Raw genomic sequence first — 57,671 nt, 5'->3', positions numbered from 1 at the left:
GGTTTCCCGGAAGTTGAACCACTCGAACTCCTGGGCAAATTCGGCATGAAAACCCATCTCCTGGCTTTGTGCCGCTATTCGTTTGAGCAGTGTACGAGGGCAGGCAGCTACGGTTGTTTCCCCTTCGGGAGTACTGAAGTCGGCCAGAAAAAAAGGCATGTTATCTTCCCAGGGAAGCTGGCGAAACGTTGACACATCAATACGAACCGGTGCATCGGGATAACCCGAATGCCAGCCCGTCGTTTGTCCATTATCGTAAGGCGTATCCGACGAATCCCAGCCCCAGACGACATCGCAAAAACCAAAACCATCCGTCAGGCCATCCAGGAACTTCTTCCGGTGAATGATTTTACCGCGCAACACCCCATCAATGTCGGTAAACGCATATTTGATTTTAGGACTATCGCACTGGATGATGAAGTCGATAATGTCTTGCTGATTCATAACAGTTCTGGCTGACGCATAACAGCCGCAATATGTTACGTCTGTTGGCAGAAACCAAACTCCCCCTTGCCTCTATCAGCCAAATCATCAGTTTCAGGCGGATTATCAAACCAATTTCAGTTGATGGTACCCCTTTGGAAAAGCAGACAAATTCCCTTATTAACAAATCACTAAGACTTCACATTATCCAGATTGAAATGTAACCCCCGATTGTCGCGCCGGGCCATGGCCGCTTTGATTACCAGGTACGCCACTTCAATCATATTTCGTAATTCGCAGATGCGTACCGACACTTTCGATTGTTTGTAAAGCTCTTCGTGTTCAATATACAGCAGTTCGAGCCGGTCCATAGCGCGCTTCAGGCGTCGGTTCGAGCGGACGATACCCACGTAGTTTGACATGATCGCTTCGAGTTCGCGCTGAATCTCAGTAACTAAAATCAACTCTTCGGGATGGGTTGTACCGGCATCATTCCAGGCCGGAATGTCGGTGGGCAAGATGGCGTTTCCGTAGTTCTCGGCGGTTTTAAGGTAAGCACGATGACCAAATACTACCGCTTCGAGCAGGGAATTACTGGCCAGACGATTAGCTCCGTGCAAACCTGTACAGGCGCATTCGCCGACGGCATACAGGAAATTGATGTTCGTTTGCCCAAACTCATTTACCCGGACACCCCCACACATGTAGTGCTGAGCCGGTACAACAGGAATGAAATCTTTACGCAAATCCAGCCCATAGTGGTCGGCACAGTAGGCGGTGATATTCGGAAAATGCTCAACAAAACGTTCGTAGTCTACATGCGTTACGTCGATGAACACGTGGGGGTCGCCGGACTTTTTCATTTCGGAGTCAATGGCGCGGGCCACAATGTCACGCGGTGCCAAAGACAGCCGGTCGTCATAGTTCTCCATAAACGTTTCTCCCTTCATGTTGCGCAAAACACCCCCAAAGCCGCGTACCGCTTCAGATATCAGGAAGTTTGGCTTTTTATCAGGTTCGTACAGGGCAGTAGGGTGAAACTGGATGAACTCCATGTCCTTACAAATACCTTTGGCGCGGTAGGCCATCGCAATCCCATCGCCCGTAGCAATGCTGGGGTTCGTCGTATTCTGGTATACGTTGCCAATCCCCCCCGTGGCCAGTAATGTTGTTTTGGCAAGGAATTTCTCAACCTGCCCCGTTTGGGTGTTCAACACGTAAGCCCCAAAACAAACGTTATTATTGTCGTAGCGATGCACCGTTTCGCCAAGTTGGTGACGGGTTATGAGTTCAACAGCGTAGAAATGGGTGAAAATCTCGATACTGGCCATTGACCGCGCTTTGTTGAGCAGGGCGCGCTCTATCTCCGCTCCTGTAATATCCTTAAAATGCAGTATTCTGAAATCGGAATGCCCGCCTTCTTTAGCCAGGTCATAATCGGTACTGTCGTGCTCCTTATCAAACCGGGTGCCATAATCAATTAACTCCTGAATGCGTTCCGGTGCTTCCCGTACCACAATTTCGACAATGTGGGGGTCACTCAGGAAATCGCCCGCTACCATTGTGTCGTCGATATGTTTCTCGAACGAATCATCTTCCGACCACACGGCGGCAATGCCCCCCTGCGCGTATTTGGTGTTTGTTTCGTCGGCCTGCACTTTGGTAATGACGCCAATCCGAACCGATTGCTGTATCTCTTCAAAATGGATAGCAAGTTTGGTGGCGTAACTCAGGCCCGCAATACCGGAGCCGATAACCAGAAAATCAAATTGATTGGGCATTGTTATTATTTATGTTCTAAAGAAAAATAGCAATCAATCGTCGCCGTTATCAGTACTTATCAGTTGTATTTTCACTTACTTAACTCCAGCATCCGCGCTACGGATTCGTAGGCTTTCACCCGCACATCCTCCGGCACCAGAATTTCGGGCTGTTCGTACAGCATACAATTGTACAACTTTTCGAGCGTGTTCATTTTCATGTACGGGCATTCCGAGCAGGCACAGGTATTGTTTGCCGTAGCCGGGGCCGGTATAAGTTTTTTGTGCGGAGCAGCCAGTTTCATTTTGTGCAGAATACCCGCTTCGGTCCCAATAATAAGCGTTTGCTCGGGGCTGTCCACCACGTATTTGAGCAGTGCTGTAGTTGACCCTACAAAATCGGCCTGACTTAGAATATGTTCCTGACATTCCGGGTGGGCAATGAATTTAGCGTCGGGATACTCAGCCCGAAGTTTAGCTAATTTTTCTGAAGAGATGTCAATATGCACAATGCAAGCTCCTTCCCACAATACCATATCGCGACCCGTTTTCTTTGCGACAAAACGCCCCAGGTTAGCATCCGGCGCGAAGATAATTTTCTGGTCTTTTGGCAGACTCTCAACAATTTTCAACGCGTTGGACGACGTGACAATAATATCGGACAACGCCTTTATATCCGCCGAGCAATTGATGTATGATAGTACAATATGGTCGGGATAATGCGCTTTGAATTCGGCGAATTTATCGGCCGGGGCCGAATCAGCCAGAGAACAGCCGGCGTTCAGGTCAGGAATAACGACTTTCTTATCCGGCGACAATACTTTAGCGGTTTCGCCCATAAAGTGAACCCCACAGAACACAATCATATCAGCGGGTGTAGCCGCTGCCTGCTGACTCAGGCCAAGGCTATCGCCAACATAATCAGCTAAGTCCTGAATAGCCTCATCCACATAATAGTGCGCCAGAATAACGGCATTCTTCTCTTTTCTGAGTCGATTTATTTCTGCTATCAGGTCAATATCTTCTGCTACGGCTTTATTAACGTAGCCTACGCGTTGAACTTCTTCTAAGAGTGCTTCCATTTGTATATAGGTAGTGTATCTAGGTACATAACACGGGAAAACGGAAAACGTCACGTCTAACGATGATTCTGCCCGTCTGTGGAAAGCCAGAGAGTACGGCAGAAATAGCGTTTGGGGTAGCAACGGGCCGGGCGTATCCACCTTAACGACGGACCGTACCGGGCGTATCCACGCCGGGCTAATTTCAGGAAATGGTTTGTGCTTTCAAAAAATGGGCCGTAATTAGTTAGTCCCGGAACCAACCGTTTTTTACATGACCGATGAATTCCTTCAGCTACGCATCGTTCGTATTAGTCCCGAAACCGAATCGACAGACCGGTCTGCGGTAAAAAGCTATTTTCTTGAACCGATTAATGGTCAGACTGTTTCGTATCAAGCTGGGCAATTTCTGACCTTGATTCTCAGGCATAATGGGCACGAAGTACGTCGGTCCTACTCTCTCAGTTCGGCCCCCGGGGAAATGCTGCGCCTAACCATCAAGCGCATTCAAAACGGAGAAATTTCACGGTTTTTACTCGACACGCTGCAAGTTGGCGATGTGCTGACAAGTTTACATCCTGCCGGACGATTCACATTGGATGATACACAGTCAGGAGATGTTGTATTGCTGGGGGCAGGCAGCGGTATAACACCGCTGTTCGCTATAGTAAAGCAGGTATTACGGACGACTGAAGACCGGCATGTAACCCTGCTGTACAGCAACTCAATGCAGGAAAGCATTATTTTTCGACCGGAACTGGATGGCCTACAGCGCGAGTACCCCAACCGTTTCAAACTCCATTATTTACTGAGCAATCCCCCTGATGGCTGGACTGGGCTACATGGCCGCTTGAACAACGTAATGCTTGAGCAACTGCTACCCGAATTAGTTGGTAATTCCACTCCCGAAACGTTACGTTTCTATCTCTGCGGCCCATCCGATTATAGGCGAATGGTTCAGTTTTTACTGGTATTCAGTGGTTTTCGCCGGGAGCAGATTCGGCAGGAAAATTTTGTGGTAGACCTGGTTATGGCTACACCCCCACCCTTTTTAGCGCAAGACCGCACAGTGTTGATTCGCTACCGCAGCCAGGAAATTGAGATACAGGTTCCGGCCTACAAATCTATTTTACAGGCGGCCTGGGATGAAGGGGTGCGCTTACCGTATAGTTGCCGGAGTGAGCGTTGCTCTACCTGCATGGCTCGGTGCCTGTCGGGCCGTGTTTACATGACGATCAACGATGTCCTGACCGAGCATGACCTGGCTGATGGCTGGGTACTTACCTGCACGGGATACCCGGAAAGTGATGATGTTGTAATTGAGCGTTAGACCTTCGTTTTCAAAAAGGCAATCAATACGTCTAATCCTTTTTTGTAATTGTGGTTATTAGGAATGACGATGTCTGCTTCGTCCTTATGAGGCTTCACATATTCCCGATAAGCTGGCCGAACGTGGTGTTTCCACTGGTAGTTAATGATCTCCTCTGTGAGGCCTCGCTCAGCCTGATCGCGAAGCAGACGCCGGTCCAGCTTTATCTGGTTTTTGGCGGTTATGTACACTTTCAAATCCAATTGGCTAGCCACATCGGAAAAATGAAAAACGAATAGGCCTTCAACAACCACAATCGGCGTGGGCCGGTATGTTAACGTTCGGGGAACTGCGTTTGGATTATTGAAGCCATACTCAGGCGTTTCGACCGTTTCCCCTGCGTGTAACTTGTTCAAATGCTCCGCAAATCGCTCGTGATTAATAGTAACCGGCACATCGAAATTGTAGACTCCGTTTTGATCTTTTGGTATGTGGTCAATCGTTCGGTAATAATTATCCTGAGAAATCAGGCAAATCTGATCTTCATTAAAGGCACTTAGTACATCTTTCAAAAATGACGTTTTGCCCGAAGCACTGCCACCGGTAATGCCAACTATAAATGGTTTGGGAGTCATGCGTATTGTACCGGATGAAGCAAAAAGTAAGTAATGAAAATAATAAGCGCAATAAAAAAGCGGCTCACCTACTGCTAAGTGAATCGCTTTTTTTCGGGGACTAATTCGGCTCTTACGCTACAACCGATTCAGCCAGTACCAGTACCCGGTTTTGGAGTACTTCCACTACGCCACCATCAACGGTGAATGTCTGCTGACCGGCTGATGATTGGACAATCATCGATCCTTTTGCCAGGGTACTCACCAGCGGGGCATGGTCATTCAGCACCTGAAATTGTCCATCAATTCCCGGAAAGGTAACGGCACTGGCTTCACCAGAAAAAACCTTACGATCAGGCGTTATAATTTCTACTGTCATGTTATTTGATGACCGGGTTGCCGGTGCGGTTATGAATGATAAACGGGCTGATGTATTTATATCAACCTATCAACAGCATTCATCCATACATTATAATTTCTACAAAATTCCTTTGCCCTTGCAGCCCGTACCAGCCGTTCAATGATTCATTTATATGCTGTCGCGAGTCAACGAAGGACTAGTCAAACTGATTCGATGGTTACGGTTCCCAAATGGCTTTATAAACCACAACCATCGAATCGTGAGCCCGGATTTACTGACCAGCTTCTTTCAGCAGTCTTTCTCCTTTGGCAATGGCATCTTCAATGGTGCCAACCAGGTTAAATGCTGCCTCGGGCAGGTGGTCGTATTTTCCGTCAATGATTTGGTTGAATCCTTTGATAGTATCTTCAATGGGAACCAGAACGCCTTTCAGACCGGTAAACTGTTCAGCCACAAAGAAGGGCTGCGACAGGAAACGCTGCACCCGACGGGCGCGGCTTACCACCAGTTTATCTTCTTCCGACAGTTCTTCCAGACCCAGAATAGCAATGATATCCTGTAGTTCTTTGTAGCGTTGCAGAATTTCCTTTACGCGCTGAGCCGTGTTGTAGTGTTCGTCACCCAATACTTCGGCACTCAGAATCCGAGAGGTCGAGTCGAGTGGGTCAACGGCAGGGTAGATACCCAACTCGGCAATTTTACGGCTCAATACGGTCGTAGCATCCAGGTGAGCAAAGGTCGTTGCCGGAGCCGGGTCAGTCAAGTCATCGGCAGGTACGTAAACGGCCTGTACCGACGTGATAGAGCCCCGCTTGGTAGAGGTAATCCGCTCCTGCATGATACCCATTTCGGTAGCCAGCGTAGGCTGGTATCCTACCGCTGATGGCATCCGGCCTAACAGAGCCGATACTTCAGAACCGGCCTGCGTGAAACGGAAAATATTATCGACGAAGAAAAGGATGTCGCGACCAGCTCCTTCATCATCCCCATCACGGAAGTGCTCAGCAATGGTTAATCCTGACAGGGCTACGCGGGCACGTGCACCCGGCGGCTCGTTCATCTGACCAAATACGAACGTAGCCTGGCTTTTTTTCATTTCCTCCAAATCTACTTTGGACAAATCCCAGCCGCCTTCTTCCATTGAGTGCTTGAACGCATCACCATATTTGATAATGCCCGCTTCGATCATTTCGCGCAGCAGGTCATTTCCCTCACGTGTACGCTCACCAACACCAGCGAACACCGACAGACCGGCGTATGCTTTGGCAATGTTGTTAATCAACTCCTGAATCAATACCGTTTTACCCACACCGGCACCACCGAAAAGACCAATTTTCCCCCCTTTGGCGTAAGGCTCCAGCAGGTCAATTACTTTGATACCCGTAAAAAGTACTTCGGTTGACGTAGCAAGGTCTTCAAAACGGGGAGCAGACCGGTGAATAGGCAGACCGACACCCGTTGACTTTGGTTGAGGAATACCGTCAATGGCTTCACCCACCACGTTGAATAAACGACCCCGGATTTCCTCCCCTGCGGGCATGGTTATTTGGTGACCCAAATCGATAACGTCCAGGCCACGATACAGCCCGTCGGTAGAATCCATCGCGATGGCGCGAACACGGTCTTCACCCAGATGCTGCTGGACTTCCAGAATAACATCCTGACCAGTCGATTTGGTCACTTTAAGAGCGTCCAGAATGGCTGGAATCCGCGTGCCTTCGCCCTCGAAACTAACGTCTACAACCGGCCCGATTATTTGCGTAATCTTACCCGTATTGACTGTTTTTGCCGTAATCATTTGTATGTGGTATTGCTTTATGGAAAATTTGCCCGTTGTTTGGGACTGCAAAAGTAGGAGAAAAACAGCGTAAGGACAAGGTACTTCCTACTCATTTTCTACCTGATTCAGAACCGAATGGGTTTAACAGTAAGGTTTTTAGGCAAAAAACTGAACAAAAGCAACCCTGACCGGATTTGTACAAAAACAAGTCGGCCGTTTCGTGAAGAAATTCACGCTATTCACTGGTGTATACCGACAAATGTCTTAATGCTTTTTCATGTTACAGCAACGTTCGAGTGGCTTATTGCTTCATATCACTTCATTACCATCCGCTCACGGTGTGGGCGACCTAGGCCCTGAAGCGTACCGATTTGCGGATTTTCTGGAAAAATCGGGCCAAACGTACTGGCAAATCTTACCACTAACCCCGGTCGACCCCGGTGCTGGTTTCTCCCCCTACAGTAGTCCGTCAGCCTTTGCCGGAAACATATTGATGATTAGCCTGGAGATGCTGGCGGATGAAAACTGGCTGAGTGTCGATGACCTGGCCGTCTTTAACGAGCAGTCTGTCAAAAACGTTACCGTTTCGGAAACGGCCTCCCTATCCGGCACTACAGCACCGGACGTAATGGCTGGGCCACTTTCTCAGGCACCCAACATAATGCACGTGGCCTGGATAAAGAAACGCCCCTTATTACAAAAAGCAGCCGAAACATTTTTGCAAAAAGCGGACCCTTCCCAACGCAGCGATTACGACCGGTTTTGTGGCTGGCAGGCTAACTGGCTTAATGATTATTCCCTTTTTACGGCTTTTCAGGAAGAAATTGGCGAACCGAACTGGGTTCATTGGCCGGAAGAAATGCGTCGGCGTAACCCGGATGCACTTACCCGGCATACAGAACGGCTTCGTGACCGGATTGAGACACTGAAAGTAGAACAGTATTTCTTTTTCCGGCAATGGAGTGCGTTGATGGCCTACTGTTTCGGCAAGAAAATTCATTTGATTGGTGATATTCCCATTTATGTTCAGTTCAACAGTGCTGATGTGTGGGCGAATCCAACGCTGTTTAAGCTGGACGAAGAATTTCAGCCCCTGTTTGTAGCCGGTGCCCCCCCGGATTATTTTAGTGAATATGGACAGCGTTGGGGAAACCCAATTTACGACTGGCCTGAGCACGAGCGTACGGGCTTTGCCTGGTGGATGAGTCGGCTTCGGCACCAGATGTCACTGTACAGCCTGACCCGACTGGACCATTTTTTGGGGTTTGTGGTATACTGGGAGATTCCCGTTAGCGAGCCAACGGCTAAAGTGGGTACATGGGTTAAAGCCCCTATTGAAGCATTTATGCATGCCATGCATCGTCAGTTTGTGCAGCTACCGGTCATTGCTGAAGACCTGGGGGAAAAAGCAGCCGACATCCAGCCTTATCTGCGCCATTATGGCCTTCCGGGTATGCGGGTAGCCCAGTTTGGTTTCGGTCAGGATATGCCAACCTCTACTCATGCGATCCATAATCATACCGAAAACGTTGCGGTCTATTCGGGCACGCACGACAACAATACCACTTTAGGCTGGTTCCACGAACTGGACGATCTGCACCGTCGGCACCTCAACGATTATCTGGGTATCGATATAACTGAGAATAACGTAGTCGATCAGATTTGCCGATTAACCATGCAATCTGTAGCGCGATTGGCCATTCTGCCTATACAGGATGTGCTTAACCTGGACGAAACGCATCGGATGAACACCCCCGGCGCGGGCGGCCGTAGCTGGCAATGGCGGCTGGACCCGAACCAACTGACGGATGAAGTCGTAACAAAACTTTTAAAGCTGACCAGAATGACGGGACGTGGATAGGCACTAACGAACCGTCAACTACGTTTCTCTTTCATGTTATCTTTCTGGAAAAGCTGGGACAGAACGTACCGATTCACGTATTTAATCAGCCTCGTTTTATTTTTTGTCAGCCTCATCTTGTTAGTCATCGCCTGGTCGAGAGGGCTGGGAAATGTAGTTTATTGGGACGTTTTGAGCGAACTCAATGAGCTACCGGTTGTTTTTCATTCCTTCTCCGACGGATTGCTCAACTACTCGGTAAATGGAAAAGCTTACGCCGTTTCTGAGCAATTTGTAGCGGGAACGATGCAGGTTCGGCCGGGGGTAGCTACGGGCTTCCTGGTGGGCATTGGTCTCGCGTTTGTCCTCATCCTGAGCGCCGTTACCCGCTTCGACCGACTACGTTATCTTATCAGTATGGCAATGCTAATTCTTGGCCTTGCCTTTTTTCGGTGGGACATGCTCGAAGTGCCGGGTCTGGGTGGCAATTACCTTTTCCTGCTGCTAACCTTTGCTTATGGGTCGCTCAGTTACTACTTCCACGCCTTCCGGTCCGACTACCCAATTACCGTTCGCCTGGGCGCTTTTGGCCTGCTAACGATTGGTGTAGCAGTTGCGCTGGCGGCTCTCTCGCCCGTAACTTTTCCAGCCCTGGCTTTGGTGAGTTACGGGATGCCCGTTTTGCTTGTATTCAGCGCCGGGTTTATATTTTTCATTGCGACCGAAATCATTGCTGGTCTGGTCTGGATCACCTCGATTGGCCGGTTAAATGAAAATACACCTTCGGATAATGACCGGAAGCCCCTAGGCATCAATAATTTCCTGTTCATCGGCTCACTGTACTTGCTTAATCTGGTCTTTATCTGGCTCAAAAATACCCGGTCCATTGAGTGGGATGTACTGGTAATCAGCCCTTTTGTTCTCTATTTACTCTCCGTGAGCATTGGCGTCTGGGGCTTCCGCCGGTTGATTCAGCAGCAGAACGTTTTCTCCTTCCATGATTCGGGCGCGTACCTGTACAGCGGTTTTTCGCTGCTTACCACGCTAACGATTGGCTACGCCTTCGCTACCGCCAATGACCCACTGGTTGAGCTATTTGAGGATATAATTGTTTACACGCACCTGGGGATGGGGCTGTTTTTTAGTGCATACACGCTCATTAATTTCTGGCCTGTTTACCAGCAAAATTTGCCCGTTCACCGGGTCTTGTACAAGCCCAAACGGCTGGAGTTAAGCCTGTTTCGGGTAGTGGGTATCGTTTTCGTCGTGGCTATGTTGTCGATAAACAGTTTCTTCCCGATTCGACAGGGGATGGCTGGCTATTACAACGGTTTGGGTGATTATTACACCGCCAGTGGCGAAGCGGTTTCGGCTACTGCCTATTATAATCTGGCCCTGGAACGGGAGTTTCAAAACCACAAATCAAATTATGCGCTGGCCTCTCTGGCCCGCTCTCAGAGTAACCTGTCCGCTGCTGCTTTTTATTTCCGGCAGGCACTGCTGAAACAGCCAAACCCACAGGATTATGCGGGTTTGAGCCAGGCTTACTTACAATCAAGCTCATTTTTCGAGGCTATTAAAACCCTGCAAATGGGTATCAGGGAATTCCCGAAAAGCGGTGAACTTCAGAACAACCTGGGTTATTTGTACGGCCGCACCAGTGTGGCCGATTCAGCGTACTATTACTACAAAGCCGCGACCCGCTTTGCCGACCAAACCGACGTACCGGAATCAAATCTGCTGGCCTTTTATGCCCGTAATCCATCCGTTCTTGAGGTCGACTCAACGGTAGCCCAAAACATATCCCAATCAGCTTACGAATCCTATCAGGCCAACGCCCTCGCCCTGCGGTTAGTGGCTCAATCCGATACGACTCAGCCGCGAAAGCTCGACTGGTTATCGGACAAAGCGACCCAGACGGGATTGAGCGTCGGGCAGTTTGCCAGCCTGTATAATTACGCACTGGTAAAGCAACAACCCGATAGTACCGAGTTGCTAGCCATTCGCAAAATATCGGCGAACCCGGTTAATCAGGACGTAACCGACGATTTATTACTGGCGCGGGCCGTTGTTGAATATAAACGCCATAATCCGGTAAATGCATTCGGATTGATGAGTCAATTAGCGGAAAACAATCAGGAAGCGGGGGCTGCTTATCGGTCAATTGCGGGTTTGTGGATGCTGGAACAGGGGTTGTATCGACCGGCGGCCAACGAGTTCAGCACCAATACGGACACAACATCCATGTATTACCGGGCTATTGCGCTAACCAAAGCAAACGACCCGATTTTTGCGCAGTCACTGTGGGAAACCGTGGCTAAAAATGATGCCGCAGTGGATGCCCTTCGGCAGGTTTACTACCAGGAACGCAAACCGGAAACGGACGCAGAGAAAGCCTTTTACGTAACCTACCGCACCGACGACCCAAACCGGGGTACCTATTGGGAAACTATCCTTGACCCTAGCCTGAAAACACTGGCGGGTGCTGCCCTCACGAATGATTTTCTTGATCAGTTACAATGGCGGAATGCGCAGTTAGTTTTGGCAGGCCTCCCCGATTCAACCCGAGTCAATGCAGTAGCCCTCTCCCAGCGTACCATAGCCGCTATCCGGCTGTCGGCGTTCCGGCGGAGTCTTGGTTCGGCAGAACTAATGGCAAAAACAGCGGTTTTGCCTGCCTACGAGGCTGAACGAAACTACTGGCTTGGGCAGGCGTATGAGCGTACGCGTCATTTTTCTCAGGCACGGCAGTACTACCAGCGAGCGGTACAACTTGCCCCGCTGAATGCCCGAATCGTTACCGATGCTGCGCAACTTAACCAGCAACAGGGGCAGACGAAAGAAGCGTATGATATGTTACTAACAGCCTTGCCTTTCAACGAAGACAAAGCTGGTTTGCTCAAAACATACATCACGCTATGTTTGGCACTGGGCCTTCCCGATTATGCCGAAAGTAGCCTGGTAGCCTTACGGACTGCCACTACCCCCGCCGACTATCAGGGGTTTCTGGCAACTTATCAGGAAAAACTAGCGTCAATCGAAAAGAGTAAAGAGAAATTTCTGCAATAAGTTAGCTTTGTCTGTTAACGCCGAACCGACAATGAATAGAAAGTTAAGCTGGACAAAGGAAGCCTTCAGTCGCGATTTCCGCATCATGCAGGATGGACAGGTTATTGGCAAAATGCACCATAACCTATTTAGTAACGATGTGGAGGCTTATTTAAACGAAGTATATATTTGTTTTGATGTGGAAGGATTTCTGTTCCACTCTGTTACCTTGTTTGATCCAAAAGTTAACGATAAAGTCATTGGTCATATTGAATTTCGGTTTGGCAAACAGGCCGAACTTAAGCTGTCATCGGGCGAAGCCTATTTGTGGAAACGCCATAATGTACTCATGCGGGAGTGGGACATGATTTTAGAAACAGCCAGCAGCCTGCCCGAAAGTGAGGTTGTTAACTACGAAAGGACTCAGAAATTTTTTAAAGATGCGGGCGACATAGTGATAGAAAAAGACGAACAGTCACCCATGGTTGAGATTGTCATTTTAACGGGTTTATTCATTCGAAATTATTTTCAACGTCGTCGCCGACTAGCGGTCGTCGCTGCCTCCTAAGTCATCTCCCTATGAACATTATAGATACCCGCGCTATTGCCAAACGCTACGTAATGGGGACCGAAGTAGTAGAGGCTCTCAAATCCATTACCATTTCTATTGAAAAGGGGGAATATGTTGCATTCATGGGCCCATCAGGCTCTGGAAAATCTACGCTGATGAACATCATTGGGTGCCTGGATTCGCCGACCTCAGGACAGTACATTCTAAATAATCAGGATGTTAGTCGTATGGGGGAGAATGAACTAGCCGAAACAAGAAACAAAGAGATTGGATTCGTGTTTCAAACGTTTAACCTGCTCCCTCGGCAGACCTCGCTTGAGAATGTAGCGTTACCCCTTATTTACGCAGGCTTCAATAAGGCAGACCGAACCGAGAAAGCCATGCTGGCTCTTAAAAATGTGGGATTGGAAAACCGGGCAGGCCACCGGCCCAATGAGCTTTCGGGCGGGCAACGGCAACGGGTGGCGGTAGCCCGCGCTTTAGTGAATGACCCGAGTATTTTGCTGGCTGATGAACCGACCGGTAACCTAGACTCAAAAACGTCTTATGAAATCATGGACCTTTTCGACCAGATTCACAGCAAGGGAAACACGGTCATTATGGTAACTCACGAGGAAGATATAGCCGAATATGCACACCGGATAGTCCGGCTTCGCGATGGTCTGGTTGAAACGGATTTGCTGAATAAGAACATTCGGAAGGCAAAAGCGCTCATTCAGGCACTCGACTGATTCAGGCAGTTACTTTTTACGACAAAATCAGATACATTCCAACTTTTCCTGCCTTCTTCATACTAACCGCCATGCTCCGTAAAGTTCTGCTGACATTACTCATCATTCTGGTTGTCATTCAGTTTATCCGGCCAGAAAAAAACCAGGCAGTCGGCATGTCTACCAATGATATTACAACGAAATACGCGGTTCCTGCCAATGTTCATGCTGTGCTAAAACGCTCCTGCTTCGACTGCCATTCCAACAACACAGAATACCCGTGGTACAACAACATTCAACCGGTTGCCTGGTTTCTCAATCACCACGTCCAGAAAGGCAAAGGAGAGCTTAATTTCAATGAATTTGCTTCTTATTCTCCCAAGAAAGCCCGGCATAAACTGGAAGAAGTGGATGATGCCGTAACGGAAGGCTGGATGCCGCTGGATTCGTACCTATGGATTCATCACGATGCAAAACTTAGTTCTGAAGAGGCAAAACTACTGGCTAATTGGGCCAATGGACTAAGAAACGGGATTCCGGCACCGGCTGGTGAGAAGCAGGAGCCAGTGCACTAATCAGAACACCTGTTTACGCAAAACATCCATTCCTGACCGGTTTTACAAGTAGCCAGGAATGGATGTTTTGCACATAGCCCAGGGGAAGTGGCCTAGCCCCTCAAATTTATTTTCTTCCCGGTTTCCGCAGCCCGGTAAATGGCCTGCAACAGCGTAACATCGCGCTTACCTTCCTCACCCGTTACATGGTCAGGCAGTTGCTTTCCCGCCAACAAATCACTACAAACGCCATCCATGTGCATGGCCTGATGATTAACGACTGGCTGCTCAATGGGGCCTTTGCTGGTTCGCCCTTTCAATGGACCGTAACCGAACGCGGGGGATAATTCAAACCAGCCTTTCTCACAGGACGCATACAGCCGCTCGACACCCGCCGTGTAACTGGTTGTTGAGTTGGAAACGGCTCCGCTCGGAAACTGAAACTGCCAGAACATCGTCTCTTCCACTTCTTTAAATTTTTCCGGCTCCGTTTTAGGCGAAAACTGCGCCGTCACCGAAACGGGCTCTTCACCCGTAACGTAGCGCGCGCCCTGTACGGCGTAGATACCAACGTCCATTAGTGGTCCCCCACCAGCCATTGCTTTTTTCATGCGCCATTGGGTAGGGTCGCCAATGCGAAAACCATCGCTGGATTCGACAAACTTAATTGGCCCGAATACTTTCTCCTGGCCCAGCCGCATCACTTCTTTGGTGAATGGTTCGTAATGGAGCCGGTAGCCAATGGCCAGTTGTTTGTTCGCTTTCTTACAGGCATCAATCATATTCTGACAAGCCTTCGGTGTGATAGCCATGGGCTTTTCGCAAATAACATGCTTGCCCGCCTGAGCCGCCCGCACAACAAATTCTTCGTGCATCGAATTAGGTAAAACGACATAGATAACATCAACATCCTTGTTGTCAGCAATCCGGTCGAAGGTTTTATAGTCATACACATTTTCCTTCGGGATGTTGTACTTCTTCATCCATTCGTCGGCCTTGGCGGGTGTGCCCGTCACGATACCGGCCAACCGACAGTTCTTTGTTTCTTGTAGAGCCGGAGCCAGCAGGTTTTTGCTATAATATCCCAACCCTACCAACGCAATGCCCAGTTTTCGACCGGGCTGGCCCAAAGGCTCTCCATTCGGGTCGGTCAATAAAGAGTATAGCCCACTGGTTTCGTTCTGAACAAACTGATTGTCGGCATAGCCGAGCAGGGGTAACGATAATGCCGAAGCACTTGCACCCAGATTACGCAAAAAAGTTCGTCGGGAATTGGACTGCTGATTTTTCATGAATAGGCCGTTATATAACTCAGTAAAGCCACGTAAAACGTAATACGCGCTGGAGTTTATGAAAAAGTACCAAAAGCGTTTTTTCTACCACCTTAATCACTGGTATGTCAGCAATAGTTGTAAAACCTCTACCCTATCTCGCCGGTTACCTTACAAAACGAACAAGCAATGAAGAAAAACCAGATTATCTACCTAGCCGGCCAGCTGGGTGGCACCCTGTTTCGGCAGGAAGCCCGACAGGAGGCCGAGCGATTAGGTCTGACGGGTATCGCCCGGATACAGTCGGATGGTGAACTGCGTATCGAAACGGAAGGCGACGAAGATGCCCTCGAAGCGTTTATAAAATGGTGCAAAGCAGGTCCCGATGGCACTACTGTACAAAGTGTTCGCGTACAGGACGGACCGCTGCAGGGCTACGAGAAGTTCCTGGAAATGCACTAAAATCAAAAGCCAGCCTTCATTGAGGGCTGGCTTTTGATTGCTAATGCGACACAATATCATTACGTTAAAAAATGTATTTATTCTCGGTAATCATGGCATCGGCAATTTGACGACGGGCGTCTTTGAGATTCATCGGCTCAATTTTAGTGAACCGCTTCAGCCCCATCAACATACCCCGCAGTTCATCCCCTTCGGCAAACGACGTGATGGCCGAACGGCCCGCGCTATTCACCTTCTCAACAGCTTCGTGCAGGTAAATCAACGCCATATGCTTCTGTAAGGCAACAGCTTCTTCACCTTTTATGCCAATCAACTTTTCGACGCGCAGCAGGACAGATTCGGCCACGTAAATCTCAATGGCCATATCGGCCACATTCATCAGAATTTCCTGTTCATCCGACAGGTTCATCATGAACTTTTGTACGGCGGCACCGGCCACCATTAAGGCGGCCTTCTTCAGGTTCCGAATCACCTTCTTTTCAGTAACAAACACCCCTTCTTCTTCATCCGAACTAAAATCAGGGATAGACATGATTTCTTTCGAAACGGCCATGGCTGGCCCCATCAAATCAAGCTCACCCTTCATCGCCCGCTTCAACAACATATCGACTACAAGCATCCGGTTTATCTCGTTTGTACCTTCAAAAATCCTATTGATACGAGCATCACGATAGGACCGGTCCATGGGAGCATCGGCCGAATAGCCCATCCCACCATACACCTGAACCCCTTCATCTACCACATAATCCAGCACTTCAGAACCGTGTACTTTCATGATGGCGCACTCGATGGCAAACTGTTCCAGCGCTTTCAGTTTTGCCTCACTGTCTTCCATACCCTGCCCTTTCAGATCTTCAATCAGGTCGTCGATGTTCTGACCAGCGCGGTACGATGCAGTTTCTGACGCGTACACTCTCAGGGCCATTTCGGCTAATTTGTGCTTGATGGCACCAAATTGAGCAATGGGAGTCTTGAACTGTTTCCGCTCGTTAGCATAATTAACGGCGTGGTTGATAACTTCTTTGGAACCGCCAATGGCAGCAATACCTAACTTGATACGGCCAATGTTCAGGATATTCACGGCGATTTTGAAGCCGTTTCCCCGGTCAGACAGCAGGTTTTCAACCGGCACTTTGCAGTCATTAAAGAAAATCTGACGCGTGTCGGACCCTTTAATACCCATCTTGTGTTCCGGCTCATTCATAGTTATGCCTTCGTAGCCGCGCTCAATAATAAAAGCTGACAGGTTTTTGTCTGTCTTACCGGCCTCTTCTATTTTGGCGAAAACGATATATACATCGGCAAAACCACCATTGGTAATCCACATCTTCTGCCCGTTCAGAATATAATGTTTACCGTCTTCGGTTAGTACCGCCTTGGTTTTACCTGAATTCGCATCCGATCCCGAATCAGGCTCGGTCAGGCAGTAAGCGGCCTTCCATTCGCCACTGGCTAACTGGGGCAGGTATTTCGATTTCTGCTCGTCATTTCCATAATACACTATGGGCAATGTACCGATGCCGGTATGGGCTGATAGAGCGACCGAAAACGAGTGCCCCGCACCCGTTACTTCGGCTACGAGCATTGACGTGTTGAAATTGGTCCCAAACCCACCGTATTGCTCCGGTACCGATGTGCCAAGTAGGCCTAACTCACCCGCTTTATCCATCAGTGACGAAATTAACTCCNGTGATTTTGCTTTATCAATTTCATCCAGACGTGGCCATATCTCACGCTCCAGAAATTCGCGGCAGGTGGCCGCAATCATTAGTTGCTCTTCAGAGAACTCTTCGGGAATAAATACCTGCGCGGCTGGTGTTTCTTTTATCAGAAATTCTCCCCCTGTAATTGAGGCTTTTGGTTCTGTTGCTGTCATTGTTCATGAATGTTTATTATGCTTGCATACTAATTATATAGCAAAGAAAATCACTTAATAATTAGTATGCAAGCATACTAATTATTTTTTAGGGAGCAAGTAATAGCGTATAAGATGTAGCTGGTTGCCAGCCTGGAACAGGATAATAAAAAAAGACTGATGAATAACTTCATCAGTCTTTTTTAAGGTGTTACCTTGGATTAGTTCAATCGTTCAAAAATTCCGGCGACCCCTTGTCCACCCCCAACGCAGGCCGACACCATACCATATTTCTGATTACGACGGCGCATCTCGTTTAATAGTTGCACCGATAGTCGGGCACCGGTAGAACCCAGCGCGTGTCCAAGCGCAATAGCCCCGCCGTTTGGGTTTATTCGGCTACGGTCCAGTCCCAGCTCCTGAATAACGGCCAGTGACTGGGCTGCAAACGCTTCGTTCAGCTCAATAAGCTCAATATCATCCTGCTTCATCCCAGCCTTTTTGAGCGCAATAGGAATAGCGGCTACTGGGCCTATTCCCATAATTTTAGGCTCTACCCCCGCCGTGGCATACGATACCATGCGCGCAATGGGCTGTAGACTCAATTCGTTGACCAGCTTCTCCGACATCACCACGACAAAAGCAGCACCGTCCGATGTTTGTGAGGAGTTACCGGCGGTTACGGAACCACCAGCCGCAAACACAGGCCGTAGTTTAGCCAGTCCTGTGGCACTAGTGTCTTTACGCGGACCTTCGTCCTGAGCAACAGTCCACTCACGGGTTTTCTTTTTGTTGCTTTCAGGGTCAAAGTACGTTTCACTCACGTTGATGGGTACAATCTCGTCGGTAAACTTCCCTTCCTTCTGGGCAGCCAACGCTTTCTGGTGCGATTCCAGCGCGAACTCGTCCTGCGCATCCCGGCTGATTTTGAACTGCTGGGCTACCTGCTCGGCCGTTAGACCCATACCGATGTAGTAGTCGGGGTGGGTTTTGGCAATTTCGTAATTCAGCGCTGTTTTCCAGCCCATAACCGGCACCATAGACATTGACTCAGTACCGCCAGCAATAATGCAATCGGCCAGGCCAGCGTGAATTTTAGCGGAGGCAATGGCAATGGCTTCCAGACCAGACCCGCAATATCGGTTGATGGTCATACCCGGCACGCTGTTTGGCAAGGACAATAGCGCAATATACCGGGCGATTTGCATCCCCTGCTCGGCTTCGGGTACAGCATTGCCCACAATCAAATCTTCGACACGAGCCGGGTCCAGATTGGGAACCTGGCTCAGCAAATGTTTGATAACGTCAGCCGCCATATCATCAGGGCGGGTGAAACGGAGACCCCCGCGCGGGGCTTTACCTACGGCGGTTCGATATCCAGCTACAATGTATGCGTCCATATTTTTTATTGATTACTGATTTAGCAGGAAATTCTATCCTATAAACCTACCACGAACGGGAATAATTACAAACTTATACAAAATTGTTATGCAAGCATACTATTAATGTAACCATTTGTTTGACTATCCCATACAGGGACCATACATAGTACCACAAAAAAAGCCGCTCTATAGAGCGGCTATGAATCAGTATCGACAAAATGTTTTATACTATCAGAAGTGCCGGTCGCCAGTTTCGCGCTTACCAAGCATTACGGCCCCTACCATAGCGACTAAGAAAAGTACCGATGCCAGTTCGAATGGCAGGATATAATCATTGTACAATAGTAGCCCCAGGTTCTCAACCAGCCCTGTTTTTGCGTTGAACGCGGTAGTACTGTAGGTAGGTACCTGAGCACTTTTTGCCCGGAATATAGTAATCAGCATAACCATCAGTACGCCCCCCATTACGACCGAAATCATCTTGGTAACATTCGTTTTTGACTCTTCATCTTCTCTCCGAAGATTCAGGAACATAATGGTAAACAGGAACAATACCATGATAGCCCCGGCATAGACAATGATATTGACGGCCGCCAGAAACTGAGCATTTAGTAAAATGTAATGACCTGACAGACAAAAGAACGTAGCGATGAGAGCCAAAACGCTGTATATGGGATTGCGCGCTGTAACCACACCGATAGCACTAAAAAGTGTGATAGCAGTCAGAACCAGAAACAGATATCCGGTAGAGGTAAGGGATTTGAAAAAGTCGATTGTTTCAGTCATGAATTCTTAGTCATTATAAAGGTCACCTATCATTATGGAATGACAGTAGACTAGGTAGCAGCGCGCGTCAGGCTGGGTTCGGTTGGTGTAGTATCCACTTCAGAATTATTGGCCCGGATATAGCGGTCATCCATTTTCTCAACCAGTCGATCTTTTCCGTAAATTACTTCGTCTCGCTCCTGGAAAACCGGAACCATACGATCATGGCGGAGGTAAACAGCCTGCTTTGGGCAAGCCTCTTCACACAACCCACAGAAGATGCAACGCAGCATATTGATCTCATAAACCGCAGCATATTTCTCCTCCCTGTATAGCGTCTCCTCCCCTTTTTCGCGCTCGGCAGCTACCATCGAAATCGCTTCTGCCGGGCAGGCAACAGCGCATAAGCCGCAGGCGGTACACCGCTCCCGACCTTGCTCATCCCGCTTCAGAATATGATGCCCCCGGTAAATAGGCCCAAGATATTTCTTAACTTCCGGGTATTGAATAGTCGGTTTTTTTCGAAAGAAGTGGCTGATCGTGATGCCAAGTCCGCTAATAATAGCAGGCAGGTACATCTTCTCGGCCAGTGTCATTTCTTTATTACTGACCTGTTTAGAACGATTAGTTAGCTGCATTTTTTTAGTTTTTACCGAATAACCCGCATGAACGGCAAACGTGTTAATTTTATTAAGCGACTCCCGGCCGAACTACTTCCCGCTTTGGTGCACGGGCGTTTGATACGATTACCATACCAATCATGGTAATGGCAATAACCCAGGTTGCATACTTGAAATCATACAGCAGACCGGCGCCGGTTATTACTACATTCAGAATAGCCAGTGGTATAAATGTTTTCCATCCCAGGTTCATCAACTGGTCGTACCGGAAACGGGGTAATGTCCACCGAACCCACATGAAGAAGAAAATGAAAAAGAAAATTTTGGCGAAGAACATAATGATACCAATCGCCGTAGCTACGTTATGGCCCGCAATAACACCCAGCGAGTTTTCCAACGCTCCGCTAATTTCACTCATGAACGGATAATGAAATCCGCCGAAATACAGGGCTGCTATAAAAGCCGATGATACAAACATGTTGATATACTCCGCAAACAGGTAAAAGCCCAGCTTCATCGAACTATATTCCGTATGATACCCACCAACGAGTTCCGTTTCGCACTCCGGCAAATCAAAGGGCGTACGGTTACATTCCGCAAAAGCGCAGGTTAGGAAGATTACAAAGCCTAATGGCTGGGTGAAAATGTTCCACTCGAAAAAGGTGGCCTGCTCATCGATAATAGCCCGTAGTGATAGCGACCCTGTCATCATCAGAATCGCAATGAGCGAGAGGCCAAGCGCAATTTCGTAGCTAATATTTTGTGAAGCAGCCCGAATGGCGCCAAGCAACGAGAACTTGTTGTTCGATGCCCATCCACCTACCATAACCCCATACACACCCAGCGACACCACACCAAAAATGTACAGCACACCAATATTAATTTCGATAGCCTGAACCGGAATAGCATAGTCACCAAATCGTATGGTATCCCCAAAAGGAATAACGGCGCTCGACATAAGTGCTGTCAGCATGGCCAGACAGGGACCAAGAATAAACAGCCATTTACTAGCCTGTGCGGGGATAAAATCTTCCTTAAAAAACATTTTTCCGCCATCGGCCAGGGGTTGTAACAAGCCCCAGGGCCCCGCCCGGTTGGGTCCAATACGATCCTGTAAAAAAGCAGCCACTTTTCGCTCACCATAGGTGGAGTAGGCAGCAATAGTGAGCGTTATCACAAAAATAATCAGGATAATCAGCCCCTTTACGAGCAATACGGTTAAATCCATTTTTAAACGTTTTCAGTTTTTCTGGTGGCCTGTCAAGACTAATCGCGGTTTGTGGTCAATAACCTTTAAGGCCTTATCTACTACTACTCTTTGTAACTACTCACGGTTCGGGTGCCATAGCCGATGGCAATGTTTTTGCGAAACGTTCGGGTGGCAAAGGCTTAATTCCCAGTTGTGATGTATCCCGTTCGTCAGGAACTTCTTTGTACTCAGCAGCCGCCAAACGTTGACCAAAACTTGGCTTGATAGTATCAGCGCGGTACTTGTTTGCTGAAATAACTGAACTACGCGAAATCTTCGTTGGGCCTTCAATGCTCCAGTCGCTGGTTTTCTTGGTATCAAACCGGCAGGTGTTACAGATAAATTCGGTTACCTCATTCCATTCATTTTTGCGGGCTGTTACCCGAATAACTTCCTCGCCACGGTACCAGAGTGTTACCTTACCCGAACACGTTGGGCAGTTACGATGTGCATCAACAGGCTTGGTAAACCACACCCGGTTTTTAAAACGATAGGTTTTATCCGTCAATGCACCAACGGGGCACACGTCAATCACATTGCCCGAGAAATCATTATCAATTGCCTTCTCGATGTACGTTCCTATTTCGGAGGCATCACCCCGGCCCAGCACACCATGTACCCGCTTGTTGGTAATCTGATCGGCGGTGTACACACAACGGTAGCACAGAATACAGCGAGTCATGTGCAGTTGAATATACGGACCGATGTCCTGCTTTTCGAACGTACGGCGGTCTTCTTCGTATCGGGTCGTTGCTTTTCCGTGGTCGAAAGCGAAGTTCTGCAAGTCGCACTCACCCGCCTGGTCACAAACGGGACAGTCGAGCGGGTGATTCAGCAGCAGAAACTCAACAATCCCATTACGGGCTTCAATTACCTGTGGATTTGTTTCATTCTCGACAATCATTCCATCCTGCACCGCTGTCAGGCAGGATGCCACCAGTTTGGGCATTGGGCGCGGATCTTTAGCTGATCCGGCCGCTACCCGAACCAGGCAGGCCCGGCATTTTCCACCGCTACCCTTCAACGGCTCGTAGTAACACATAGCCGGAGGAGCTACGGCGGGGCCAATCTTACGGGCTGCCTGTAAAATTGTCGTTCCTGGCTCTACCTCAACGTCAATTCCGTCAATAGTGACTTTTAATAATTGCGGCTTTGTATCTTCCATTTAATTTTTGGTAGCTATAAGTTTTTCGAGAGCAGCAGCCTTAAGCTCGTTAGGGTCAAATTTAGCTTCGAGTTCATGCTCAGTAAAACTTCCTTCAAAGGCTTCATCCGATGCCCTACGTAGGGCAATAGAATAACTTTGGTCTATCATTTCACTAAACTCTTCCGGACCGGCATAATAACCACCGGACTTTTTTCGCTTATTCGTTTTTTCAATTTCAAACAATGAAGCACGAATAGAGGTATCCCACGACCGCGTAGTATGCTTTTCGGCGGCTTGCTTGATCAGGTGAATTAGAAGAATGACAATGAAACTACCGATCTTATTGAGTTTATCCTCTTTTGCCATTTCCTCCATTTCACTGATGAGCAACAAGGCATCATCGTAGCGTTCGGTTTCGATGTACTGCTTGAGTTCAAGTAGTTCGTCCATGATTCAGCATCCTTAAAATTCAGCTTATACCAACGCCATTTCGCCCCGGTAAACGGCACCCGGTTGCGTTGCTTCCGTTGGGTTGTCGATATGCCATTGAAATTCCTCACGGAAATGCCGGATAGCACTAGCTACCGGCCAGGCAGCCGCATCACCCAGGGGGCAAATAGTATTCCCCTCTATCTTAGAAGCTACATCGACCAGTAAATCAATGTCCTGCTGATGGCCGTGTCCGTATTCAATCCGATGCAGTACTTTCTCCATCCAACCCGTTCCTTCACGACACGGACTACACTGACCGCAAGATTCATGATGGTAGAACCGGGAAAAATTCCAGGTATTACGAACGATGCAGGATGTCTCGTCAAATACAATGAACCCACCTGACCCCAGCATGGTACCGGTTTTAAAGCCCCCTTCCGACAGTGACTCGTAAGTCATCAGACGTTTATCACCATTTTCCAGGGTGAGAGCCAGATTAGCCGGTAGAATCGGGACCGACGAGCCACCAGCTACCAACGCTTTAAACTTATGACCGGGTCGGATTCCTCCGCACCATTCATCAGCATAAATGAAATCTTCCACCGGAACTCCGAGATCAATCTCATACACACCTGGTTTGTTGATGTGGCCCGACGCCGAAATAAGCTTCGTGCCTGTGCTGCGTCCAATACCAATGGCAGCATAAGCATCTCCTCCGTTATGGACAATCCACGTGGTTGTGGCGATAGACTCCACATTGTTGACAACTGTTGGGCACTGGTACAATCCTTTTACAGCCGGAAATGGCGGCTTGTTCCGGGGGTTTCCACGTTTGCCTTCCAGTGATTCGAGGAGCGCAGTTTCTTCACCGCAGATGTAGGCACCACCACCGGGTTGAACGATTAACTCAAGGTCGTAACCAGAACCCAGAATATTCTTACCTAAAAACCCTTTCGCTTTCGCTTCGGCAATGGCTTTTTCGAGGATACGAATGACATACATCAGCTCTCCCCGAACGTAAATAAATGATTTGTTGGCACCCAGTGCAAATGATGAAATTATCATCCCCTCAATAAGCAGGTGGGGAAGATTCTTCATCAGGTAATGGTCTTTGAAGGTACCTGGTTCTGACTCATCGGCGTTGCAGACGAGGTAACGGGGAACGCCCTCCGGTTTGGCCAGAAAACTCCACTTCATACCCATCGGGAATCCGGCACCACCCCTACCCCGAACGCCTGCTTTTTTAACCTCCTCAACAATGGCTTCGGGAGTCATTGTCTTGATGGCTTTTTCTACGGCCGTGTAGCCTCCCTGTTTTCGGTAAACATCGAAGGTTTCAATACCCGGAACGTCAATATATTGAGTTAAAATCTTAGTAGCCATGTATGAAATTATTTCGACAGTTCGTCAATGATTTCGTCCACCTTCTCATTGGTCAGGTGCATGTAATATTTTTCCCGAATCTGAAACACCGGTCCCATACCACAGGCCGCCAGACATTCCACTTCTTTGAGTGTAAACTGGCCATCTACAGTCGTTTGACCGGTATCAACACCAAGTCTTTGTTTCATATGGGCGTACACTTCCTCTCCACCCATCAGGCAACAGGGTCCGGTTCTACAGTACTCAATAACGTGTTTTCCCACCGGCTTGAGGTGGTACATCGTATAGAATGAAGCTACTTCATACACTTCAATTGGCTGGATATCGAGCATCCGGGCTACGTAATCCATTCCCTCCGGGCTAGTCCAGCCTTCCTGTTCCTGTAAAAGATGGAGGAGTGGCAGTAAAGCCGATTTCTGTTTGCCTACCGGATACCAGTCAATAATTTCTTTTGCTCTGGTTAGTCGGTCAGCGGTGAAAGTTACGGCGGGGTTATTTAATTCAGTTGTCATAGTTTATTGGCGGGTTTACGCATCCAGTTCACCCGCGATGACGTTCATGCTACTCATAATTACAATGGCATCAGACAAGGTTAGCCCTTTGCACATTTCGGGATAAGCCTGGTAATAAATGAAGCACGGCCTACGGAAGTGCAGTCGGTAAGGAGCACGGCCACCATCACTGATTAAGTAGAACCCTAATTCACCATTTCCACCCTCAACAGCATGATAAACTTCACCAACCGGTGCATCTATTTCACCCATTACTATCTTGAAGTGATAAATAAGGGCTTCCATATTTTTGTACACTTCCTGTTTTGGCGGCAGGTAATATTGAGGAGCATCGGCGTAGAAAGGTCCTTCGGGAAGGTTATCCATCGCCTGTTGTATAATGCGCAGGCTCTGCCACATTTCCTCGTTTCTGACCATAAACCGGTCGTACGTATCTCCGCTTTTTCCAACCGGAATATCGAACTCAAAGTCCTGATAAGATGAATAAGGATTCATTACCCGTACATCATAATCCACCCCTGCTGCCCGAAGATTAGGACCGGTAAAACCGTAGCTCAACGCCCGCTCTGCAGAAATGGCTCCTACATTGACAACCCGATCCATAAAAATCCGGTTGCGGTTAAAGAGATTCTCAAATTCACGAAGCACTTTGGGAAAACGAACCAGCAACTCTTTAATTTTCCGAATGGCAGTAGGTGACAAATCACGCTCCATCCCCCCGATTCGACCCATATTTGTAGTCAACCGTGCCCCACAAACCTCTTCGTATATTTCGTAGATATTTTCCCGCTCCTGGTATATATACAGGAAACCCGTAAAGGCCCCTGTGTCAACACCCAGAATACCATTGCAGATAAGGTGGTCGGAAAGCCGGGCCAGTTCCATCATAATGACCCGGATGTACTGTGCCCGTTTGGGAATGTCAATACCCAACAACTTCTCTACCGTCATATGCCAGCCCATGTTGTTTATGGGCGATGAACAGTAGTTCATCCGGTCGGTAAGGGTCGTAATTTGGTAAAATGGCCGACGCTCCGCAATTTTCTCGAATGCCCGATGGATATAGCCAATCGTTTGTTCGCCCGATACGATTTTTTCGCCATCCATTTGCAGGATGTTCTGAAAAATACCGTGCGTAGCGGGGTGTGTAGGTCCGAGGTTAAGCGTCGTTAGTTCATTAACGTACTGAATCGGTCCCTGTTCGGCAGGAAGATTATTCTTTGTAATATCGAGTTCTTCAGAAACCATAGGTAAAAGCGAAAGCGTGAATGAGTGAATAAGTGGTAAACCGTATCTTAATTATCGCTCTGGCTCACCTTTCACTCCTTCACCATTATTTATCGTCCAAATAACGCGTCTATTTTGTCTTCACGGGTACCATCCTCCAGCGGGTACTCTTTTCGCATGGGGTAATAATCCATTTCTTCCATGTTCAAAATCCGACGCAGATCAGGATGCCCATCGAAGATAATCCCGAAAAGGTCGAAAGTTTCGCGCTCCATCCAGTTCGCACTGGCAAACAAGGGCGTTAAGGTTGGAATGTGGACATCGTCGGCCGTCAAATAGACTTTAATGCGTAGTCTGAAATTGTTCGTCAGGCTATGAACGTGGTACACAACGCAAAACTCTTTGCCCACAGAATCAGGGTAGTGAACGGCCGTTATGTCCGTTAGAAAGCCAAACTGAAAAGTTGAATGACCTTTCAAGTAGGTAAATACGGGAATGATTTGCTCCCTGCTGGTAGCGAACGTGAGCAAGTCATACGGGTCGTCAAAATCACTGACGTTTTCGCCAAACTGGGTGATTATCGCCTTCGCAACCTCTTCGTTTGTCAGCATTATACTTGATTAATGTTCAATGAGCCGCATAGCATCGGCAATGACAATGTTTTTATCAATTTTAGCCAGCCCCTCTTCGACAGAGAATCCACCACCAAATACTGCCGCCTAAGCTTGTATTAAAGCCGTTGGAAACGATTTGTATGACATCTCCCTCAACTCGTCAAGGTATATAATTTCCGCCCGACCTTTGGCGCTCATTCAATCTCTTTGCCTGATAAACAGCATGTTCGAGTTCAGCACCCTGTTTTATCAAATGAATTAGCAGAATTTCTATAAAACTGAAAACTTGCTGGTGTCATCTTCCTACGCCATTTCGTCCACCTTATCAACGACATGGAGAGCATCCGAAAACAATCCCTCGCTGATGACTTTCCGAAGCATCATCAGCTCGTCCATGTCACGCGGGTTTACTGGATATTATACGAGTTCAGCAGTTTTGTATATTCTTCCGTATTGCGCCGACGTAGTGATTCATTCCTGGCTAATTCCTGCACTTGCATTACTCCATCCAGAATCTGTTCAGGACGAGGTGGGCAACCGGGAACATACACATCGACGGGGATAATCCGGTCAATCCCCTGCAATACGCTGTAGGTATCGAAAATGCCACCACTCGAGGCACAGGCACCAATGGCTATAACCCAGCGGGGCTCAGCCATTTGCAAATAAACCTGTTTTACGATGGGTCCCATTTTTTTGGCTATAGTGCCAGCCACGAGCAACATATCGGCCTGACGGGGCGAAAAACTTGGCCGTTCAGATCCAAAACGAGCTAAATCGTAGTGCGAAGCCATAGTCGACATGAATTCAATACCGCAGCAGGAGGTCGCAAAAGGTAATGGCCAAAGCGAGTTGGCGCGGGCCAGACCTATTATTTTATCAAATGATGTAGCCGAGAAACCAGGACCATCGTAACTCGCAGGGGCTTCGGCCAGTTTAATATCTGTTTGCATAAGAAACGTTATAACGGGTTACCATAATAACCAATAAACGGGATCTAAAATTCATTAGACCGGCCTATTCCCAGTTCAAAACCCCCTTACGAATAATGTAATAAAACCCAGCCAGAAGTAGCCCCATAAATAGAACCATTTCAATAAAACCGGTCATACCCAAGCCTTTGAAATTTACCGCCCAGGGGTATAGAAAAATCACCTCAACATCGAATAGTACGAACAGGATGGCAATCAGAAAATACTTAATGGAGATAGGCGTACGGGCATCGCCCTGAACCGGAATACCACACTCGAATGGGTCGTCCTTTTTTTGGCTATTCCGCTTGGGGCCGATAGAGTGGGTAACGACCATAGTGGTAATGATAAAACCAAGCGCCAGACCTAGTTGAATCAATACAGGAATATAATCTGCCGGGAGATAAGTCGCGTTCATAGTTTAGTTGGCAATAAAGTGCAAAGGTACGCACAAAGTAGTTTTTCTATATAGCGTAGGCAACCTGCTTATACAGCGCACAAAACAGGTCAAAAGTACGATAACCACCGCGTTTTATCAACTTCTCAGCTCTAGTTTAGACTGTCTAAAAAGTCAGAAGCCCTTTCTGGCGAAAAGGCTTCTGACAACAAAATATGATAAAATTCTACCGGTTGATAATAATGCGTTTCGAAACATCAAATCCTGCCGAACGTACGCGAACCAGATAAACACCCTGCGCCAATCCAGACAAATCGATTGATTTACGCTCATTCATTAGCGGAACGTTGCTCGAGAACAAGGGCTGCCCACTCAGCGAGAATACCTCCACACCAGCGTTCGCCAAATCCTCCAATGTTTCTATTGTAACGACTCCATCTACGGACGGATTTGGGTAGATACTCAATCCCCCGTTTGAGCGATCAAATATGAATGCCTGAGGGGTGCTATAATCCGAATAGCAAGTCAGATTGTTGCTATTCGCCAGCGAAAACGTAGTTTTTGCCCGTACCAAATAATTAGCCGAGACAACCACCTTTACTACTGCACTATTCTGTGGAATCATCTCCCCTGCCCGTTGCCAATCGAATAAATCGGGCTGGCCACCAGTTGGTGCTGGCAAGACGGCCTGTAGGGTATAAGCACCAATTTGCGCAATGCTCGGTGTCGGCACTTTAGGACGAACCGTTAGGCTTATAGTAGCTGGCTGAGGAGACTTACATCCGTACACGTTAACTGCCTGCAAGGAGTAAGTACCGGTCTTATTCAATGTAATTGTTCTGCTTATAACGTTCGTTGTACTCAGGCTCCAAACCCCGGTACTGTTCATGGACGTATTAGCAATGATTGACAAGTTGGAATCAGCACAGACTTGCTGCTGATTATCGACCACTTTGCCGGGGTTACTGGCTAAGGAGATAGTTGGGGTAAGTGGCTGAATAGGATTTTGCACGTCAAGAGCGGGAGAAAGATAGGTATTCCCTATTCTATCCTTCAGAATTGCCCTGTACACGCCGGGTTTGTTAACAACAATGCTTCTGGTGGCCTGACCGGAGTTCCATCGGTATGAGTTGTACAAAGTAGGCAATGTAAGGGTCAAACTATTATTGGTAGTTCCACATGCCACTGTAACGACCGGCTGTGGAAGAGGTGGCAACGGGCGGGAACTAGCAAAAAAAACAGCATTCAAGCTTGTCAGCCAGGCCTGGGCCAGATCATTCAATCCCTTATCTCCCGGATTGTTCGTCGCTCTGTTGCCGAAATGCACCTCATCAAAACGAGGAATCTGAATGTTATCCGTAAAGGGGCCGGCAAAAACGTTGTTATTATAGGTGTTGATTACGTCATTCTGTGCCTGAATAATGTCCTGACTTACTTGCCCAAGGTTGTACGAGGATCTTGCCAGTACCCAGGCAGGATAGCGCTCCGTATCAGACCGCGTTTTATTGACAATATACTGCATGTCATTCGCATAAGCTTGCCGGGTAGAGTGTAACGGAATGTTATCCGTTTCGCCTTGTTGCCAAAGAACAGCTCTTAATCCCTGCAATGAGCAGTAATAGCGCAGGGCGATGACCAGGTTAGCATAAGGCATTCCAGCGGGAAAATTTTCGTCTGGGGTCCCAATGGCAAAGATGTTCTTTGCTGTAATACCATCAGCACTGTCATGCCAGTTCTTGATGGTAGTCCCTGCCCAGGCGGTGTTGATGAACAGTACGGGTACGCCATACTGCTTCACGAGTAAATCACCCAATACGCCCCAACACCAGGCACTCTGCCCACGGGGGCCAATGAGCGATGTAGCGGTGAGTTGCTGAAAACTGGGGGCGGGTGGATCAGCGAGTGAGTTGGCTGTACTGTTATCATACGACACACAGTTAACCCGGTCATCAACTGCCCCTACGGCTCCGTAGTTCTGAAAGCCCTGCGCGTTAGACTGCCCCGTTATGATAAAGACCTCGCCGATTCCAACTTTCCGAACCACGTCGGCACTAACAACTTTACCACCGGCAAACGCCTGCACCTCCAGTCGATACCAGCCTCCTTTTGCGCGTATTGATCCCTGAAATATTCCTCCCTGTGGATTCCGTTGAACAGTAACCCAGTTTGTATTCAAACCCTGGCCCGTTTCTTCGGCCTGTACGCGTGCCTGAACACTGTCTACCGGCTGATAAACGCTTCCTGACAGATAAATTGTACTCGTGTTATCATTCTCACGCTGAAAGATAGCCCGGCTTTCAGGATAGGTTATTTTAATTATGGGTTCGTTACTCTGAGCAAATCCACTCTTCGTAAAGAAGATCGGACTTAGCAGGCACAGATTCAATAGAATGTAGCGGTTGCGCATTTTTTATCTTTATCAATATCTATATACCACTTGGTTACCATCAAATGATAGTAATCGCAAAAACTAGGCCGCTATCGATCCATAATTGAAGTATTCCAATACGTGCGATTGTCGCGGTAAAATGCAAATTTTAGGCTGGTATATATGATTAAACGGTCTATCTGCGGTTTATATTACAAGCCGAGACTAATTCGTTTGGCAACATCAAAATTAGTTGCCTGCACCCGTATTATGTATTGCCCTGGTGGCATACCTGTGAGTGAGAGAACCTTACGGTCGTCAAACAAAGGGACGGTTGTAGTCAGCAGCACTTGCCCGGTCAGGCTGTATATCGTTATGGATGCATTGGTCAGATTTTGCTCTGTCTCCAGCGTCAGGATTTTGTCTGGATTTGGATTAGGGTATACACTTAATCCTTTGTTGTTAGGGTCTACGGTAAACAGCAGTGGCGTAGATGGCAGTGAAAAGCAGGTTAGTGCAGAGGAATAAACAATAGAGGAGCGGGCCGTATAAGATCCGGTCTTACTCGCTTTAATAGTGCTTGTATCGAAACCTAACAACGTGTTGTCGACAGACCAGCGAAACTGAGTACCATTCGTTAACGTAATAGCCTGGAGCGTATAGGTGCCAACAACGTTTATCGTTGGTGATGGAGGAAGTGGCTTTAACTCCACTGATGCTGTCCCTGCCTGCGCCGATACACAGCCACTTGCATCCTGTACCCTGGCAGAATAGGTTCCTGCTTTGTCTGTCGTGATTTGGGGTGTTGATTCACCCGTACTCCAGGATACAGAAAAAGGTCCTTCTACCCGCAGTGTCACCTTGTCCCCTTCGCAGATAACCGTTGAGGGATCAGCCAGGATGGTAGGTGTTGCGGGTAAGGGATTGACTCTAACTGCCACAACAGGCGAGTAGGCCGATATACAGCCATTCTGGTCGCGGGCTTGTGCGCTGTAGTTACCGGATCTGTTGACGCTAATCGACTTCTCGGTCTGACCGCTGGACCAGACAACCCCCACAGGACTGCTAGCATTCAAGGTAACACTATTTCCTTCGCAAAAAGTGGTTGCCCCCGTGGCCGATACGATGGGTATCTGTGGTAATGGATTTGCCTGTATGGTAACCACATCTGATTGTACTGATGTGCAACCAAATTGATTGGTGGTACGCACGGCAAAATTACCCGATTGATTCAGCGTAATGGATTGACTGGTCTGACCACTGGTCCACATGTAAGCTGCATTTTGTGGAGCCGTTAATGTAACGGTGCGATCAGCACAGAACACGGCAGAGCCACTTGTTGTGATAACAGGTTTTACCGGCACTGGATTAGCCGTTACTATCACCGTATTCGACTGCGCTGATGTACAGCCATTCTGGTCCGTAACGGTAAGAAAATAAGCACCCGAAGTAGTCGGATTTATGACCTTACCTGTTTGACCACCAGCCCAGTTGTATTGTACATTATCATTACTGACCTGCAATATTGTATTGTCACCCTGACAGAAAGTTACTGGTTTCGTATTCGTAACAACCGGCGTTTGAGGAAGTGGATTAACGGCAAGTGTAACGACAGTTGACGTAAAATCACAACCACTCACATCCCTATAACGGACGAAGTAGCTTCCTGCTGTGGTAGCATTAAATTGCCTGGTGTTAGCTACGATAGCATTAGTCTGTTGATTTACCCAGGTTACATTGTTATCATAATTTGTTGTAAGTCCCAAACTGCTTCCAAGGCAAACTGATGGCGGACGATTACCAACTATGTCAATTGTTGGTGGCGCATTTACACTTATTTGGCTGGAAAAGAACGTATTGCCCTTTGCATCCTTAATTTTTGCCTGATAAACCCCTGGCCCTTTTGTAATTGTACTTCCGGATTCTCCTGAGTCCCACAGCACCGTCGGATAATTACCGGCAACGCTTACTTTTATGGTGTTACCACCGGCACATTCAATGGAAACAGTCGGCGTTGGCGCTGGGGCGATAGGTGTTGAACGCTGAAAAAATGCATCATTTAGGCTGGAATTCCAGGCATTTGCTACTTCAACGAGTCCATTAAAGTCAAAGTGCAAACCTTCAACTTCATTGAGAGGAGGACGTTTTCGGGGTACCTGAATGCCATCCGTGCTTGGACCGGCAAAAACGTTGGCAGTAGAACTAATAACCTGGTTTTGTGCTGCGATAATGGCGGCATCGGTACCGCCATTATTATCGCCATAACTGGCCCTTGCTACAACCCAGGACAATGACTGGTTATAATCCTGCCGGGTCTGATTAATAACAAAATTCAGATCGTTCACATAATCCTGCGTTGGCGTATTGATCAGATTATCCGCTTCTCCCTGATGCCAAAGTACAGCCCGAACACCCAGCATATTGGCATAGAACTGGAGCGATAATTTTAAATTAATATAGGGTTGTCGGGGACCGTACGCTTCTCCAGTGTATATGCCATAGGCGGTACCGCCTTCTGGCGCACTTTCACGCCAGTTCCTGACCGCCGTACCGGCAAAAGCCGCATTGAAAAACATGACAGGCACTCTCAGCCGTTTAACCAGGATATCGCCTAACTGGCCCCAGCTCCAACTTCCCAACCCCCGTGGCGCAATGGTAAACCCCGGCGTGTTATCCAGTTGAGTGAAAACCGGTTTTGGCGGATCATTGGGAAAGCCGTTTCCATAATTACTGTTTACGCAGTTAACCAAATCATTCAGTGGATTGGGGGCGCTCTGATGGATTCCCTGGGCGTTGGATTGCCCGGCAATAACGAAAACTTCGCCGATACCAACGCGCTCAACAGTGGTTGTACTACCAACCTGCTGACTACCATTTATGGCTCTGACTTCGAGGTTGTACCACCCCCCCTTTGCTGGTAAGTCACCCGCATATACCCCGCCTGTTGGGTTAGTCTGAATAGGGGACCAATCCGTGGCGGTTCCAATACCATCGCGAACAAGCAGGCGAGCTTCGACACGGGTAATCGCAGTAGTGTAATAGCCAGTTATTCGGAGCGTAGCCTGATTGTTATTATCTCGCTGGATAATGGCTCTGGTAGTTGGAAATGTAACCTGGATTTGCGCTTTTGCCCAGAAAGTGATAAGTACAAGGAAAGCCGTACTATAAACCCGTAAATTGTAATTCATAATAATTCAATACTCAACCAGCGGAACCAACAATAGACTAATATGATGTATTATTCTACTGACTCAATCGTGGTCAGATTTTGCCAGATAACATCTTTTAACTCATTTAACCCCTGCTGACTAACCGCCGAGAGGAAAACGACAGGCACTTTTTTTGGTATAGTTGCTTTAATTTCCTTCATTCTGACGGCATCAATCAGATCCATTTTGGTTATTCCCAACAGGCGGGTCTTGTCCATCAGTTCGGGGTTGAACTCACGCAATTCGTGTAGTAACGTATTGTATTCCTGCTGTATATCGTCCGATGTAGCCGGAATGAGAAAGAGAAGGATTGAATTTCGCTCAATGTGGCGTAAAAACCGTATCCCTAAACCCTTGCCCTGTGAGGCTCCTTCAATAATGCCCGGAATATCTGCTATAACGAATGATTTGTAGTCTCTGTAGGCTACGACCCCTAAATTAGGCACAAGGGTTGTAAACGGATAGTCGGCAATTTCAGGTCGTGCCGCCGACAAGACCGATAGCAATGTGGATTTACCAGCGTTGGGAAAACCAACCAGGCCCACATCGGCCAGTAACTTAAGCTCCAGTATTACCCACTCCTCCTTTCCAGCTTCTCCAGGTTGTGCATGATAAGGTGCCTGCTGGGTTGCCGATTTAAAATGGTCGTTACCCAGTCCTCCCCGCCCACCGGGAAATAGAATAATCTCCTGGCCATCTTCCGTAATTTCTACTAGTTTTTCGCTTGATTCCGGGTCTCGGGCAATAGTACCCAATGGCACGTCGAGTATAACATCTTCTCCCTGAGCCCCACTCCGTCGGCCTCCTTCCCCCGCTACTCCGTTACCCGCTTTAACATGTTTGCGGTATTTTAAATGCAGCAGCGTCCAGAGTTGAGCGTTACCGCGAAGAATAATATGACCTCCACGACCACCATCGCCCCCGTCAGGGCCACCTTTTGGGGTGTGTTTTTCGCGACGAAAGTGAACCGAGCCAGCACCTCCTGCTCCCGACCGACAATTTATTTTTACGTAATCAATAAAATTCGATGAAGCCATATGTTTTTCTACCTCCCTTCCGACTCGTCAATTTTCTGGCATATTAGCTGAAAAATAGTTTCAATACTTCCAATACCATCAATGGCGACGTACTTGCCCTGCCGGTTATAGTAATCGGCAACAGGAGCTGTTTTATCATTGTATTCCTTAACCCGTCGACGAATAAGGTTTTCATTCTGATCATCGGGCCGACCCGATGTTTGTCCACGTATCAGCAATCGCCGGGTAAGTTCTTCACTATCCACTACAAGCGCGATCATGACCTGTATTTTTGTTTGATGCTGTTTTAGCAGGTTGTCAAGTGCTTCTGCCTGAGGCACGGTACGCGGGAAACCGTCAAAAATAAAGCCTCCTACCGTCGGGCTATCGGTTGATGCCGTTTCAGTAGTAGCCTGATTTTCCTCTAATTTATTTTCAATCATGCCAATCACTACCTCATCCGGTACCAGTAAGCCATGATCCATTAACTGTTTTGCTCTCAAACCCAGTTCAGTACCCGCTGCAATTTGTGATCGTAATAAGTCGCCGGTCGACAAATGAACCAGCTTGTATTGTTGAATTAGTTTTTCGCTTTGGGTGCCTTTTCCCGCACCCGGCGGGCCAAACAGTACAAGATTCAGCATACGGCTTTCAGTAGAGAGGGCGTTTTATTCAAAAATTGCGCCTGCAAAGGTACAATACCCTCAGGAAAATAATAGCTTCTAGGTAAGATCGTCCTTTGTCTCACCAACCTCAACAACATAAAAGCGTAGGTTTGATACCTACGCTTTTATGTCGACAGTCAAAAATTTCGGTTACTTACCGGCGGTTTTCTTTTTCGCGGGGGCTTTGGCCGCTGGTTTTGACGGAGTGGTTGTCGGACCTTCCAGAGCCTTTTTAACATCCGCGTCGTTCGGATCTAATTCAAGAATTTTGTTGAAATATTCCTTAGCCTTTTCATCATTTTTCTTTGCTAGGTTATACGAAGCTAAGAATTTATATGATGTAATCAGATTCTTTAAATAACTCTGTTTTTTGGCCGCATCAGTCTCTGCGTTAGCCATCTCTATGAATTTTTCATATAATGGAACGGCTGTTCCGTATGCCAGCGATATGGCCGATGGGTAGGCATAGTAATTTGACTGAGCCCGGTAGTAATAAGCCAATGGGTACGTTTCGCCAGCTGTTTTCTCGACTTGCTGCGCCATCTCGGCAAAAGCTGAATCAGCCCGCAGGAAATACAACTCCCGTCCCTGACGAACCTGGGCAGTGTCCATTGGAGCTGCCGTGGTGTCGCGTCCTACCCGGAAACCTTGCTGATAATTGGCAAGCCCCTTAAAAAGGTAATCATTGTTCAGGGGTTTCTTATCATTTTTGATCGTCTTAGCGTAATAATCAGCCGCCTTATCATACTTTTTGCTATCGTAATATGTCTTGGCAATCTCACGATATAGGTTGTCAGTCGTATCAAGAGGAGCCGCTTTCTCCAGGTTTACGATGCTCAGTGAGTCGCCTTCAGGGGTTCCCAACTTTCCATAAGCGCGACCCAGGTATTTGTAGTCATCATAGATCACTTTCTGAGGAGCTTCTGAGATAAACTTACTCAGTGATTGAACTGCTTCCTGGTTTTTCCCCAAAGCGGTGTTAGCCCAGCCATACATACGATCAATGATCGGATTGTTTACTTTCCCTTTCAATTGATCCAGATAAGTAATTGCCCCTTCATAATCCTGGGCCAGAAATTTGTACCGGGCAATATCCAGCAATTGCTCTGGGTCAGTTGTACCGCTCGTTTGTACGTACTTCTCATAATTCGTAGAAGCACCTTTGTAAGCGCGCGAGTTGGCTAATGCATCAGCTAAAGCCAGATAGGTTGGTGAAAACTGCGGATCGGTCTCAATCGCCTTATTGAAATACTCCTGAGCTTTTGTATAGTTTTTACCACGCAGGTACAAACGACCAATTTTGTAGTTTGCCTCTGCCAGATTAGGCTTGATAGCCATTGCATTTTCGTACTTAGTGATAGCGTTACCGCCGTCATTTTTCAGAAAAAAGGCATCTCCCATAGTCATCTCGATTTCTGGGTTTTCATTTTTCTTGTCCTTTTCATCAGCTATCGTCAACAGTCGGATAGCTTCTGCCGGGTCGTTTGTTTCTTCTGACAGCGTGTACATTTCAGCCGCCCGAATCAGGACGTCCTGATTTTTACTTTTCGTTTTGGCAACGGCTTCATCAATAAGCGTCTTAGCTGTACTACGATCTTTTTTCATCAAGGCCACTCCGGCCAGACCAACATTGTTAAGTTGATCTTTAGGGTCGGCTGCCGCTCCTTTTTCAAAGGCGGCCTTTGCTTTATCCGGCTGACCGCTCTTCAAGTAGTAATAGCCTAAATAAAATTGGTTATCTGCAGATGGTGAACTAGTGGCTAATTGCGTCAGTGTTTGCTCTGCCTTTGTATATCGTTCAGCCTCCACATCTTTCAGGGCCATTGCAAGGTCCTGCGCTACCAAGGGAGTCGTCATGGTCGCCCCGACGAACAAGATAGTTAATAGCGATTGCTTCCGGTTGGTCTTCATGTAATTCAAGTTGGAAATTAAATTAAGGTTAGTGCTGATTAAACAGTTAACAAAACTAAAAAATTGTCGTTAAACCAAAAAAACTTACTCACTTTGTTAAGTTTATAATCCTATCGTATGGCATTCTTGGCCAAAGCCCCAATTTACGAATAATTAAGGAACCAGCATCTCTGGTAATATAATTTATAAGTCCACCACCTAAACCCGGATGCGTTTCCCGACTCAATATATACACGGGGCGTCGTAGTGGGTAACGTTGCATTCCCAAGTCTTCCTGAAACGGCTGAAAATAGTCGTCCCGTCTGGTTGGCTTTTCCTTATCCGATACGCCCATTACGCGCAAATCACGCGCTAGTTCGACGGAGAGGGGTTCATCACTATCACTAATCCAGTTAACGCCGATAAAGCCAAGTGCCGAGGGATTTTCGCGCACGTAATCAATCACTTCTTTATTCGACCGCGTTGTAAAAATGCGCAGTTTACTGATATCTTTTACCGCCAAGGTATTCAACATAAACTCCAGATTACTGGAATTGTTATTGTCGAATACCAACGTTATGGGTACTGTTTGATTCCCGCCTTTTAGCTGATCCCATGTTTTTGTCTCACCAGTGAAAACACTGCCCAATTCCTTCATTGTTATCAGGCTATCCGTATTCGCTTTATTTATAATGAGAGCTACGCCATCTGTTGCAATTTTTTCCGTTGCCCCTTTTATTTTCTTTTGATCCAAGAGAGCGCGCTCATTTGGAGTTAGGGTGCGGGTTACGATTACCATTCGTGCGCTATCCCTAAGCATCATATTGATTGCCTGCTGCTCCGGTTTATAAACGATGTTAAAATGAGTATTTGGATAAATGCCCTCATAGGCAGATGTAAGCTGCATTACCAACGGCTGAAAGGACTCATCAGCCGCAACAGTAATGGTACCCTGCGATGGGTTATCGAGCGATGGTTTGCCTGTACAACCCATCATCAAAGCAGCTAATCCAACAAGATAGCAGGTACAATTAGTCATTTTGTTGAAAACGTTGATAGGCCCGATACGCCCTGAAAGCTCCGTACACAATTAGCAACAGCCCCAATCCATAGCGAAAAGGACCGGTTTTAGGTAACATCCCAAAAGACTGAGAGGAGACAATCAGTGCGATGCCTCCTCCCAGATATGCCAACGCGGCCAATGTTGCAATAACCAACAGTAGCCGCGTTGAACCATTATTTTGTCCGCGCATACGAATTATTCCAGCGTGAAATTAATGGGCAGGTTAAACTTAACCCGAACCGGACGGCCCGACTGTTTACCAGGACGCCATTTTGGCATAGCCTGCACAACGCGTTTTGCTTCTTCGTCGGTACCAAAACCAAGCCCTTTCAGTACTTGCACGTCTTGTATACTACCATCCGTATTAACTACAAAGCTTACGAATACACGTCCTGAAATGTTGGCCCGCTGAGCAGCTGCCGGGTAGCGGAGGTTCTTTTGCAGATATTGACCTAGCGCGGCCATACCACCACTAAATTCGGGTTGCTGTTCAACAACCGTAAAGATTTGCTCTTCTTTCGGAGCCGCTTCAACCGCAACCTCTACTTTCGTTGGAGCAGCTGTTGCTTCCGGTGCCGCAATTACCTCTTCAGCGTTTGGATCACCTATCACCGTTTTTTCGGCTGCAACGGCTTCTTTCAGTTCTTCTACCGCTGGCGGGGGGGTTTCCTCCGGTACTTCCTCATCCGGTTTTACCTCCGGTGGCAGAAATTTCACGGTATTAACCTTTGGCACCTCCACCGGCGGTGGCGGTGGTGGCGGTGGCTCGTTCGGATCAATGGGTGGTGGTGGAATTTTCATCAAATCCACCTCGGTCATTGATACTTGCTTCTCTTCCGGTGTCAAAGCGGTTAAGATGGACGGCGTAAGTACACCAAGCGTAAACAGGATGCCCCCAATAATTAAAGCACGAGTTACAGCTTTGGGATACGATTTTCGCAGATCATACGCACCATACGCTTTGTTCCGGTGGGCAAACACGATATCATCGAGTGTTGCCTGGGAGTTTAATTCTGCCATGGTGTTAGATGTTTAATTTTGCTTTGTCTTTGAGAAGGGTTTTCTCAGCGTCGGTCAATTCATCAACGAGCGCGTAACGCTTCAGCTTCGTAATGGCCATCTCATCCAGCACATCAACCATGTTTTTGTAGGTCGACTCTTTCGTGGGCTTGATAACTACAACGAATTTGTCACTGCCTACTTTCTTGACGTTTTCCTGAAGTGCCTGACGAAACTCATAGCCATACCCAACGGTCTTTAACTCAGGCTCTTCGTTAGCAGCTTTACCAAAAATATAGTAAGCCTTGTTATCTTTTCCCAAAAAGACCGTCATCACGTTGGATGCCTTAATAGGCTCCGTTTCTTCTTTCAATGTTTTATCCGGTACATTGAGCGTCATCGAAGATGGTTTGCTCAGGGTAGTGGCCAGAATGAAGAAGGTAATCAAGAGAAATCCTAAGTCAACCATGGGTGTCATATCTACCCGTGTCGACGCTTTCTTCGATCTTACCTTACCACCGTCATGTTTACCACCACCACCACCAGTGTTAATTTCTGCCATAGTTTCTTAACAGATTCACAGGGTGAAAATTTGATTTAGTTACAGGCTCTATTTATCCGCTGTCCAGCCGGCAGGAGGAGCTTCCGTCCCCGTGATTAGGTTGAATTTGTTGATATTTTGCGCCTGTAGTGTAGCTAACACGTTTTTGAATTCAGGAAATTTAGCGAGGTTGTCACCTTTCAACGCAATTCGCAGATTGTTGTTAGCCTTCCGGGCATTGTATACCCAGGACTTCAGTTCGTTGTTAGCACCTGCCCCGGTCGAGTCTGTTGGAATACCAGGTTGTTTTACTTTGCCCTGTTGTTCTTTCGACAGACTTAGGTACGACTTTAACTGATTGATTGGCAGTCCAAAGTTCGACATAAGAGCGAACTCTTTTTTCTCATTGGCCGTAAACGTAATGCCTTTCTCAGCGGCAACATTCTCCAGTGTAGCGATACGCGTATTCTGGTTATCGGTGCCAAAATAGACTTTACCGTCTCTACCAAGACCAATAGTCATGATGTCGTTGTCCGGAACTTTGATTCCAGAGATAGACGATGGCGTTTCAATCGACGCGGCATCCTGCGACCGGAACTGGGCCGTCAGGATAAAGAACGTCAGCAACAGAAACGCCACGTCAGTCATCGCCGTCATGTCCACTGAGGAACTGGCGCGTTTTATTTTAACTGCTGGCATATGTTTTCTTATTTCGACCTGCCCGACTTATTTCGGGTAGGTGGGTTGAATAACATCGACTAGGCAGTCCCGACTTAATAGTGGGCTGCGAAGTTTTGCTGAATGCTCAAACCGATTTCATCAATGTTGTAGGTCAGTGTATCAATCCGGCTTGTGAAGTACGAATACATGATAGTGGCAATAGCCGCTGTACCGATACCGAGAGCCGTATTTACAAGGGCCTCAGAGATACCTGTCGATAGCGCGCCTGTATCTGGCTGACCCGTAGCACCCATAGCTGCGAAAGCCCGAATCATACCAAGTACGGTACCAAGCAGAGCAATCAGCGTAGAAACCGAAGCCAGCGTTGCAATGATGGTCAGGTTCTTCTCCAGCATCGGCAACTCAAGCGTAGTAGCTTCTTCTACTTCTTTCTGCAGGGCTACCAATTTCTGCTCTTTGTCCAACTGTGTATCGGTCGCTAGTTGCTGGTACTTCACAAGTGCCATTTTAACAACATTACCAATCGAACCTTTCTGACGATCACACTCTTTGATTGCTTCAGCCACTTCATTACGATCAAGCTGGCTTTTAATTTTCCGAACGAAATCGTCAATGGAGCCCGAACCGTTTGCACGACCAATAGTGATGAACCGCTCAATAGAGAAGACCAGTACCGTCAGAAAACAGGTGAACAGAATTGGTACGATGAATCCTCCTTTATAGACGGTACCGAAGTAATCGCCGGGGAGGGGTTCTTTCGAGTTGTCGCCTTCTTGGAAGTGGCTGCCATCACCGAAAACGAACATGTACGTCAGGATACCGATAACTAACAGAATCGGTATCACAAGCGCTGGGTTAAGACCGCTTGACTTCTTTTGTGGTGCCGGTGCTTTGGCGGGTGCTGGAGAAGGAGTTTGTGTTTTCATTGGAACTGGACTGTAGGGTTAAAATTAAAAGTTGGTTTACCCGGTAAAAAAAGTGAAAAATTTAGACTCTTTCGGTTTGGTCAGCTAAATATTTAATAGAAATACTGTCAAGCCTCCACAAAAATATGTGTTTTCCGACAAAAACCACACAAATCTATTTATCAAATGTTTCACTCTTATTGTAGTCCGGCAATAAATACTTGGACTTAAATTACTCTTACCTGAAACCTTAACTCGTTTACCCGGTAAGCTAAATCGTTGTTCCTCAACTGTAACACACAAACTTTTCTGTCATTAAAAGGCTTTTTCCGGGGTATTTAAGGGGGTTCGTAGCGCATAAAATAATTGTTAAGAAGGTGAAGTGAGCCTCTTAGCGGACCCTCACTATTTATTTCTACCTAGATGCAATGGGTCGCTGAATTCCACACCATGTTCATAAATAAAGCAAAAAAGCGTCGTTGCCATTTCGTTGATTGAGGAGAACTTCGCAGGAAGTGAGTCGAAAAAAGAAAGGGAAAGGCCCCTATAGTACTATCAGAAACTATACGGATTATTCTTCCCCCTCCTACCTAAATGTATGTGCATAGTGAGTGTCATTATCCACCGTAGTTAGTAATTCTGTTGTTCTATATTGCCTATTAGTGTGATATGCTCGAATCACTTCCAGGCTTTACGTATATAGTTAACCTGTTCTACCTAAAGCGGTAGTAATCTATCCGTTCTTCAACAGTATCGTCTCTTCCATACGTGACTAATCATACAAAATCTGAAATTATCGTCGGCGTAATATTTCTGTACAAAATATTTATCGTAAAAAGTTGATTTCAGCAAGGATATACAAATTATTATATACCTTATTTAATGAAAAGCGGTATTATATCAGGTTTCTGTAAATAAGTATGATAAATAGCGAGACTACTTTGCCTGCTTAAAAGTATAATCTGATAACATTTGGATAATATTGACGTAATATTAAGGTAACATTCGATGCTGCTAATGACGGTGAAGGTCGGGCACGGGTGTGTTTATCTTTCTTTACAAACACATTGAAGTCATGAAAAAGGCTATTCTTCTCATGCTGGCAGGCTTCCTGGCAATGCAAGCCTACGCTGCGCCCATCACCACGAAAGGACCAAAGATGCCAAAGGCAACGCTGACGCTGGAGCAACAGTTGGCAAAGTATATTTCTTACCCCGACGCCCTCAACGCATCACAACAGGCAGGTATCGTCGTGATTCAGTTCCGGGTAAATGGTGCCAGCGAACTTTGTCAACTGGAAGTTTTCAGTCAGAATGACAAGTTAAATCATACCTTACTGCGCCAACTGACGGGCAAAAAATTACCGGGTTATGGTAGTATCGGGCTGGAACTCTATACTGTCAGGCTCCATTTCCAGCCGGATTGAATCCCATTTGATTGGATAGAATGACAAAGCAACGGTCTTACCGGGCCTTCAGATGCCTGGTAAGACCGTTGCTTTGTCTGCGTTATACCCATAAGGTAAGCTTTCGGCCTGACTGGAAACTTATTTTTTCAATTCAGCTGTAAATTCAGCGTAAGCCAGCTCCAAGGCCTTCAAAGCATCTGTTAGCCCACTTGTATCGTTTACTTTCAATTTTCCTTCTGCGGTTCGGGCAATATCGGCCATGCGGGCTACACCAATGGTACCGGCACTACCTTTCAGGGTATGCAGGTTGCTTTTTACGGTTGGAATATCGCCCAGAGCGTACGCCGATAGGGCTCCGATAACCAGCGAATCTGCTTCCGTTACAAACTCTTCCATAATACTATCGACCAGTTCCTGGCCACCAATGTCGCGGAGTTGCCCAACAATTTCGGCGTCAATGATGGGTAACTCCGTTTCAGGTGCTTTTGGCTGTATTTTGGGCGTTGATGATGAAGTACTAGCTGGTTCTTGCTGACGTTTGGCCCGGTTGGCATCTGTCAGTTCTTTTACTTTAGCAACCAGACTTTGGGCACGAATTGGCTTGGCAATATAATCATCCAGCCCCTGGCTGATAAATCGCTCTCGGTCTTCTTTCATAGAGTAGGCGGTCATTGCCACAATAGTAGGCAACTTAGTACCGAACTGTTCGCGCAGGTGCCGGGTGGTTTCCACACCATCCATGTCCGGCATCTGGATATCCATAAAAATGACATCGAATCCCTCAAACTCCCCTTTTTCCCGGCGCGCTTCAGCAATTGCTACCTCCTGTATCGCGGCAGGCCCACTGTCGGCAGTGGTAATAATACAACCTGCCTTGCGCAAAATTTCACTGGCCACTTTCCGGTTCACTGCATTATCGTCCACCAATAATACAAGTGGATGATACGTACTGAAAAAATTAGCCAGCGCAATTTCGGCTACTTCCGTAGCCTGTTGAGTTGGACTGATAGCCGTTTCTTTCAGTTCTATAGTGAACCAGAATGTACTGCCCTGGCCAACAGTCGACTCAACGCCCACTTCTCCCTTCATCAGATGGGCCAGTTCTTTCGAGATGGCAAGCCCCAGCCCTGTACCACCAAATGATTTTCGCGACGATGTGTCAACCTGGCTAAAGGAGTTGAAAAGCAGACTGATATTCTCGGGCGAAATACCAATGCCAGAGTCTTTTACCGCTACCCGAATGCGATTGAACTTGCCCCGCTTGCTCAACAGGGTTGCCTCAACCCGTATCGTTCCCTGCTCCGTAAACTTGATGGCATTGCTGGTTAGGTTCGACAGCACTTGTAAAAGCCGGGTTTGGTCAGCAATGACGAACGTGGGCAGGGCGGGGTCGAGATAATACGTCAGGTCGTTGTTTTTCGAATTGGCCTGTTGACCAAATAAAGCAATCAGCTTCTCAAAAATTTCTTTGAACGCTATCGGCGATTCATGCAGCATCATCTTGCCGGCTTCAATCTTAGACAGGTCCAGAATATCGTTCAAAATGTTCAACAGCGTTTCCGATGAGCGCTTAACGATTTTTACATAATCGCGCTGTTCCTCATCCAGTGGCGTGTCATTCAGCAAATCAATCATGCCAATTACCCCGTTCATGGGGGTACGAATTTCGTGGCTCATGTTGGCCAGAAACTGCTCCTTCACCTTTAAGGATCGTTCAGCTTCATCCTTGGCTTTCACCAGTTCGGCCGACTGCCGACGAAGTTCGGTGATGTCGCGGGCCAGTACGGCTACAACCGAGTTTTTACCCGGCGCAAACTCCTGCGAATCTTCGTCGTTCAGCATCAGCATATTGAACATATACTGACGTTCGCTGCCATCTTTCCGGCGCAAACTGGCTTCGAAATTGCGTAGGCTTCGGTTACGGCCCAGTTTAATCATGGCCCGGTGAATGCTACTTTTATCAAAGAAGTACTGAGTTATATCCTGCCCCATCACTTCGTCGGGCGTGTAGCCCAGCCGCTTAAAAATAGATGGGCTAATCATAGTAATCCGCCCTTTTCGATCTACGCGGGCATAAATGTCCTGTAGATTCTCGAAGATACCCCGGAATTTTTCTTCACTTTGCAACGTCGCAATTTCAGCCCGTCGGCGGTTAGTGATATTCCGGGCAATACCCGATACTTCATCAATAACGCCCCCGGCCAGCAAAATAGGGTTGAGATGAAACTCGTAAAAGGCTTCACCACTGGGCATCGTAAAATGCAGTTCAAAATTTTGAGGATAACCCCGGAAAGCCTGCTGGTATCGCTCTTCCAGTGTTCCCCGATTTTCACTACCAATCATCCGCCAGCCGGGTTCAGCGGTACTAGCCTGAACGGCGGGGCCGTCGGATGCCTGATGCCCAATCAGCCGGGCGTAGTTCTTGTTGAAAGACGTTAATTGCAAGGCTTTGTTAACCGACCAAATCAGGTACGTACTACTATCGAAAATGGCGTTCAGGCGGGCATTCTGTTTATCCAGTCGAGCCTCCGATTGTTTTCGGGCAATAGCCAGGGCTACCTGTCCCGAAATAAACTCCAGTAATTCCAGGTCGCGCGGGCCGTACGTCCGGGCCTCATCGTATGACTTCACACCAATAATTCCGGTAATCTCGTCGCCAATACGGAGGGGAGCGGTCAGCATTACCTGCGGCTGACGCTGACCATACAGGTCTATATTATGCTGGTCGGCCAGTTGACGAATGTCTTTTTCGTAGAGAAACAGAGGTTTGTTGGCCAGAATGGTGTATTCGATGATACCATTGCCCAGTTTTCGCTTGGTGAAACGCATGTTACTGCCGAAGTATTCATCAACGTAATAGGGGAATGACAGGTAGGTTTTGGTAGAATCGTACAGCGCAATAAAGAAATTGCGGGCATCGATAATGTTGCCCAGTTCCTCATGGATTTTATGGTACAGCTCACCAAGATTGGGTGAGTTGATGGTCCAGTTTGCAATGCTGTAATATAATTTCTGCGATTTTTCAGCCCTGATTTTACCGGTAGTATCGTGCAGGATACAGCGAAAAGCAGTGGGCCGACCATTATCGAACCGACAGTTGATACTCCCCGACAGGAATAGTGTTTTACCCGCCTTGCTCCGAAAAACAGTTTCGACATACGGGAGCTGGTCCCCATTCTGGATGCGTTTGAGCAGATCGAGCGTACTACTGGCGTAGTCGGGATGGAGAACATCGCGCAGGTTGAGAGCCGAAATTTCTTCTGAACTATACCCCAGTGCTTCCCGCCAGGCGCGGTTTACGAAAATAAATTTGCCATCCAGGGTTAGCAACTGGATCAGATCGGAGGTGTTATCCACCAAATCCTGCAATTGGGCATTGGTGTTCGAAAGGGCTGATGCTACCCGCCGTTTGTTCGTTACGTCTTCCCCAATAACGGTGAAGGAAGCCACCTGTCCATCGGTACCGTTGATGATAACGGAGTTGAGTTGTACGTTTCGGAGGGCACCACTACGAGCCAGCAATGAAATCTCCTTCTGCTCCGGAAAGCCCCCTTTTACCAGAGCCTCATCAAACTCAAGTTCGAGCCGGGCACGGTCGACAGGGGGAATAAGTACATCGAAAAAATTACGCCCGATAATGTCATCGGGTTGCCAGGCGGTAACCCGGTAAGTATACGGATTAGCATAACTAAGCGTCCCGTCCTGCTCAATGGTCAGGCCGACCAGGTTAAGCTGGTCGACCGTTTGCCGAACGTCGAACAACGGACGGCTTTCGGCAGTAGCCTGATCATCGCGTTCGTGGTGTAATCGCTGGATTTCGGCTACTAATTCAGGTTTAGTTTTGGCAGACAAGCGCATGGGGTATAGCAGTGAGTTGTATAAATTTACAAAAATCCTGGTTTCTGCTAGCTACAGAAGGTCGTTTGAGTTGATTTCTTTGGTCTGAACGCGCAGTTTTTGGTCCTAACCTACGTTACTTTTCAGGTCCGTATCTGGATACGCCCCAGAAAAGCACTTTGACTAAAACCAAGCCCCACTGCTTTTAATCCCGGATCAACAACTTGGCTCGTTTGTAAGGAGGTGGAATTAGAAAAGGGTTTTCATCTACCAACTGCCTTTGATTGCGCAAGTATTGTTTACTTTGCTTTCCATCACCTGATTATTATGGTAAAACGTTGCATTTGTTTCTTGGTCGTACTGGCAGTAGTAGCCTGCGAACCATTCGACCTTAAAAAGAAGAACTTTCCCGTTTGTACCAAACCGTCCGCTGGCATCGGCTATTCCATCGGTCGACTGGATGTAACGTTCTTCCTGGATAATCCGCAGGGAGATATTGGGGTTGTAGGCTGGGACCCCGGCGATAATAAGGGGGTGAGTCGGGTTGGAACGCGCGTGACCTATACGTATGACAAACCCGGAACTTATACCATTACGATGACCATTGCCAATGCGTGTGATGATAAGTTTATCACCACCCGACCAGTTACCGTTAGCAATTAACTACTTATGCGGCTGTTACTCCTGTTTTTTATTGGTTTGTTACTGACGTTGCCGAGTCAGGCGCAGGAACGTATACGCAACGTCCGGATACGAGCTATCGATTCTGCGCAGCTTGAAATCCGCTATGACCTGGTCAATGCCCTGCCGGGCGATTCGGTTTACTTTGACATCCGTAGCCGACTACGGGGGGCGTTACTGATATCCCCCCAATTTGTTCGGGGTGATATAGGCACTCGTATCACAGCGGGGTCCGACCGGCGTATTATCTGGAATGCCATGGCCAACGGTTACCCCCTGAATGAGGAAGTGCAGGCCAAAGTGTATGTCAAAACGAACACAATACCCGTGAATGCTGCCACGCTGGAGCCAACGGTGGTGATTCGTCAGTCTCCCGCTACAACACCGCCTTCCGAACCCGTCTCTGTAACACCATCTAACCCCGCCGAACCGGCTGCCGTAACGCAGCCCTCGACAAATTCCGGGCGAAGGCGCAAAAAGCAGGCAACCGTTGTGCTGGCCGACCCCAGCCAGCCAAAACCAACTCCGCCTACCACACCGCCCGTACAGCAGCAGGCCATTCCTCCACAACAACCGCCCCTGGTGCAACCGGCTGAGCCAAACCGATTAACAGGAATTGACTCCGTATCATCACCCCGGATCCGGCACGCTGGCCCCGCCTGGGCATTATTATCTGTGGTGGCACCCGGCATAGGGAACATTTTTGTCCAGACTCCGAAGCCTAAAGTTGGGTTCCGTCCGTTACTAACGGTGGCCTGCTACGGACTGGCAGTGTATGGGCTAACGGAGCGACAAAAATCAAATGACCAGTACGCCATCTATGAGGAGCAGAAAAATATGGCAGCCGGAGAACCTTATTATAAAACGGCTAACGATCACTACCATCGTTATTTTCTGGCTACGCGGGGCGCTATCATTGTGGCTGCTGCCGATGTTATTCTAACGTTTTTTAAAGGAGTACGGAACGGGCGGGAAGCACGGCAGATTCAGGGTGTTACCTTCCGGCCGGGTGTGCAGGCCGGGCAGCCAACAGCCGTAGTCCGGTATTCATTCTAACCAGGAATTTTGCACGCATGGACACGTTCAAAAACTAATTATTTATGCGTACTTATCTGACTATCAGTCTTTTTCTCTCATTTTCGGTTAATTGTCTGGCACAGTCAGCCGGGCAACGAATGAAGCCAACGATTTATTCGGCTTCCAGCGATTGGCAAAAGGTAGTACTCAAATCAACCCTTCAGCCAACAACTCAGTACCGTCGGGCCAGTCCATCGGGCCAGTCCGCACCCACCGAAAACGTCGATTTCCGTCCTGCCTTTACCGGCGACTTTGCCACTAACCGAAACGGCTGGAAAGCGGGGAATCGGGGTGGTTACTATTATCAGATTGGCCTGGGGCGGTACAGTATCCGAAAACGCAATGTCAACACCAGGGAGGTAGCGTTCAGTACAGTAGAACTCCCCGCTACTATTAACCTCAATCTGGCTGATGTATTTACCATAAAAGTAGATGTGCTGGCCGATTCGGGGCAGGTTCCATCGGGCGGAATCCTATTCGGTGTGCTGGATTCGCTCAACTACTGCGCGTTTACGCTGAATGGGAAGGGAGAAGTTTCCATTATTCGGGTAGCAAACGGGCAAACCTTCAGCGACTATATGACGGGCGATTATTTTTTACCGGGCGTACTGGTCGAGAAGAACCGGGACCGGCTTATGATTGAGCGTAGAGGGCAGGGCCTGCATTTTTACATCAATGCGCAGGAAATCCGCAGTAGTCCCTATCAATTTAAAATGCTTCCCGGCAACGGAATCGGTGTAACATCGTCCGGTTACTGGACATCCTTTCAAAAGCTTGGCGTTACCATTGGGCCAGCGTCAGGCACGTATACCCCCATCACTGCTCCTGCAACCAGCCGGGCGGTTGCACCCGTATCAGACCGTAACAAACCTATTGTTACGAACAAGCCTGAATCGGTTGAGGTCGATTCACCAGCAAAAATAACCATCAGTATAGCACCCAGCGCACCAATCGGATCACCTGCCAGAAGCTCGACAAGCACCCTACCTACACGGGCAACGTTCAGCGATTCATTCGAGCGTAACAACCATGGTTGGTTTACAGGCATCCGAAAAGGTTACGAGTTTGAAATAAATAATGATAGTTACTATATCCGCCGGTTGCCGGATGCTAAACAGGAATTCGGCCGATGCTACGTCGATTTGCCTGCCACTATGAATCTGACGAAAGCGGAATCCTTTACGATTTCGGTCGAAATGACGGCGGCACCGGACGAAGTGCCAACGGGTGGCATCCTGTTTGGCGGTCAGGACGTGAATAATATGATGCAGTTTTCCGTAGCGGACCAAAATAATGTTATCATCAAGTCACTGGCCAAAGGACGCACCTCAGCCAGTTATATGTCTGGACAACAAACGGCAAGCGGTGTACCTATCAATAAGGACACCAACCTGTTGACAGTAAGCAAGCAGCAGAATAAACTCTATTTTTATATCAACGGGCAGGAAATAGCAGACAGCCCACAAGAGTTTCGCCCATTTAAAGGGAACAGTATCGGTTTCATTACGGGTTTGTCGACCATGAAATTCAAGAACCTATCGGTAACGGTGCAAGACCGACCAACTGACCGTTAATTTCTTACCTGCTCCCCATTCCGGTTAATGGTAATGAGCTGACCATTCAGAAAAGCGGAGGCCGTATTATTCCGAAAGGGCGTTACAGCTTCAAACTCGGGTCTAATGACCCATTCGTCAGCTTCATTGATATAGCCCCAGCGGCCATTGCTTCGGGCGCGTCGCCAGCCCTGCTCATCAGCTCCCAGTTCTGCCTTATCGTAGGGTTTATTGCCGAATGCTTCTTCGTATTTACCCTGTCGAGCATCAGCGGGGGTGGCGGGTTTAACTTCCGGTTCGGGCTGCGTTTCCTCTTTAACCGGTATGTCAGTGGATTCTCCTTTTTTTTTAGGACTCTCAGACAAGGCCACGTCCGGCGCGTCCGTTGGTTCTACCGGACTCTCGGTAGTTGTTGCGGATGAGTTTTCACGGTTTGGTTCCTGACGCGTATCGCTGGCGACGTCCTGATAAGGCTCTCTTTGCCGGATCGACTGGCTGGTCTGGTCGGTTTTACGAGTTGGTGTTGGTGCGTTACTGTTGGCATTGCTGCTCTTGATAAACCAGTAGATAATGGCCAGCAGCACCAGGGCGAACAAAACCCCGTACACCCCACTCCGGTCGCGGGGAATAACCTCCACCCGAACGGTACTCAGCGGGTTGTTATTGACATCGAAGAGGGTATAATCCGTGCTTTTCGATGGTTTTACCCAGCCCCGGTTTTTCGGCGACAAGCCTTCGCCCAAGTCATCAATGGTAACGGCCAGCAAATTTTCTACTTCCCAGGCCAACGTAACGGGTTGCCCCTTATGTACGCGGGCCGGAACCGCCGTAAACGACCGCACAACGGGTGCTGGCTCGGGAATGGTGTGCTCCAACACAACGGGCTTCGGCGCAATGGGGGGCACAAATGGTTCAGGAGGGCGGGAAGTCTCCTTTTTTTCGGCTGGCTTTGGCGATTCTATTTCTTGTTTGATTACCTCATCGGAATTGGAGGCTGTCGTTTTCGATACCTGCGGTACTTCAGTTAACTCTGGTACAGCGGGCACCGGTTTGGGTACCGGGAAAACAGGCGTCGGTTCGGGCGTACCAGGTGCCGATGCGGCTGCCAGTCGTTTCAATACCGTTGGAACCCACTGGTTTTTAACAAAATCGGGGGAAAGCTTTAAAGAAGAGGCCGCGTTGACAATCTGGTTCAAGTCCTGGTCTACATACGGACTACGCGAGGGCTGGGCCAGTCGGGTAATACGGGCCTGTATATTCTGAAACAGCAGTTTGTTTCCGGCTACTTCCTGGCTAATCTCACTGGCCCGTTTCAGCGCGTCGGTTAGCGAAATACCCGCCTGTTGTGCATCCTGAAGGTAGCTGTTGGTTTTCCAGGCATCGGGGCCATCAAGGACAATGGCTTCGCGCAATCGGTCGGTTAGTTCGGTTTCGGTCATAGGTGCTTGTCGGGGTTGATAAAAACTAAACACCAAATTTCAGTCGAACGTCACAATATTTCGTCGATAATCCAGTGAAATTTTACCAAACTGCGACAAAGCCGACTGGCCCAGCAACAAAGGGGCCTTGGCCCCGCTAACGACACTAGCGTGAACGTTTTCCAGAATCCGGTCGCCAATTTGTACGGATTTAAGCCGGATAATGGAACCGGGCGAAATATCGCCGTTAGCATCCTGAAACCGCGATTGGCCTACTATATCATCGTCGGTGATTGTGCCCTGTTTCATCATAAACTCGGCTTCTGTTGAGGATATAGAAATCAGGCTGGCGCCCGTATCCAGGATAAATTGCATAGACGTTCCATTAACCGTTACTGGTACTTTGTACACTCCATTTTCCTTCTTCATGCGTACCTCGGTGGGGCCGTTGCCTAGTTGAGTCAGCGTTGGCTTGGGTTCCGAAGGATTGACCGCCGTAGCGGCCTTGTCGGCCGGGTTACTCCGGGTCCGGCGCGGCTGATGACTGCCCGACCGGGAGCAGCCTGAACAACCAGATAAGTACAAAAAACTGATTGACAGGAAAATAAGTAACAAAAAGCGGATAGCTACCGGCACTATTAGTCTTCTTTCCATGGGCGTACGTATCGACCGGCTTGGGTAAATACCACTCATTTGAACAGCATTGAGCAGTGCTTACCCGAGCCGGGTAAATAAGTTTTTGCCTTTAGAACGGGTTACGAAGATTATTTATTCGGAATTGGTTGCTTTTCTGCCTTGCCGTTTGCCATATACACCAGCATTTGCTCACCCGTCTTATTTTTCATGATAAACGGGGTATCACTTAAAAATCCGTGTTGGCCTGTTTCAAGTCCAGGGGCTTAATCCAGATGTTTCGATAGAATACATCGTGGCCTTCAGCCTGGAGTTTGATGCCTCCAGGCGTATCGGTGATGCCTTTGCCACCATCGTTCCCCCCGTCGATGCCGGAATTAGGGCCGCCCCAAACCTGGTTGATCGGGCGATTAGTATGGGCTTTTTTCCCGTTCAGATAAATGGTTGCCATAGCTGGTTCGGTACGTTTGCCGTCGGTGAAGCGGGCAGCCCTGAACTCGATGTCGTAAGCGTTCCATTTGCCGGGACCCGTATACAGTTTATACGGGGAAGGCGATTCATTGATAATGGCTCCTAACCCGTGCGAGGTTGTATCGCCGTCGAAAATCTGAATTTCGTAGCGATTTTGCAGATACACGCCACTGTTACCCCCTGGCTTGCTGACATAAAATTCTACGTGCAGCCGAAAGTCCCGGAATGTTTCTTTGGTTACAATGTCAGCGGCTCCATACAACCCACCGGCTGCTGCGGGGTCATTGGTATTCATGACTGTACCGCTCCCGGCGGGGTCTTTCTCGATTTGCCATTTGATGGGCATCGTCGCTTTTAAACGGGGTCCTTCCCAATACATCCACTTTTCGTCCAGCATCTTACGCGACCCATCGAACAGCATTTCGGCTCCTTTGGGTGCTTTAACCCCCACTCCTACCGGTTCTTTTGCCAGGGGTATCATGGCCGCACAAACAATGAGCAATAGTAAAACGGGCGTTATATGGATTAACTCACGGGCAACGTGTTTCATGGGGCAGTACTTTTTGGGTGTTAACGAACACAATACGTTACAGGAAGAATGATACCTCGTACATCTACCCGTTTTGACGCTGTTGTCTCGTTGGCCATACAACTGGCATTCCCATTTTGATAGACTTTCCCCACCGATTGCTCCGTAGGAGAATCTTGGCAAAACGCTTCCATAATGATAAAAAAAGCAAGCCTCTCAACGGGATACCGGTTAAGAGGCTTGCTACCGGGTTCCGGTTAAGCCTATACGTCGATTTTCCTGAATTTTTACCCGAGTCAGCTGGGTACGGAGCCGCACCCGCAAGTGGAAAATAGTGGTGCTGTGGGTCGGCAGCAGGTGCTACTTTTTAAAGGATAATGCGCTGATATTTTTACCAATGAGCCTACCATTTGCTATGCCTTTTTCGTTTGCGCTCCGAAAATGAATACCACCATAAAGCCGGGAAATTGCCGCTTCTTCCGCATAATCAAAGAAGGAGCTGAAGGAACGACCGGCAAACGTGCCTGCCCAGGTGTTATCGGTAAAGACGTAGTTATCCCCAAAGAGATCGGTTAAAATCTGCGAAGCCGCCCCCGAACCGGACGAATGCCCAGAGGTATATTCAGGAAAAGGTGGCGTGGGAATCAATGGCTCCCAGTTAGGGTCAATCTGGCTTTTAATGTAGGTAATCGGCCGAAGTACATTGTATACATACTTGGCTCTCCAGCAGGCCACAAACGCATCCGATACCGCCATGGTGACTTTAGCGAAGGTTTCGGCAGATCTGTCCAAACGGGCATCCTCTTTTTTGAGAACGATAACCGCAATATTAATATGGTGTCCGGGAGGAGTAAGCGACCCACCGCCGTCGGCCCAGAAAAGGCCAATTTCTTTTTGTTCCATCGTCAAATTTTTGCCCACTGTATACACCTCCAGCGCATCCTTATACGAATCGGAATTGGTATCAGTCGAGTATGGATAGGGTGCTGGTGGGTTTACATTGGCATTGGCTGCCACAAAAGACCGGTTACTACCCCAGTATGGTAACATCGGAATGAGTTGCGCACTGGTTGGCGACCAAAGTCCTGGCCCCACAGGCGTTGTATAGTCGGTTGGAAACACGTTTTTGTAGGCTTCGTGGCCACCATCCGTTTTAGAATAATCAAAAATAGCGGTAGCCATAGTCGTTCCAAATTGATTTGACCGATTTACTACATCCGGCGCAACACCCGCTTTCAGGCTATTCTCCAAACTCAGTTTCAGTGAATCTATTGTCGTTTTGTTGGCATCGCTCGTCGTTGGATAAAGTGCCTTTATCAGCGTATACTGGGCGATATTGGCGGCTAGTGCCCAGTTGTATTCTTTCGTGGCATCCGGTTGTGGCAACGTGGGTAACCCGTTTAACTGCCCGGCCAATGACTTGTATGTACTCATACCCGGCACAACAGTTTCGTATAAAACCAGACCCGTATACCCCAACGCACGAGCCACAATAGGAGGAGTAAACCCAGCCGTCGTTTTTACGAGTCTAAGCTCCAAATCGATCCATTTAGTAGCTACATCGTCCGAATAGGTAATGGTTGGTTTTGATAAAGCAACGGGATCGGGGGTACGGTGGTCCTGGCAGGCAGTCAGAGAAAGGACAAATAGCAGCGTCAAAAAGATATGGGATAGAAGGTTTGTTCTTTTGCCGTTATCCGGAAAAATTACGTCATTAAACTGCGTTTTCATGGCTTTAATTTTTAGTGTGTAAAGTTTAGTTAGCATCGTATACTGGTCCTGAATGGTTCGGTCAGCCATTTGCATGTTTACTCAAAGGGGCAGGTCACTACTCCATTGCTCAATAGCTAACTTCAGTCCCTTCGGTTCAGCTACGGCTAGCGGAATGAAAGCGTATTGAATCATTTACTGCTCTATCCGAGAACCCGTTACACCAATACTCAGCAGGAGGTATTCTTTGTTGCTTTGTAAAGTAGTGGGGTTTCATTGTGTGAGTCGTGAACTGTTGATTTTACGGCAACAAATTTTCGGGTGTGTGCACGATAAAGCTTCCGTAGTTTGTCAGAATCGATTGCCTTTTATAATGACTAAACTACTTATTACTAATGCCTTACAGGAGCGCAGAGTCGATGTATACCCGCCCGGCATTTACATCTTGGTGGCTAAGATATTAGGTGAACTCACGAATTAGTTAGCCAATTAATAGAATGTCCCGTAATTGATAGGAATAGTCCCAGGATTGATAGTGATGGCTATCCAGTGAGCCTTTGAAGTATGGTACTGGCAACGTAAAACCCTGTGTGGATGGGACACCGTAGTATAATCAGGGCGACTCACTACGAGGTTACGGGTTCATTCAGTCCAGCACAGCAATAGTTAATGCTGGTTTACAGATTACCATTGGTTGATCAAATCAATGTGGTGAATGCTACTTTGGTATAACCATGCCAGAATTTTACGGCAGGATACGTCGATCACGCGCAACAGTTAGTCGTTCCGCCGTTCGCCCTGCACCGCACTGGCGCCCGGATAAGCGTACTTAATGCCTCATCGCAACGGCACACCGTCACCGGTATTCCAGCGGCCTGGTGGCATCAATTCGTTTACATTTAACAAACTCCCGCTTGCCCCAGGTACAGACAGTGAGGCTGTATAACTTGACTACCAAAATTTTAGCTTATTGTAGCCCTCCTGTGGCGGATATGCACAGAATGTGTCAGCTACCCCGGTTTATTCTTACCCTGGTGGGTTAGAACCTTTGCCTCATTAGTAAACAACGATTCTAAACGCCAAAGTAGGAAACCCGTTAAGCAGTACAAATAAACTAGCATGGAAAGTAAAGCAAAACTGGCTGGGCATGCGGCTCACCCGATTCTGGTGGTTTTCCACTGGGCCTCCTAGCTACCTCTGTCATTTTTGATGTGGTGTATCTGCTAAATGACAACTCGACTATGGCTCTGGTCGCTTATTGGATGATAACGGCTGGGCTCCTGGGAGGGCTGGCAGCTGCGATTCCGGGTTGGATTGACTGGTTTGCCATTCAAGACGGCACACGGGCCAAACGGATTGGTTTATTGCATGGATTAGGCAACGTAACGGTATTGCTGCTGTTTGCCGGTAGCTGGTGGTGGCGTACCGATGAGCCAAGTTATCATCCATCGACCCTGGCGCTGATTAGTGCTGGGTTAGCGTTTATTATACTAGGCATGACGGGCTGGGTGGGTGGTGAACTGGTTGATCGACTAGGCGTGGGCGTTGACCAGAGTGCTCACCTGAACGCCCCTAATTCCTTGTCAGGGAAGCCAGCTACCGACATACCCGTAATTGACAGACCTCATTAGGTATGAATGAATCTAAACCCCTGAATCAGACAGCCAAGTACCAAAAATGGCATCGTCATCTGGAAGAAAACCAGGTGTCAATAAACGGAATCGATCCGGTATACGTCCACCGGGCAGAGAAGGATGGTAGTATTTTATACGCACTGCTTAAGGTAGATGCCCAGTCACCCGAAGGGACTAAACTGAACCCGATCTGTTTCCTGAAAGGGGATGCAGTTTCCATTCTGGTCGTTTTGATTGATCAACAAACGGAGGAAAAATACGTAGTCCTCATCCGCCAGCGACGAATCGGCGACGGGTCGATAACGTATGAGCACCCCGCTGGCATGATAGACGAAAAGGACGCTTCACCCCAGGCGGTGGCTATGCGGGAGTTGGGTGAGGAAACGGGGCTTCGTGTTGAACCCACCGACGTAAAGTCACTGTTCAGCCGTCCGCTGTTTTCGGCTACAGCTACCAGCGACGAGACTCTTTATTTTTTTTATCTCGAACGCCGAATGCCCCTGGCCGAAATTAAAGCCATGCATGAAAAGTCCACGGGCAAGGAAGGGGAAAATGAACATACGCAACTGCATATCGCTACGTTTCCCGAAGCTCAGCAAAAAGTGGCTAATCTACATGGCGTACTGGCGCATTTACTGTACCTGAAACAGGTTGGCGACTATGAGTTAATGGGCTTACTATAACTACCTGGCAAGATGAAAAGGGATAGCTTATTGCCTTTGCACTGTTGCTGATTAGCCTTGTTGGCGCTTACATCTGGTATATCCGCCTAAGAGCGTGTTGGGGAATTAGGTGCTTGATTCTGAGGGTATTCTCTGTAGCATTAGCTGAATGTTAGCCAAATAAAGCCAGTTTATTGATGAACTCAGCGTGTGTTCGTAGTCTTTTACTAGCCGACGGAAGAAGTTTGTCCAAGCAATACTCCGCTCCACCACCCACCGTTTTGCCACTGGAACAAACCCTTTCGCTGACTCCGCTCGCGAAGCTTTTTCAAAATCAATACTCCATTCCCCAAGTGCTTTTTTGAATACACCGTTGTAGGCCTGATCGCCGTATACTTTTTCC

48 protein-coding genes and 1 pseudogene (1 of these 49 running past the window's edge) are annotated in these 57,671 nt (G+C 47.9%); 13 read left to right on the top strand and 36 right to left on the bottom strand.

The annotated features are described in order from the left end of the window. The 3 genes from B156_RS0121680 to nadA all read right to left on the bottom strand — a co-directional run. Positions 1-444, bottom strand: the start of a protein-coding gene (locus B156_RS0121680; RefSeq protein WP_018621886.1) for a glutamine synthetase family protein. The gene continues 918 nt to the left of window position 1, outside the view; only the first 444 of its 1,362 coding nucleotides appear in the window; its start codon is at positions 442-444; its stop codon lies off the left edge, out of view. Positions 445-614: 170 nt separating this feature from the next. Next, positions 615-2,204: an L-aspartate oxidase gene (gene nadB, locus B156_RS0121675; protein ID WP_018621885.1), complete on the bottom strand. Its 1,590-nt coding sequence runs from the start codon at positions 2,202-2,204 to the stop codon at positions 615-617. A gap of 71 nt (positions 2,205-2,275) precedes the next feature. Then, entirely contained in the window at positions 2,276-3,265 is a 990-nt protein-coding gene (gene nadA, locus B156_RS0121670; RefSeq protein WP_018621884.1) for a quinolinate synthase NadA, read from the bottom strand. A gap of 253 nt (positions 3,266-3,518) precedes the next feature. Here nadA and B156_RS0121665 point away from each other — a divergent pair, with 253 nt between their 5' ends. Beyond that, on the top strand, positions 3,519-4,574 hold the full coding sequence (locus B156_RS0121665; protein ID WP_018621883.1) for a 2Fe-2S iron-sulfur cluster-binding protein: 1,056 nt from the start codon (positions 3,519-3,521) through the stop codon (positions 4,572-4,574). On the opposite strand, the gene udk is transcribed toward B156_RS0121665, so the two are convergent. The 3 genes from udk to atpD form a co-directional block, all read right to left on the bottom strand. After that, entirely contained in the window at positions 4,571-5,188 is a 618-nt protein-coding gene (udk, locus tag B156_RS0121660; protein WP_018621882.1) for a uridine kinase, read from the bottom strand. The two genes, B156_RS0121665 and udk, sit on opposite strands and share 4 nt — an antisense overlap. A 112-nt stretch (positions 5,189-5,300) precedes the next feature. After that, complete coding sequence (gene atpC / locus B156_RS0121655; RefSeq protein WP_018621881.1) at positions 5,301-5,546, bottom strand: ATP synthase F1 subunit epsilon; 246 nt, start codon at positions 5,544-5,546, stop codon at positions 5,301-5,303. A 253-nt stretch (positions 5,547-5,799) separates the two neighbouring features. Further along, positions 5,800-7,326 carry a F0F1 ATP synthase subunit beta gene (atpD, locus tag B156_RS0121645; RefSeq protein ID WP_018621879.1) on the bottom strand — a complete coding sequence of 509 codons (1,527 nt, stop codon included), beginning with the start codon at positions 7,324-7,326 and terminating at the stop codon, positions 5,800-5,802. 259 nt (positions 7,327-7,585) lie between these two features. On the opposite strand from atpD, the gene malQ reads away from it, so the two are divergent. From malQ to B156_RS0121620, 5 genes are all read left to right on the top strand, one after another. Next, a complete protein-coding gene (malQ, locus tag B156_RS0121640) occupies positions 7,586-9,169 on the top strand; it encodes a 4-alpha-glucanotransferase (RefSeq protein ID WP_026260971.1) in 1,584 nt (527 codons plus the stop codon). 33 nt (positions 9,170-9,202) lie between these two features. Continuing rightward, positions 9,203-12,217: a tetratricopeptide repeat protein gene (locus B156_RS0121635; protein ID WP_018621877.1), complete on the top strand. Its 3,015-nt coding sequence runs from the start codon at positions 9,203-9,205 to the stop codon at positions 12,215-12,217. A gap of 31 nt (positions 12,218-12,248) precedes the next feature. Next, complete coding sequence (locus B156_RS0121630) at positions 12,249-12,764, top strand: hypothetical protein (RefSeq protein ID WP_018621876.1); 516 nt, start codon at positions 12,249-12,251, stop codon at positions 12,762-12,764. Between the two features lie 11 nt (positions 12,765-12,775). Beyond that, positions 12,776-13,498 (top strand): ABC transporter ATP-binding protein, encoded by a 723-nt coding sequence (locus B156_RS0121625; RefSeq protein ID WP_018621875.1) that lies wholly within the window; start codon positions 12,776-12,778, stop codon positions 13,496-13,498. A gap of 71 nt (positions 13,499-13,569) precedes the next feature. Continuing rightward, complete coding sequence (locus B156_RS0121620) at positions 13,570-14,052, top strand: heme-binding domain-containing protein (protein ID WP_018621874.1); 483 nt, start codon at positions 13,570-13,572, stop codon at positions 14,050-14,052. A 92-nt stretch (positions 14,053-14,144) separates the two neighbouring features. Here B156_RS0121620 and B156_RS0121615 read toward each other — a convergent pair whose 3' ends face one another. Further along, on the bottom strand, positions 14,145-15,323 hold the full coding sequence (locus B156_RS0121615) for a Gfo/Idh/MocA family protein (protein WP_018621873.1): 1,179 nt from the start codon (positions 15,321-15,323) through the stop codon (positions 14,145-14,147). A gap of 168 nt (positions 15,324-15,491) precedes the next feature. On the opposite strand from B156_RS0121615, the gene B156_RS0121610 reads away from it, so the two are divergent. Next, the gene (locus B156_RS0121610) at positions 15,492-15,764 is read left to right on the top strand and encodes an acylphosphatase (RefSeq protein ID WP_018621872.1); all 273 of its coding nucleotides are present in this window, start codon (positions 15,492-15,494) and stop codon (positions 15,762-15,764) included. 64 nt (positions 15,765-15,828) lie between these two features. Here the strand turns inward: B156_RS0121610 and B156_RS0121605 are convergent, their stop codons facing one another. The 23 genes from B156_RS0121605 to B156_RS0121485 form a co-directional block, all read right to left on the bottom strand. Further along, positions 15,829-17,640 carry an acyl-CoA dehydrogenase family protein gene (locus B156_RS0121605; protein ID WP_018621871.1) on the bottom strand — a complete coding sequence of 604 codons (1,812 nt, stop codon included), beginning with the start codon at positions 17,638-17,640 and terminating at the stop codon, positions 15,829-15,831. A gap of 200 nt (positions 17,641-17,840) precedes the next feature. Next, positions 17,841-19,019, bottom strand: coding sequence for an acetyl-CoA C-acyltransferase (locus B156_RS0121600; protein WP_018621870.1), 1,179 nt, complete (start codon positions 19,017-19,019; stop codon positions 17,841-17,843). A gap of 213 nt (positions 19,020-19,232) precedes the next feature. After that, a complete protein-coding gene (locus B156_RS0121595) occupies positions 19,233-19,787 on the bottom strand; it encodes an NADH-quinone oxidoreductase subunit J family protein (protein WP_018621869.1) in 555 nt (184 codons plus the stop codon). A gap of 50 nt (positions 19,788-19,837) precedes the next feature. After that, entirely contained in the window at positions 19,838-20,404 is a 567-nt protein-coding gene (locus B156_RS0121590) for a NuoI/complex I 23 kDa subunit family protein (RefSeq protein ID WP_018621868.1), read from the bottom strand. A 52-nt stretch (positions 20,405-20,456) separates the two neighbouring features. After that, on the bottom strand, positions 20,457-21,614 hold the full coding sequence (nuoH, locus tag B156_RS0121585; RefSeq protein WP_018621867.1) for an NADH-quinone oxidoreductase subunit NuoH: 1,158 nt from the start codon (positions 21,612-21,614) through the stop codon (positions 20,457-20,459). Positions 21,615-21,714: 100 nt separating this feature from the next. Beyond that, positions 21,715-22,800, bottom strand: a complete 1,086-nt coding sequence (locus B156_RS0121580) for an NADH-quinone oxidoreductase subunit G (protein WP_018621866.1) — start codon at positions 22,798-22,800, stop codon at positions 21,715-21,717. After that, positions 22,801-23,232 (bottom strand): DUF29 family protein, encoded by a 432-nt coding sequence (locus B156_RS0121575; protein WP_018621865.1) that lies wholly within the window; start codon positions 23,230-23,232, stop codon positions 22,801-22,803. It lies immediately after the preceding gene. 24 nt (positions 23,233-23,256) lie between these two features. Next, positions 23,257-24,597, bottom strand: a complete 1,341-nt coding sequence (gene nuoF / locus B156_RS0121570; protein WP_018621864.1) for an NADH-quinone oxidoreductase subunit NuoF — start codon at positions 24,595-24,597, stop codon at positions 23,257-23,259. An 8-nt stretch (positions 24,598-24,605) separates the two neighbouring features. Next, on the bottom strand, positions 24,606-25,109 hold the full coding sequence (locus B156_RS0121565) for an NADH-quinone oxidoreductase subunit NuoE family protein (RefSeq protein ID WP_018621863.1): 504 nt from the start codon (positions 25,107-25,109) through the stop codon (positions 24,606-24,608). Positions 25,110-25,124: 15 nt separating this feature from the next. Continuing rightward, positions 25,125-26,357 carry an NADH dehydrogenase (quinone) subunit D gene (gene nuoD / locus B156_RS0121560; RefSeq protein ID WP_018621862.1) on the bottom strand — a complete coding sequence of 411 codons (1,233 nt, stop codon included), beginning with the start codon at positions 26,355-26,357 and terminating at the stop codon, positions 25,125-25,127. A gap of 89 nt (positions 26,358-26,446) precedes the next feature. Next, positions 26,447-26,947, bottom strand: a complete 501-nt coding sequence (locus B156_RS0121555) for an NADH-quinone oxidoreductase subunit C (RefSeq protein WP_018621861.1) — start codon at positions 26,945-26,947, stop codon at positions 26,447-26,449. Between the two features lie 410 nt (positions 26,948-27,357). After that, complete coding sequence (locus tag B156_RS0121545) at positions 27,358-27,903, bottom strand: NADH-quinone oxidoreductase subunit B (RefSeq protein WP_018621859.1); 546 nt, start codon at positions 27,901-27,903, stop codon at positions 27,358-27,360. Positions 27,904-27,967: 64 nt separating this feature from the next. Next, positions 27,968-28,339: an NADH-quinone oxidoreductase subunit A gene (locus tag B156_RS0121540; RefSeq protein WP_018621858.1), complete on the bottom strand. Its 372-nt coding sequence runs from the start codon at positions 28,337-28,339 to the stop codon at positions 27,968-27,970. A gap of 205 nt (positions 28,340-28,544) precedes the next feature. Continuing rightward, a complete protein-coding gene (locus tag B156_RS0121535) occupies positions 28,545-30,725 on the bottom strand; it encodes a T9SS type A sorting domain-containing protein (protein ID WP_018621857.1) in 2,181 nt (726 codons plus the stop codon). A gap of 173 nt (positions 30,726-30,898) precedes the next feature. Then, the gene (locus tag B156_RS0121530) at positions 30,899-33,874 is read right to left on the bottom strand and encodes a sialate O-acetylesterase (RefSeq protein WP_018621856.1); all 2,976 of its coding nucleotides are present in this window, start codon (positions 33,872-33,874) and stop codon (positions 30,899-30,901) included. A gap of 50 nt (positions 33,875-33,924) precedes the next feature. Next, complete coding sequence (gene obgE, locus B156_RS0121525; protein WP_018621855.1) at positions 33,925-34,932, bottom strand: GTPase ObgE; 1,008 nt, start codon at positions 34,930-34,932, stop codon at positions 33,925-33,927. An 8-nt stretch (positions 34,933-34,940) separates the two neighbouring features. Continuing rightward, positions 34,941-35,555 (bottom strand): adenylate kinase, encoded by a 615-nt coding sequence (locus B156_RS0121520; RefSeq protein ID WP_018621854.1) that lies wholly within the window; start codon positions 35,553-35,555, stop codon positions 34,941-34,943. Positions 35,556-35,726: 171 nt separating this feature from the next. Next, complete coding sequence (locus tag B156_RS0121515) at positions 35,727-37,487, bottom strand: tetratricopeptide repeat protein (protein ID WP_040586175.1); 1,761 nt, start codon at positions 37,485-37,487, stop codon at positions 35,727-35,729. 88 nt (positions 37,488-37,575) lie between these two features. Continuing rightward, on the bottom strand, positions 37,576-38,505 hold the full coding sequence (locus tag B156_RS0121510; RefSeq protein ID WP_018621852.1) for a PstS family phosphate ABC transporter substrate-binding protein: 930 nt from the start codon (positions 38,503-38,505) through the stop codon (positions 37,576-37,578). A gap of 219 nt (positions 38,506-38,724) precedes the next feature. Next, positions 38,725-39,549, bottom strand: coding sequence for an energy transducer TonB (locus B156_RS0121500; RefSeq protein WP_018621851.1), 825 nt, complete (start codon positions 39,547-39,549; stop codon positions 38,725-38,727). 4 nt (positions 39,550-39,553) lie between these two features. Next, positions 39,554-40,090, bottom strand: a complete 537-nt coding sequence (locus B156_RS0121495; protein WP_018621850.1) for an ExbD/TolR family protein — start codon at positions 40,088-40,090, stop codon at positions 39,554-39,556. A 48-nt stretch (positions 40,091-40,138) separates the two neighbouring features. After that, positions 40,139-40,768: an ExbD/TolR family protein gene (locus B156_RS0121490; protein WP_026260968.1), complete on the bottom strand. Its 630-nt coding sequence runs from the start codon at positions 40,766-40,768 to the stop codon at positions 40,139-40,141. A 74-nt stretch (positions 40,769-40,842) separates the two neighbouring features. Further along, entirely contained in the window at positions 40,843-41,676 is an 834-nt protein-coding gene (locus B156_RS0121485; RefSeq protein ID WP_018621848.1) for a MotA/TolQ/ExbB proton channel family protein, read from the bottom strand. Between the two features lie 1,054 nt (positions 41,677-42,730). Here B156_RS0121485 and B156_RS0121480 point away from each other — a divergent pair. Then, positions 42,731-43,081 carry a hypothetical protein gene (locus B156_RS0121480; RefSeq protein WP_018621847.1) on the top strand — a complete coding sequence of 117 codons (351 nt, stop codon included), beginning with the start codon at positions 42,731-42,733 and terminating at the stop codon, positions 43,079-43,081. Positions 43,082-43,201: 120 nt separating this feature from the next. On the opposite strand, the gene B156_RS0121475 is transcribed toward B156_RS0121480, so the two are convergent. Then, positions 43,202-46,921, bottom strand: a complete 3,720-nt coding sequence (locus B156_RS0121475; RefSeq protein ID WP_018621846.1) for a PAS domain S-box protein — start codon at positions 46,919-46,921, stop codon at positions 43,202-43,204. A 306-nt stretch (positions 46,922-47,227) separates the two neighbouring features. Between B156_RS0121475 and B156_RS0121470 the strand changes: the two genes are divergently transcribed. The 3 genes from B156_RS0121470 to B156_RS0121460 are packed head-to-tail and all read left to right on the top strand — an operon-like array spanning position 47,228 to position 50,232. Then, on the top strand, positions 47,228-47,563 hold the full coding sequence (locus B156_RS0121470) for a PKD domain-containing protein (protein ID WP_026260967.1): 336 nt from the start codon (positions 47,228-47,230) through the stop codon (positions 47,561-47,563). Positions 47,564-47,569: 6 nt separating this feature from the next. Further along, positions 47,570-48,637 carry a hypothetical protein gene (locus tag B156_RS0121465; protein WP_018621844.1) on the top strand — a complete coding sequence of 356 codons (1,068 nt, stop codon included), beginning with the start codon at positions 47,570-47,572 and terminating at the stop codon, positions 48,635-48,637. A gap of 44 nt (positions 48,638-48,681) precedes the next feature. Further along, entirely contained in the window at positions 48,682-50,232 is a 1,551-nt protein-coding gene (locus tag B156_RS0121460; RefSeq protein ID WP_026260966.1) for a LamG domain-containing protein, read from the top strand. Here the strand turns inward: B156_RS0121460 and B156_RS0121455 are convergent. The 4 genes from B156_RS0121455 to B156_RS0121440 form a co-directional block, all read right to left on the bottom strand. Next, positions 50,229-51,650, bottom strand: a complete 1,422-nt coding sequence (locus B156_RS0121455; protein WP_018621842.1) for a WG repeat-containing protein — start codon at positions 51,648-51,650, stop codon at positions 50,229-50,231. The genes B156_RS0121460 and B156_RS0121455 overlap by 4 nt on opposite strands. 39 nt (positions 51,651-51,689) lie before the next feature. Further along, positions 51,690-52,283 (bottom strand): retropepsin-like aspartic protease family protein, encoded by a 594-nt coding sequence (locus tag B156_RS0121450; protein ID WP_040586171.1) that lies wholly within the window; start codon positions 52,281-52,283, stop codon positions 51,690-51,692. A gap of 208 nt (positions 52,284-52,491) precedes the next feature. Continuing rightward, positions 52,492-53,283, bottom strand: a complete 792-nt coding sequence (locus B156_RS0121445; protein WP_018621840.1) for a 3-keto-disaccharide hydrolase — start codon at positions 53,281-53,283, stop codon at positions 52,492-52,494. A 339-nt stretch (positions 53,284-53,622) separates the two neighbouring features. Continuing rightward, entirely contained in the window at positions 53,623-54,993 is a 1,371-nt protein-coding gene (locus tag B156_RS0121440) for a vanadium-dependent haloperoxidase (RefSeq protein WP_245563798.1), read from the bottom strand. Positions 54,994-56,183: 1,190 nt separating this feature from the next. Between B156_RS0121440 and B156_RS29655 the strand changes: the two genes are divergently transcribed. Next, entirely contained in the window at positions 56,184-56,603 is a 420-nt protein-coding gene (locus tag B156_RS29655) for a DUF2231 domain-containing protein (protein WP_342664440.1), read from the top strand. Between the two features lie 2 nt (positions 56,604-56,605). Then, positions 56,606-57,289, top strand: coding sequence for an NUDIX hydrolase (locus tag B156_RS0121430; protein ID WP_018621837.1), 684 nt, complete (start codon positions 56,606-56,608; stop codon positions 57,287-57,289). A gap of 105 nt (positions 57,290-57,394) precedes the next feature. Here B156_RS0121430 and B156_RS0121425 read toward each other — a convergent pair. Beyond that, positions 57,395-57,671 (bottom strand): annotated as a pseudogene (locus B156_RS0121425) (IS5 family transposase); the annotation flags it as partial.

The organism is Spirosoma luteum DSM 19990, assembly GCF_000374065.1.
Classification (GTDB): domain Bacteria; phylum Bacteroidota; class Bacteroidia; order Cytophagales; family Spirosomataceae; genus Spirosoma; species Spirosoma luteum.
Note: the sequence above shows the minus strand (reverse complement) of the source record. Positions and strands in the feature narration are given on the sequence as shown.

Excerpts from the sequence above, each read along its gene's own strand:
- nadB (WP_018621885.1), bottom strand. The coding sequence starts at position 2,204 with ATGCCCAATCAATTTGATTTTCTGGTTATCGGCTCCGGTATTGCGGGC.
- nadA (WP_018621884.1), bottom strand. The coding sequence starts at position 3,265 with ATGGAAGCACTCTTAGAAGAAGTTCAACGCGTAGGCTACGTTAATAAA.
- B156_RS0121665 (WP_018621883.1), top strand. The coding sequence starts at position 3,519 with ATGACCGATGAATTCCTTCAGCTACGCATCGTTCGTATTAGTCCCGAA.
- udk (WP_018621882.1), bottom strand. The coding sequence starts at position 5,188 with ATGACTCCCAAACCATTTATAGTTGGCATTACCGGTGGCAGTGCTTCG.
- atpC (WP_018621881.1), bottom strand. The coding sequence starts at position 5,546 with ATGACAGTAGAAATTATAACGCCTGATCGTAAGGTTTTTTCTGGTGAA.
- atpD (WP_018621879.1), bottom strand. The coding sequence starts at position 7,326 with ATGATTACGGCAAAAACAGTCAATACGGGTAAGATTACGCAAATAATC.
- malQ (WP_026260971.1), top strand. The coding sequence starts at position 7,586 with ATGTTACAGCAACGTTCGAGTGGCTTATTGCTTCATATCACTTCATTA.
- B156_RS0121635 (WP_018621877.1), top strand. The coding sequence starts at position 9,203 with ATGTTATCTTTCTGGAAAAGCTGGGACAGAACGTACCGATTCACGTAT.
- B156_RS0121630 (WP_018621876.1), top strand. The coding sequence starts at position 12,249 with ATGAATAGAAAGTTAAGCTGGACAAAGGAAGCCTTCAGTCGCGATTTC.
- B156_RS0121625 (WP_018621875.1), top strand. The coding sequence starts at position 12,776 with ATGAACATTATAGATACCCGCGCTATTGCCAAACGCTACGTAATGGGG.
- B156_RS0121620 (WP_018621874.1), top strand. The coding sequence starts at position 13,570 with ATGCTCCGTAAAGTTCTGCTGACATTACTCATCATTCTGGTTGTCATT.
- B156_RS0121615 (WP_018621873.1), bottom strand. The coding sequence starts at position 15,323 with ATGAAAAATCAGCAGTCCAATTCCCGACGAACTTTTTTGCGTAATCTG.
- B156_RS0121610 (WP_018621872.1), top strand. The coding sequence starts at position 15,492 with ATGAAGAAAAACCAGATTATCTACCTAGCCGGCCAGCTGGGTGGCACC.
- B156_RS0121600 (WP_018621870.1), bottom strand. The coding sequence starts at position 19,019 with ATGGACGCATACATTGTAGCTGGATATCGAACCGCCGTAGGTAAAGCC.
- B156_RS0121595 (WP_018621869.1), bottom strand. The coding sequence starts at position 19,787 with ATGACTGAAACAATCGACTTTTTCAAATCCCTTACCTCTACCGGATAT.
- B156_RS0121590 (WP_018621868.1), bottom strand. The coding sequence starts at position 20,404 with ATGCAGCTAACTAATCGTTCTAAACAGGTCAGTAATAAAGAAATGACA.
- nuoH (WP_018621867.1), bottom strand. The coding sequence starts at position 21,614 with ATGGATTTAACCGTATTGCTCGTAAAGGGGCTGATTATCCTGATTATT.
- B156_RS0121580 (WP_018621866.1), bottom strand. The coding sequence starts at position 22,800 with ATGGAAGATACAAAGCCGCAATTATTAAAAGTCACTATTGACGGAATT.
- B156_RS0121575 (WP_018621865.1), bottom strand. The coding sequence starts at position 23,232 with ATGGACGAACTACTTGAACTCAAGCAGTACATCGAAACCGAACGCTAC.
- nuoF (WP_018621864.1), bottom strand. The coding sequence starts at position 24,597 with ATGGCTACTAAGATTTTAACTCAATATATTGACGTTCCGGGTATTGAA.
- B156_RS0121565 (WP_018621863.1), bottom strand. The coding sequence starts at position 25,109 with ATGACAACTGAATTAAATAACCCCGCCGTAACTTTCACCGCTGACCGA.
- nuoD (WP_018621862.1), bottom strand. The coding sequence starts at position 26,357 with ATGGTTTCTGAAGAACTCGATATTACAAAGAATAATCTTCCTGCCGAA.
- B156_RS0121555 (WP_018621861.1), bottom strand. The coding sequence starts at position 26,947 with ATGCTGACAAACGAAGAGGTTGCGAAGGCGATAATCACCCAGTTTGGC.
- B156_RS0121545 (WP_018621859.1), bottom strand. The coding sequence starts at position 27,903 with ATGCAAACAGATATTAAACTGGCCGAAGCCCCTGCGAGTTACGATGGT.
- B156_RS0121540 (WP_018621858.1), bottom strand. The coding sequence starts at position 28,339 with ATGAACGCGACTTATCTCCCGGCAGATTATATTCCTGTATTGATTCAA.
- B156_RS0121535 (WP_018621857.1), bottom strand. The coding sequence starts at position 30,725 with ATGCGCAACCGCTACATTCTATTGAATCTGTGCCTGCTAAGTCCGATC.
- B156_RS0121530 (WP_018621856.1), bottom strand. The coding sequence starts at position 33,874 with ATGAATTACAATTTACGGGTTTATAGTACGGCTTTCCTTGTACTTATC.
- obgE (WP_018621855.1), bottom strand. The coding sequence starts at position 34,932 with ATGGCTTCATCGAATTTTATTGATTACGTAAAAATAAATTGTCGGTCG.
- B156_RS0121520 (WP_018621854.1), bottom strand. The coding sequence starts at position 35,555 with ATGCTGAATCTTGTACTGTTTGGCCCGCCGGGTGCGGGAAAAGGCACC.
- B156_RS0121515 (WP_040586175.1), bottom strand. The coding sequence starts at position 37,487 with ATGAAGACCAACCGGAAGCAATCGCTATTAACTATCTTGTTCGTCGGG.
- B156_RS0121510 (WP_018621852.1), bottom strand. The coding sequence starts at position 38,505 with ATGACTAATTGTACCTGCTATCTTGTTGGATTAGCTGCTTTGATGATG.
- B156_RS0121500 (WP_018621851.1), bottom strand. The coding sequence starts at position 39,549 with ATGGCAGAATTAAACTCCCAGGCAACACTCGATGATATCGTGTTTGCC.
- B156_RS0121495 (WP_018621850.1), bottom strand. The coding sequence starts at position 40,090 with ATGGCAGAAATTAACACTGGTGGTGGTGGTGGTAAACATGACGGTGGT.
- B156_RS0121490 (WP_026260968.1), bottom strand. The coding sequence starts at position 40,768 with ATGCCAGCAGTTAAAATAAAACGCGCCAGTTCCTCAGTGGACATGACG.
- B156_RS0121485 (WP_018621848.1), bottom strand. The coding sequence starts at position 41,676 with ATGAAAACACAAACTCCTTCTCCAGCACCCGCCAAAGCACCGGCACCA.
- B156_RS0121480 (WP_018621847.1), top strand. The coding sequence starts at position 42,731 with ATGAAAAAGGCTATTCTTCTCATGCTGGCAGGCTTCCTGGCAATGCAA.
- B156_RS0121475 (WP_018621846.1), bottom strand. The coding sequence starts at position 46,921 with ATGCGCTTGTCTGCCAAAACTAAACCTGAATTAGTAGCCGAAATCCAG.
- B156_RS0121470 (WP_026260967.1), top strand. The coding sequence starts at position 47,228 with ATGGTAAAACGTTGCATTTGTTTCTTGGTCGTACTGGCAGTAGTAGCC.
- B156_RS0121465 (WP_018621844.1), top strand. The coding sequence starts at position 47,570 with ATGCGGCTGTTACTCCTGTTTTTTATTGGTTTGTTACTGACGTTGCCG.
- B156_RS0121460 (WP_026260966.1), top strand. The coding sequence starts at position 48,682 with ATGCGTACTTATCTGACTATCAGTCTTTTTCTCTCATTTTCGGTTAAT.
- B156_RS0121455 (WP_018621842.1), bottom strand. The coding sequence starts at position 51,650 with ATGACCGAAACCGAACTAACCGACCGATTGCGCGAAGCCATTGTCCTT.
- B156_RS0121450 (WP_040586171.1), bottom strand. The coding sequence starts at position 52,283 with ATGGAAAGAAGACTAATAGTGCCGGTAGCTATCCGCTTTTTGTTACTT.
- B156_RS0121445 (WP_018621840.1), bottom strand. The coding sequence starts at position 53,283 with ATGAAACACGTTGCCCGTGAGTTAATCCATATAACGCCCGTTTTACTA.
- B156_RS0121440 (WP_245563798.1), bottom strand. The coding sequence starts at position 54,993 with ATGAAAACGCAGTTTAATGACGTAATTTTTCCGGATAACGGCAAAAGA.
- B156_RS0121430 (WP_018621837.1), top strand. The coding sequence starts at position 56,606 with ATGAATGAATCTAAACCCCTGAATCAGACAGCCAAGTACCAAAAATGG.